Source organism: Alteripontixanthobacter maritimus (assembly GCF_003340475.1).
In the GTDB taxonomy this organism is placed as follows: Bacteria; Pseudomonadota; Alphaproteobacteria; order Sphingomonadales; family Sphingomonadaceae; genus Alteripontixanthobacter; species Alteripontixanthobacter maritimus.
The window spans coordinates 2,546,290-2,602,016 of the sequence record NZ_QBKA01000002.1 but is presented as its reverse complement, the minus strand read 5'-3'; the positions used below and the strand labels follow the sequence as shown (position 1 = coordinate 2,602,016).

Below are 55,727 nucleotides of genomic sequence, written 5' to 3'. Positions count from 1 at the left end.
CGCAGCGACGCCGTTTGCTCCGATCGGTTGGGGGCTGATTGTCGTTTTGACCTAGTTCGTGTGTTTGGCTCTGGCCTATCGGGAGCTGACAGCAAAGACGGCGCCGGTCGCTTGGTATGACTGTGCACCAATCGCTCTGTTCGGGACGTGGGCGCTAGTTGTGACCGGACTCAACATGACACAGGTGGCTGCTGCGATGGATCTGACGGCAGGGCCGTTTGTGGCAGCGGGTCTGATCGCCGTGATTATGGTTATCGGCGCTTAAGCTATCCGTTTACCGCGGGATTGGGCTATCCTGCTGCTGATGGCCTAGGCGGGCCTCGGGATTGAATCCTAACAGAACGACAGTGCGATCATCTTGGCTACGGTTGTTGTGACGACGCTGGCCTCCGCATGGATTTCATGGTGTGCTGGTGCATTCACGACCGATAAGGCCGCTTCATACGTTTCTTACATAAATTCCCGATATCGATGAAGCGATGAATGGGGACTTTGTTAGCTGGCTCGGAAAGAGATCAAGGCGCCGATTACCTGCATCCACGTCGATAATCGCTTCGATCTTTCAGAATGACCGCTTTTAGCTACAGGCAACGGCATTGCGAATGGCCGATATGGGGCGCAATGCTGACGCGCGACATCCCAGTGATCTCTCGGACTGGAATAAGAATTGGTGATCCAGCGTTCGGTCTTACGACTGAGTTAGCGCAGCTGAACCTTTGTTTGGCAGCTACTAAAATTCCGCCTGCCTCGTCAACCTGAAGCGCTGCAGAGGATTATCACGATAGTATCGAACGTTGCAGCTGTATCGATAGAGTGGTACGCAAGCTTAACTTATCTGCCGAACAAACCTCACAAACGTTCTCGCCTCGCTATGCATAAAATGCTGAATATGGATATCGCAAAATAACGAATGTCGATTGCTGATCATTTAGAGGGCATTATCCGAAATATCGCCCCCTCAACTGTCTTAATATTATTGCGATTGCTGAATATTGATCATTAAGCAAATACATTAATCAAATCTCTGCAACTCAGAAGGCTTGGGCGCTTCCGAAGCCTCGGATAATGCGTGGTCCCACTCGGGCTCGTTTTCCATCGCGGGGTTAGCTTTCCTTTCGTCAAATGAATTGACGTAGTTTCTAATCAGAGTGTCAATCTCGTCGCGCGTGTAATCCTTCGGAGTTTTTACGAATATTTTTCGCAACTTCGAAACTAGTCGTCTGATAAACCGTAATCCGATCAGTTAAATTTCCTATAAGTCCATCTAAGTGTCTCTTTTGCCGCACAGGAAGGGTTTCCCTGACAGACTTCGAATCTGCGCCAGATAACCTTGGCTTATTTGCATTTGCGTTACTTCGATGTGTCCGCAACTCGGTCGATCCAAAAACCGTCCGCTGCCTTCTGGTAGCGCGCCTTTTGCCGTTCCGTTGCACCAAAAACGACGAGCACAAGCGGCTGAAAATTACTCTGCTTCTTGCCGCTGGGGGTTTCGAAGCCCACTCGTCCTCTGACGATGAAGATATCCGCTTGGTGCCTGAGCGTGTCGTGAAAGAACCGATGATCGGTTCTGATCGGCACCAGGCAAGCTATAGTTTCGGCATGGCCTGCCCGCCACTGTGCATGCGCGTATTCCAACCAAGCCACGATTGCGGAAAACGGAGGGTTCACGAAAACGAACCGCCCGTTCCAGCAGGCTGCCAATCCGTCACCTCCTTCGGATAGCAGGATACGGCGGCAGGCTTTAACGGTGCTCAGGTCGTTGGCGCATGGATCGAGGTCGATTTGTCCGAAGGCATCATAAATTGCGTCCATGAACTCCGGCGGTGTGAAGCGGCTGTCTGGATCCGCTTTATCTACCGGGTCCACCGCTGGACGCTTAGGCGTTGTCAGCTTGGCTTTCGGCGCGAGAACCGAAAGAAGTGTAAAAAGGCTGCCAAGAGTGCCATTCCCGGATTCGACGTTCCGGATCGCTTCGGGCGATATACCTGCCTCCGTCGATAATTTGTGTGGTGTTAGAAACAGCTTTATACGGCGCTTCTGCAATTTTTCAGGCAGCGTTTTGCCGGGTCCGATATCGGCAATTTGCACTTTCAGCTCACCCATTACCGTTATCAGGTTTCCGATCGACCCAAGACCTCTTTCCAGACGCTTAATGGTCTGACAGGTAAGCCCAACCCGAATTCCCAAGGACGCCTCGGAGAGTTCTGCCGCTTCCCTCGCCTCGCGCAGGCTCCGACATAGAGGATGGGTATCCGACAGCTTTGAATCCGTCCGAGCTGCCTCACTGGGTGGCGAGTTCTGCATGGCGACGCCATTATCGTCTTCAAGGTGTGCGCAAGGCGAGCTACGATGGCAGTGGTTTGCGGAGACGCTGCCAGTGCTGGGTTCGACATGCGGAAGGTTATCGAAATCGGTACGGCCACCTATCGTCTTAAAGAAATCCTTCTTGACACCGGGCTCGGTATAGAACTGACTCTGCTGGGCACCTGGGTTAAAATCTGGCTTACGCGCTGTGCGGTTGGCCGGCGAACTGGTTTTTGTGGCTTTCATGGACCAGCTTGTAGATTTCGACGTTGTCCGCTACGGAACAACGTCATATTCTAGCGGTAAATTAATTGTGAAACCCAGAAAAACCCTACTTCCGAGCGGCTACGGACCTCTCAAAGATGATATTGGTCAGATCATTCGGGAGAAGCGCCGGGATAATGATGGTGTGAAGCTGACCCAAAAAGAGTTGGCAGAGCTTGCCGAGGTGCCTCAGGAAACTATTTCGCGCATCGAGTCTGGCCGCCGGTTGCCGACTTATGCCACTCTGTACAAGATTATGGGGGCGCTGAACCTGGAATGGTCAGATCTCGCAGAGAAGGCAGGAAGTGGTTGGCCCACGCTGTCATCGATTAGTGATACGCAGCAGGATTTGGCCCAAGCCCTACGGGCAGGGCGGAAAGAGCTGGACCTAACGCTGCGCGAACTCTCTCGTGAGATAGGCATTTCTATTGGAACGCTGTCACGCCTTGAGCGCGGCCAGTCTCCGCGCAGCAAATGGCTCACGAGAGCCAAGCACAGGGATACTGAGTCCGACCCAGAAGAGGTCAGATATGTGTTCACCTGCCAAAACCTGAACCTGTTGGCGAACATTGGGTGGGAAGCAGCCAGTACAGTGGGGCATCCGGTGTTTGACTATCACTGATGGAACGAGACCGCGCTGGAGATTTTTGAGTAGCGCTTCCGCTATGAGCTTAGTATCGAAATTATCGCGCCACTCTTGCGCGCTCTATCATGTTCCACGCTCGATGCGCTGCGAGCAGCGATGCGCGGTCTGGATCCCTCACCAGCGCCAACGTAACCCAGTTTACCCATATCGCCTGGGCGCGCTCGGGTGCGTAGGCCGCATACATGGTATCGGTCGATAACGGCCGCTCAAGGCTGATGCCGTTCTGCCGTGATATCCCGCGAAACGTGCGCATATTGGTCTGGAGAAAGTGGCATCGGCGGAAGCAGTGCCTCGCTGGTATTGGCAGCGCGCGGCTGCGCGCCGCGACGGGATCATACACTCCGCTCGCTTGTAGAGCATGACGCGAAGGTGGAAGGATGACGCTGCCGAGACAATCGGTCTGCGGATTTGCCAGCGATGCCATGTCGGCTAGCGGCGTGCTGCCTTCTTGATTGGGATAGGCAAATTGGTGCTGACCGAACGATACGTCATCGCTATTGCGGCGCACCGCGGTGAACGCACCGATCGTGCGAATTGCTGGCGAGGGGTTGTGTCGCTGCGTACTGTAGACGATCGAAAATGCGACCACCCGCTCGGGGTGACGAATATAGCTCATAGCTTGTCCTGAAATTGCACAAGCGCGCGGCAGCCACAGCTACCACGCGCTCATTCATGGGTTCTACGGTTGGCGAACAGCGATCAGTCGGCCGACAAATCGATCTTTTCGTTAGCGAACTTCAGCCGCAACAGATGCTCGCTTAGGGCGCGGCCACCTTTACGATGAGCGAGCTCGCCCCAAGTTTGCCATCGGTCGATCCGGGCCAGCAGCCAGAGATAGAACCGATCTTGCGCATAGGCGTCGGTAAACGTTATCGTCCATAAAACGCGTCGGAGCGGCATATTAGGGCCGACGTCTTTCCCTACGAGCGTGATTGCGTCCTTTGTTCCGATCCGCGCGCGCTCGAACCGATAATCCAGCGTGTCGGCAAAGGCTTCAAGCTGAGCGATCACTTCCTCCCGTTCCTCGGCGTCAGAGGCCGGCTCCAGCCCGCTGCGATGCCGCAAAGTCGGCAGCCCTATCGACAGTGGCACATCTTCCCGGGTCCGCGTGCTTGCCAGCATGACAATGATCGCTTGCGCTTCAGTGGGTAGTCGGCTGCCGAAGATATCGGCACTGTGCGACGGGACAGTAAGGCCCAGGCCATCCAGCCACGCGCAATAGAACCTGGCCTGGTGCCAATTGTGGAAGAGATCTTCGACCGCCTCTTCGATGGGCACGATGCGCCGGTCGAGCGCCACGAGCACCGATAGCAAGAACTCCAGGTAATCATGGAGCGTGCCGGGATTTTCAGGCTCGGCCATGCGCAACCGGTCCACCCAGAGATATTGGCGGATTGACGACCAGTAATTGCCATCTTCATCGACGAGAGCTTTGCGGGGATTCCGATCCCCGGTTGCCTGGAGCCAGTAACCCCACGGCAGCCGCGAGTTCCGGAGTTGTTCGTATGATGCGTTCTCCATCTTACACCCCCTTTCCGTTGGAAGTCGGTGGCGCGATCTGTTTGGTCGCTGTCTGCTTTGTATCTTCGGCATCGATATTTGCGAGCTGCTGCGCAAGCAGCGTGCATTGTTTGAAAACGAATGCGGTGCCGCGATAGGTTCGTCCCTCTTCATCACGCAGATGGCTGTTGCCGCGGCCAGGTAGAAAATCATTGCGGTGATTGCAGCGAAACCCGAACCACCATTCTTGTTTTCTCGCATCGCGCCCACGCACGAAATCGTGCGTATGACAGACGGAGGTAGCCTCTGGCCCTCTGTCATCACACGGTTCCGAATAGTTCAGACCACCATATGCTTCGACGCTGACATCGGCCGGGATTGCTTCATGGTCGAACCCGAAGAGCGGATGCTGCAACGGCACCGCTACAAAGCCAGCAAGTGCGCCATCCGGCATTCGCAAAATGGTGCAATGCAGTTCTGTGGCCGGGTCAGTCCAAGACAGCTTGTCCGGCTCGTCGGTCCATGGACCAGAGGCCGACGGCTTGCGACCGTTGTCCATGTAGAGCTGGGTTGGTTTGATTACCTCTCCTCCGATATCGATTATATCGGGCAGATTTTCGGTCCTTGCCTTCTCGGCCTTGGTTACTTTCTTCGGCTTCTTCGCCATGATGTATTTCCTTCAAATATAAAAAAGCCGCTCCGACAGAATGTCGTGCGGCTCGGTTTGTTCGATATTTCGTTGCAGCGTGTGGCCCGCTGTCAGCTTGGTGCGTTTGCTACATAATGGCTTCTCCTATTGCTCTGATTGATCGATCATTCGGGGCGGTAGACAGTGCCGCGCAGACCAGCGGCTGCCTGACGTGCCCGCGCCCAAGGCAGAAATGTACGCGTGACAAAGGCGTTGGATGGAAAGGCCGTTGCGGCAGACTGAGCCAGCTTCATGATCGTCGCGATTCTGTCGCAGGTTACGACGCCTCTGGCAGTCAAATGAAGGATCAGAATGACGGTGGTTGTCATCACATCCGCCAACACCTGTTCCTCGACCTTCACCCAGTCCTCATGCTCGACATATTTCCCGACCGACTTGCTGGGGGAAGGTTTGGCGGGAATGGAACAAGCCGCGGCATATTCGGCAAGATGGACCCGCTCGGCCCGCACCGCGGTGGCATCGCACAGATCGATCCGGGTGCAGGCCAGCGGAGAAAGCTCCGCGATCTGGGGCGGAAGCAGCAGGTCGTTTTCTTCGGCCATGCGCCGCAGCACTGCCAGGTCGCGGGTCTCGCCGCCCCAGCTCACGAGCTTGGCGGTCGGCTCCCCGATAACCGCATCGAAGAATGCCTTGACCATTTCGGCTTCGGTCTGGTTATCGCTCGACAAAACCACTGGCGGTTCAATTTGCGGGGTTTCCAGACCCGGAAGGAAGCGCATGACTTGCCAGGATGCGGCGGCGATCCGGTGGAACGGCCAGCGGATGCTGGTCTGCGCACTAGCACCTTCTTGAACCATGTAACCTTCGTGGCGCGACCGGTCGTAAGAGAACTCGAAATCGGCGATGATGAAAACCTTCACCTCGCTTTCGTTTTCACCGCCAGCGCGCATGGAAAATTTACTGGCCTGTTGCTGGAGCAGGCATTCGAAATCATATTCGGAATTTGACATAATAAGTCCTTCAATAAAAAAGCCTGCCAAAGTGGCAGGCCCGGATTGTTGTTTGGTTGAGTTGAAAGCGCGCTCAGCGATGACGTTCATGCGCAGTGATCGGCACTGTGCGAAACATCGGCAAACCTTCCGTTCGATACCAGCTGCGTTCGGCGGCTAGGTCGTTCTGGGCGAGCTCCTTCGTCCAAAGTTTACGGTCCGGGTTCCATCGGTATTGGCGAGCTTTGAGCCGGTTCTTTGCAGCGTAGGGCGCATTCACCGCTTCGACCCGCACCGTGCTGGTCGCTGACGTCGTCAGCAACCGTTGCAGATGCGTGTACATTGGATGGCTGCCTGGACCGGCCTGTTGCTGCCGCAACAGATGGAACAGTGACCAGACATCGTCGCCAGCCCGGTGCGCATTCGAAAACCAGCCATGCTGCACCAGCAGATGCTGCTGAGCGCGGCCTTCATAACCCAGCGTAAGCCAGTCGATTTCAGCGAGGGAACACGCCCACGCCTTCCCGCGATGCTCGGGATAGCGCTGCTCTATCCATTTTGAGTCGAAAGCAGCATTATGGGCCAAACATATGTCAGCCCGGTCAATCAGCGCCGATGCCATCTCGTCGTTGATTTGTTTGCCGACCAAATGGTGGGCGGCAAGCCCGGTGAGCAACGTGATTTTCGGATCGATTACGACCTGCGGATCTTCCAGCCAACTGACCGGCCCCATATGCCGGAGAACCTTACCATCGTTGTCGACGAAGATCAGCATGATAGCGAGTTCGATCAGCTTGTCGTTCTCGATGTCGAGGCCGGTGGTTTCACAGTCTAAAATCGCGATGCAACGACCATCCGGCGGACATCCATCCTCGGGCATGTCGGTGTATGATCGCGGCACTGCCCGCAGGACTTTGTAGCGTTCATCCTGCTCCAAGAGTTCGAGCAGCACGTCGCTGTCATATTGGTGTAGTTTGTCTGTCATTTCAGCTTCCTTTCATGGAAGCCGGTGAGGCGTTAGCCGAGCGTTATGCTCCGCCTTTTTTCCTCTCTATCGCCGGCTTCACACCGGCACTCTCTTCATTCAGTCTTCTTCTGCTGGACCTCTGGCGCGTGGCCGTGCTTTTCCCGGTGTCGATCCATGCGAAAGCCTCTGCGCAGGATGCGGCATACGGTCAGCCGACATTGGCGCGGCGTATCTACTCATCGTCAATAGCGCGGCCGCGTTCCCCGCGCCCATCGCGCGGTCGCATAGCGTCGATAGTTTCCCAGTCGCGCTGGAACCGGGCTCGCACCGTAGGATCGAAACTGTTTATCCTAACAATGAGGGCACGATCAGTGCGAATAGCGGCGGCTGCCTTGTGCCGCGCTTCGCGGTCGTTCGCTGTATCGGCATCGATCCACCGGTCGATCTTTGAATTGATGCCTTTGCGCAACGGCTCATACCGACGGTCTTCGTTGGGTGTAGACGCTAGCATTTCGTCAGGAAGGATTGCCTGCGGCCTGGCTTCATGGGCGTTGCGCTTCATTTCCTCTACGCGATGTCTGACCTCATCTTCGGTAACGCGATCTTCCTTAACGGACCTGACGCCCATCGAGGCTTCCTTGGTCGGCCCGATATCAATGACTAGCTTGCCGTTGGAGTTGAGCCGGTAGCCTGTTGGAACTTTGGATGGTGGGTCCCGCTGCGGCTGACCGGACCCGGTATCGACTGTCGAGTTTTCAGGCGTCGTGCCCACCGCATTATCGCCGACCCCTCTTGTCGCCGCGCTGTCATCTTTGAACTTGTCCCGCAGTGGTTTGGACGTCTCCGGCTTTGCTATGTTCCTGTCGATCGCAGTCGACGGCAGGTCGAGCCGATCAAGCGAGGCCAAGATGTTTTGCTTGGGAGGCGCTTCGTCTTTTGAGGTCACTTTCGATTTTGACTTGGCAGGTTCTCGATCAAGCCTGTCGAGTGCGGCCTTCGCATCGCGCTGCGGACCCGTTGTATCCTCACCCTGCGTCGGGGGCGACTTCAACCGCTCTTCCTGCCGATTCTCGTCTTCTTCGTCGGACAGTCGCGGTCGGGGCGCCGGGAAGAGATCAAGCGCGGACGCATCAGGCTGTTGGCTGTGAATTGCAGGGGACACAAAGGCGGCGTCCGCTTTCAACTGCGCAGGTAGCGTCATTGAAACGGTGAATGTCGCGCGCGTCGATGCATTATCGCTCACTGCACTGAATGCCAGTGGCGTCGGCAAGGTCGATGATATCACAAAACGCCGCGTAGGCGAAAACAGGCTGTCCCCGACTCCATTTGCAAGCGGCTCCGGGAGACGCACCGGACGCAAATTGACGTGCCCACTTAATATATCTGGGGTCATCGGCTCGAGCGGCGTCGGTAGTGTCGGTATCCAAAAGTCAAAAAGAGCAGTGCGAACATCATCTGAAAGTCCGCCCAGCTTTTGTGGCAACACTGTCATGCGCAGTGACAATTTAGCTGGCGAGTTTGCATAACCCGAACGCTTGAGCGGTCGCGGCGGTATTCCAAAGGCGATCGTTCTTTTTTTCTTTATCGGCGGCCGCTTTGCTATCGAACCAGGAGCCTGAGGCGGGAGGGTCAGCTTCGTAATAAGTTCCGATCTGTCAGCGCACGAAGTCTGCCTGTCATTATCATTTGCCACGCCGGCGCTAGATTTGATCGCCGTTTGTAAAGCCGCCGGCATGGTGAAGCCAGACAACTTGGCCATAGGTCTTACCAAAGGTCTGCTGGCTGCTACAGCGGCGGCCAGCTTCTTGGCAGTCAGCTGGCGATAGGCTGAGACCTGAGCCAGCAACGCGATCTTGAGCTCACGTGCGGCGCGGCGATATTCATTCTGCGCGACGCGGCGATGGTTTTCCGCATTGACAGCCACAGTCTCGCCACGACGGACCTTTGCGGTAAGGCCCGGCCCCATATGTTGCTGCGGTATGTAGTCCAGCCCGGATGCAGCGTAGGACAAGTGCGTAAACCGTTTGGCGAGACCATGCCGCTCACAAGTGTAATTGAACTGTTCGGCCAGTAGATACCGCATCTGCTTCCAACCTTCAGGATTGTCGAGATCGGTCCGCAAGCAGCGGTCGATGATCCAATCGCCTTGCCCAGTCCGCTCCACCGGCCGGTAGGAAAACGCGATGTGAAAGTGCCAATTGCGGCTGTCGCCATCCGGATCGGGCGCGTGCATTGCGAGGACATAAGGCAAGCCTTGCGCGGCAAATGTTTGCTCGCAATAGCGCTTCGCCATCGCCAGCTGTTCTTCCGGCGACAGCTCGTGAAGCGACTGGATAATCATGTGGTGGACGATCTTGGCGTTCTTCGCGGCAGATCGATTGACCTTCTCGATCTGGTCGAACGCCTCTGCCATCTCCTCGGGCGTTTTGCCGACATTCGAGAAGACGGCGAGCGAACCATCATCCAAGATATAAGCGCCATCGGTTTGGTAGATTACGAGTCGGCGGCCACGTCCGGATTTCGATATTGCAGCACTGGAATAACTGGTCCGCATGAACGGGAAAAGCCGGCCATCACCATCGCGAAGTGCGATGGAATATGCAGGCAGTAATGGTGGCGATTTAGCAACCCGCATAGCTCTTGTGGAGCTGCCGGAGCGCTGTTCAACCTTCGGGTTTAGCGCGCTAAAACTGGCGTGTACTTTAAATTTGCGCCATTCAAATTCGCGCTCTCGCTGCAGCGCAGCCGCCTCGCGCTCCAGCTGCTTTACCGATTTGATATGATCGGGCACATCCCAGATCTCTCTCAACGACAGCCGGTCGGCGTCCACAGCGAATTTGAGTTGCGCGTCAGGCTTGCGGCACAGCCGTGCGCACTCGGGCGAGCCAGCTCTAATAATCCTTTCTCGGTGGTCGCGTTGCGGTGCCATAACTAAAAGAGGGGGGGGGGAGAGAGAGAAACAGGACGTTTGCAACAAACTTAAGACAGCCGCGCAGCGGGCAGGCTTAAGTGGCAAACATTATTTCGCCTCTCCACCCCCCATCATTACCTTTCTACTGGTTGGTTCGGCTCAATTGTCTCGTATATCTGTCCGGTCCACAAGCAGCGATGTCTTAAGTGGTCACACCAAATCCAATAACTTTTATTGAATGCTTAGGTTTGTACCGCAGGCTATCCTATAGGGTGGTTATGGAACAGAAACCCACCACAACTGCAGGCACGGACCTGGAGCAATTGGCTCATCAATTGGACCGTACGTTGAGCCAGCTGGATCAAACCGAACGCCGGTTCGCCGATCTGCAGATTACGCCTGGCGAAACGACCTTCCGCGATCCGAAAAATGCATATCATCAGATTACCATAGGCGCGGTGCTTACCGCGCGGGGGTTGTCCGCGCATGAAGCGCGGGCGCTTGATGGTTTGCTCAGCATGACTTTCGAGGAAGTGGTGGCACTGATCCAAGACATGCCGGATGAAGACCCGGCAGAGGAGGACGACGACAGCGAGACCATCGCCGATGGGCTGATCGCAATCTTGAGCCGGCATGCGACTGCGCTCGAAAATCGAGGCCGCTATGCCGACTGGAGGCGATCGTTCGACCGCTACCGAACCACGACGGATAGGCTTCTGTCGGATATGACCGAAGAGGATCTCGAAAAACTTTCGAAGCGACCGCCGACCCGCAAACAACTGTCGTTGATCCGCACTACCTGTACGCAGCTACGTCTCGAATTTCCGACGTTGGCGAACCGTGCTGACGCGTTCCGCTGGTTGCGCGATGTTGGCGCCAATACCCGTTATCGGGAGAGGCGGTGATGTCTGGCCCAGATATTGAACAGGACGAGAAGTCACCAGCTAACGCTGTCCGTGCAGAGTTGGAGAAGCTCTCCACGCTGCATGTAGCGGCGGTGCGTGAACACCGCCGCATTGACGCCGCACTGCTCGAAGCGGATTACGGAGAGAAGTTCGCGGCATGGTGCGAGATTGAAAAGGCGAATGTGTGCAACCTGATTGCGGCAGTTACAGAGGAGTGTGAAAGACTAGATCGACGTAGAGATTGGTGGCGGCAATTATCAAGTTTCAGCCAAGATGCTTCCGGTAGTTTTCCGGTAGACGGAAAGGCCTTTGAAAATTGCGAGCATGGGCCGCGGGATTGGGATCATGCCCGCAAGGCGATGTCACTGCTTCCGGAATTTACTGTGCCGGACATCGGTAACATCGACAGCTGGCAAGCAAGCTATTTCGAGATCGATGGCGCTAAGCGATTGCTTCTGCAGTACCTGCACGCAGCTCTCGCTCAGTTCGACATCACCGATCCCAGCGATCCTAGTTGGGTAGTATATCGCGATACCGGGCATGGTGCGCTTCAGCAAACTTTTGCGTTTTACGAAGACGCGTGGGCGAAGGCGGAGTTTACGAGATGATCGGCGCGAATGGCTCTCAACGAACACGGTCTAATTGCGAAGCACATCGCCGAGGCTGCGGAGCGCGATCAATGAGCTTAATAGTGCCAAACCGGTCGCGGACATGACAGATTATTCATTGATGACTGACATTGTTTCAGCAACCAAATGGATCACGAAATCGATCTATAATGGTTCCCGCGATCCTCATGGTGCCAAACTAATGAAGGATGGTGCCGACGACCTTCAATTTGTAAAGATCGGACCAAAACGGCCGTTTGGCTTAAGAGATCAATTCTATCCTTACCATCCGGCGGTTCTGGCCATGCGCGGTAAGCTGCATGCGATGGGAATTCGAACGAATACCGATGCAGTCCCCATGCCAGAAGACCGGCACCAGATCCGGGCATATCTGAGCGCGAGGTTTGTCTTTCTTTTCGACTGTGCATTTGAACAGGTCATGTCGGTCCAGTCGGTCCAGACCAAAAAGGTCCAAAAGGCCTTTCAGCATATTGCTGGGTGGGATTTCGACATCGTCGTCGCGGCTTTTGAAGCAGCCTGGGACAACCCACGACATGGCGGAGCTGGGAGGCCAGCGTTCGAACGGCTTTGGATGCGAGATCTTAGAGGCTGGAAAAACTTGTATCCGGCCGCCTCAAAAAAACAATTCGTCAGCAACGATGGCGTGGATGCGTTCATGCGTAGAATGAAATTACCCAATGCCTCGCCCAGCGATGCGATACAATACATTGCAGAGGATCTTTTCGAACTCGAGCGCGGATATGATTGCCTGGAAGGCTTTGGTTGCCATCGGCAACAGCTCAAACAGCTTAAACGTTCACAAAGAGTCCGCCTCTACGCTTCGGTTAGCCCGCATCTCCCACTGATTGCAAAAAGTCACCCAGAATTGATAAAACAAGGTGATGAGGAGCATCAGGCGGATCTAGCAGGTGAGACAGCAGCCTCTCTCACCCTTGCAATATCTGGTCTAGATAAAGACAGGCCACTAACTGAGCCGTGGTTTCTCGGTTGGAATGATCGGGGTTTCATCCTGCACCTGTTCAGCCAAATCGGCCGACGCAAAGCAGAGCAGCTCAGTCGGCATTCAGATGTGCCTGAGCATAATATACTCCGTTCAAGAATCTTCCGTCTGACAATCAACTTTCTGGCACACCACAATACTGACCGCGCAGATCGCTACCTAGCAAAGCGTTTGAACGCCGAAAGTCACAAGACAGCAGCGTCAGAACTAGCATCGAGCGCAAAACCACCCCTGTCTTATTTTGGCGAAACCACAGCCTGCAATGACAGTCCTCAACGGCAATCATTGCTGGATGCGTTATCTTGTATGGACGTCGGAGCTTCATATGTCGAACGTTTGCGAGAAGTCGAGGTAAGGCGTAATTCCGACGGGTTATCCGATCCCAAAATGGAACCAATCAAGCGCGCATTTTTCTGCCCTGATGCTTGGACTACTGATATCTTGGTCGAAACCCTTCTTGCTGAGCGCGAGGCATATTGCGGCCCACTCGGCTTGTTGAATGACCTTTACGCCAGTGAGACTCGAAAGGGACATTTGGAGGTTTCGGCAAGTGTCGCTGGACGGTTGCTTGAATGTATGGTTGCCCCGCTAACCCTTCGAGCGTTTGCAGTAAAACCGCCGGTATTAAGCGCTAAAAATGTCGCGGCAGAGCCGACAGACGGCGAATATCCGAGAGCTTATGGCGCCAGTTTGGCGAATAATTGCAAAAAAATCAGCTGCAGAACTGAAAGTGGGGCAGAGAAAGCCCAGAAATCCGCCCATTCGCGAAAAAACGCGAAGACGAGAACGGTCTCTAAAGTCCTCCTGAAGCCCGGATAAATCACACGTATTTGGTGTGCCTCCAAACAGGAAGGCATACCATGACAAACAAGTTTATCGATCAGAACGCTCGCGAAAAAACAGATGCGACGTCAGCGACAAATACCCTTCGCGATCATCTCCCCCGATCAATTGCTAATGGGAGTAAGACAACTCCTCCGCGCAAAACCGGTGTTGGCAATGATGCGGATGTTTCGAGTGACGGCAACGGACCAATAACTGAGCCGCAGGCATCCGCTGCCGCCAAGATCGGAGATAACTCACGAGTTCGCGCAGACACGATCAGTTTCGACCACTCGTTGTATCTTCGCCATTCCCATACTGAGGACGATGTAGCGCGGGCGAAAGGTATTGCCTCTCAACCGGCTTTGCATAACGCCATTCCAGTTCGTGAACATAATGGCCGCTTACTAGGGCTGGACAGTTCGATCTTCGTCGCTTCTTTATTAAGAAGTGATCCCAATGCAAAAGTCGCAATTCGGATCGTTTCCGAAACGGAAGCCATCGCGATTATGGCCAGGAGAGTGCAACAGCGCGCCAAAGAAGAACCAATGGTTCGGGCACGCTATGCACTCAACCGCAGTTGCGAGGGAATCGCTCACGAGAATATCGCCAAGGAGTTGTCGCTCCACATTTCCCGGATCTCGCAGATGGTTTCTTCGGCAAAGGCTGAAAAATATCTGAAAGGGTTGCTTCCCTTCGTCGAGAACCGACCTCGCATTCCGGTTAAATTCTTCGAGGACGTTCATACCACCATCGAGGTGCGTTCGGCTTCAGACAAGAAAACCGCGAGCGATGCGACGCCGCAAATGGACGAGTTCGACAACAGGATTGGCAAAATTATCGCTGCAGGCGAAATGACTGATATCGACACGCTGCGGGGTAAGCTCGGAATCAACAACAAGCGTTCGAAACCAAAGCGCCGCAACCGGATGATCGGAAAGCCGGTCAAGTATGAGGGGCTAAACGTTGAGCTCCACGTTGATCGCAAACGCCAGGGCGGTCGGGTGATCAACTTCCCGCCCGGTTATTCCGCTGAGAATTTCGACAAAGCGCTGGAAGCTCTCATCGCTTTTCTGATCGAACAGGAAAAGGGCGAAGGTTCGGCAGAATAAAACTGACTCGGATCGGGACGGCAGCAGGATTGCGCGAGGTCGATATGGGCAAGGATGCTAATCCCACCCGTGCGCGCGCAACTGTGCTGCCGCTCGACCGAAAGTCCATCACAATCGAGTGGCAGTCGCATCCCTCAGAAGACGCCATTGCACGTATGCTGCTCGATCTTCTCGGCGATGACGCAATCAAGGAACTCTACAATGAAGAAGGCAGTTAGTTACGTCCGCACGCCGGCATCAATGCAGGACGCCTCGCTCAGCATGACGGCTCAGAACGACCTTATTTTGAATTTCGCCGTGGCCAACGAGTACGGCGTGGTTAGCTCATACGTTGATAATGGCTCTGGGCCCAATTTGCCAGAGCGTGCGCGCATGCTCAAGAAGATCGGGTTGACCGACATCGACTACATCCTAGTCGCCAGTCGATCGCGCCTTTCGCGTGACGCGTTAGATCTGGAACGCCTTCGTGATCAGTGCGCGGCGTGGAACGTTGAGATCGTTTGCTGCTCTTGATTTTTGTCTGCGCGAAATGAGGCAAAGGGTACGTGAAACGAAGAAGATAGGGTAGAATGCCTCCTTGCCAAGTAGACGGAAACCCAAGTGATGACAAATGCAGTCAAGGCCGGAACGCGCAAAGCCTATGGGTACGTTCGGGTCAGCACAGCCGAACAGGCAGAGCATAAGACCTCCCTCAAGCAGCAGGTTGCCGATCTCGAAGCCTATGGAGCCAAGAACGGTATTGAGTTCGCCGAGATTTTCGTTGAGCCGGGTCTTTCCGGTTCGGACTGGAAGCGTCCTGAATTCAATCGGATGATCCTACTCGCCACCAGCGATGATCATCCGGTGGATTTTATTGTAGCGTGCGACATGGCTCGTCTGGCGCGAGACGTTGAGTTCACGATAACCACACAAGGCCAACTACAGCGCGCCGGAGTCCAGTGTCGCTTCGTATATCAGAAGTTTGAAGACAGCCATTTCGGCCTACTGCATAAGCTCCTGACCAGCTGGCAAGATCAGGATGCGGTGGTCAAAGCTTCGATGAATACGCGTCGAGGTTTACGCGGTACGGCCGAAGAAGGCTTTTGGGTCGGCGGTGTCATCCCGCTCGGCTACGAAAGTCGCACCGTCGAAGTTCGCTCGAAGAAAGAGAAGAAAAAACTGTTTGAGAACGCTTCCGAAGCAGCCATTGTTCGGATGATCTTCGACCTGGCCGAACGAGGTTTAAATGGCACGCCGATGGGCGGCCGGGCAATCGCTAATCACCTCAACCAACATGGCTATACCCGGCGCGGCGAAAAGTTCTTCAATTCCTCGATTGCTGGCATCTTGGCCAGACCGCATTACCTTGGCAAATTTCCGGGCAACAGGTTCGATACGGACGGGACGTTATTGCCAGAGGATGAGTGGACGTGGGTTCCGTGTCCGCAGCTTATATCTCAGGAACAGTTCGACCGGGTTGCTGCCCTGCGAGAATCGCGAGCACCGCGCAATACCGCACCACGCGTAGTGTCAGGGCCTACGCTGCTCGTCGGGATTGCAAAATGCGGAATGCCGGGTTGCGGCGCAGGTATGACCATCGCGACGGGCAAGGGTGGGCGATATCGGTATTATAAGTGTCACGCGAAAAACAGCCGCGGTGCGTCATCATGTGCCTGCCCAAATGTGCGCACGGAGCAGCTCGACAATTTGGTAATGCAACAGGTGGCAGACCGTATCTTCGATCAGAACGAGCTCGAGCCGCTGCTACAGCGCATCCTCGATGTGTCCGACGTTTCGTTGCAGAAGAAGCAGATCGAGATCGACCTATGCAAGGAGCGGCTCGATCACTGTCGCACGCGTTTGGCGAACCTTCATGACGGCATAGAGCTTGGTACAATCTCCGCCCGCGATCCTGATATTGCCGCGCGGGTCAAAGAGCGCCGCACCGAAATTGACGCCTTCAATGATAAGCTCAAGACATTACGACAACAGGTCGAGCGTGGACCAGCACGAATAACCCCTGCTGCTGTTCGCAAGTTCGGTAAGCTGGTTCGCCAGAAGCTTTTGCAGGGTGACAGCCCAGCACGCCAGCAAATTGCCCGAGCGTTCATTCGCGAGGTGCGCGTCGGCAAAGGTGTAGAAATTTCTGGTGATACCGACGCGCTTGCAAACGGTGTCGCCGCGGTCGCACGGTCAAAAGGGGCAGTGCCCATCTTTGACCGGAGTTGGTGCGGTCGAGAAGACTCGAACTTCCACGGCCTTTCGGCCACAACGACCTCAACGTTGCGCGTCTACCAGTTCCGCCACGACCGCACATCGTACTGCTTCGGGTCCGCTTGTGTGCGGCCCCATCCGGTAGGCGCGCGCCACTAGCAAAGGGTTGCCGGCGCGGCAAGCGATCATCGTGCAGTTCGCAGCGAAGATACGGGTGCGTCCGGTTGGTACGGTGTCTGCTCTTACCTTCGGTCTGGTGTTTATCTCCTCCAACCGGCTGTCCCGCTGGGGGACGAGGATGGCATCACAGTTGCGCCATTGGTTACCAGCCTATCAACCATAATACATGGTTTCTGCTTTCGTTTTGCTAATCGCCGCCACGGCTGCACCTACGGCCCCTCGGCCAGATACGGCGCAGCCGCGTTCGACATCCGCCACTAAGGTAGTGCGCAAAGTCAGCGCTCGGGTATCAATCGTGCGCGGCGAGCGTGTCGGCTCCGGCTTTCGGTCCGTGACGACACACGCCCCGCACCGTACGGTGTCGCACGATGGGGCCGACACGATCTGGGTGGAATTCAGCTAGGGCTCCAGCCGATCTCGGCGAATTTCGCGGATTTCGGCACGTCTGTCACCGCCTCATTTACGGTCAAACTTTCGCCCGGTGCCAGGCGAGACTTCGTCGGTACCACTTTCCAGCTATAGACGATCCGGTCGCGAGCATCGCGCAGTACGATCAGGATGGCCGGCACGTTTTGCGTAGTGCGCCCGACATTGGTGACGGTCCCGCTGGCCCCGAAGAATTCGGTTCCATTGGGCAGCGTGCGCCGGTCCTGCTGGCCGGGCGGGAATTCCAGCACCAGGTCCGGCTCTTCCATGGCGAAGGTCGGGCGGCTGACCGGCACCCATTCGGGCAGGCCCCAGTAAGACACTGCCGCCACTACCCCTAACGCCAGCGCCGCGAACATGGCGGCTGCGGCAGTCCAGATTTTAAGCGGATTGCGCCGTCCGCGAAATGGCGGGGCATGATCGAATTGCGACCCGTAATCGATATCGTCGCGCTCGGTCGAAACGGCAGGCGATGCGCGTTCCACGACCGAGGGTTGCGAAACGGGCGCTGGCGGCGGTTCGGGGTTGCGCTCGGGTTCGGCCGCCACGGCAGGTTCCGCCTGCGCAGGCTGGGAACGGACGGGGGCGGCAGGAACGGATGATACGGAAGCAGGCGCCTCGTCGACCGGTACTGGCGGCGTGACCTGATCGGCTGGCGGCGTGGCCGGATCGGATCGCGCAGCGTGCTCTCCTACTTCATTCCGCAGCTCCAGTTCCGGCCCATCCTGGAACCAGCTATGTTTGCATTTGGCGCAGCGGACCGTACGCCCTTCCACGCCGACCGCGTCATCGGGAACGACATAACGCGTGGTGCAGGCGGGACAGGCGATTATCATGGTGAACGGGTCTTACGCACTGCGCCGAATCGCAACAAGGCCTTCGCCGGCGGCTAATCCACGCCTGAACGGCTTTTCATGGGACTCTGTGGCTTTTTTCCACACCGAACCGCCGCTATAGGCGGTAAACGATGTCCACTGTTCCTTTCCCGAAACCGGCCGGCAGATCGCGCCGATGAATGTTGAGGACAGCTTTGATACGGATATGGCGGTCGGTGGGAAGACCGACATGCGAAACCGGACGGGCGTGGTCAGCTTCGACAATGTCGGCCTACGCTACGGCACCGACCGCGAGGTGTTGAGCGATGTTTCGTTCAATCTCCATCCCGGCAGCTTCTATTTCCTCACCGGAGCAAGCGGCGCGGGCAAGACTTCGCTGCTCAAACTGCTTTACCTGGCGCAGCGTCCGTCGCGCGGCGTGATCCGGATGTTCGGCACCGATCTTGTCACTCTACCGCGCGCGCGCCTGCCCGCATTCCGGCGTCGGCTGGGCGTGGTGTTCCAGGATTTCCGGCTGGTCCCGCATCTGTCCGCCTATGACAATGTCGCATTGCCCTTGCGCGTTTCCGGTGTTCGGGAAGCCGAATTGGCAAAGCCCGTTTCCGATATGCTCGAATGGGTTGGACTGGATCATCGCAGCCATGCCCGCCCCGAAACGCTGTCGGGCGGCGAACAGCAACGCGTCGCCATTGCCCGCGCGGTGATCGGACGTCCCGATATGCTGGTTGCCGACGAACCCACCGGCAATGTCGATCCGGACATGGCGCTCAAACTGCTGCGCCTGTTCGAGGCGCTGAACCGGCTTGGCACTACGGTCGTCGTGGCGACTCACGATGTGCATTTGCTGAAAAAAGTACCCGATTCGCTCATAATGCGGCTCGATCGCGGGCGCCTGTCCGACCCGACGGGCGCGCTGCGCTATCCTCCGCGCCGCAGCGGGATGGAGGACACGTGAGCAAGCCGCCGGCCATTAAACGTGCCGTCGCACGCGGCTTCGCCACGTTTGGCGGGAAACGCGCCGCCGATCTGGTTCCGCAGGCACGGCTAGCAGGGCCGATGCCATGGGTAATCGCCATCATGGTGGCGCTGACCGTAATCGCTGCGGCAGGCGGCCTCACGCTTAGCAACCTTGTGAGCGAAGCGCGCACCGAACTGGCCAACGGTGCAACTGTACAGATCGTCGAAGCCAACCCTGCGGAACGCGACCGGCAATCCGCCGCTGCCGAAGCAGCCCTGGCGCTGCTGCCGGATGTCACGTCCATCCGCCGCGTGCCGGAACAGGAAATGCAGGACTTGCTCGAACCATGGCTGGGCGCTGGGATCGAGGGGGGAGCCGATGGAGCCACCGTGCCCGTACCCGCGCTAATAGATATTCGCCTGCGCAATACCGCTGACGATGCTTCGCTTGCGCGGGTCGTGTCTGCCCTCGGCCCGGTAGCGCCAGCCGCACGGGTCGATGCGCAGTCGAGCTGGCTTGCACCTGTTTTCGGCGCCATCGCTGCGCTGCAATGGTTGGCGCTGGCGCTCGTTGTCTTGCTGGCGCTGATCAGTGCTGCGGCGGTGTATCTCGCCGCGCGCAGCGCGCTGGGCAGCAATCGCGGTACGATCGAGGTCGTGCATCTGCTGGGCGGCACGGACAGCCAGATCGCACGCATTTTCCAACGCTCGATCGGCTTCGATGCAGTATTGGGCGGAGCGGTCGGGCTGGCTATCGGGCTGGGCGTGGTGCTGGTGCTGGGGGCGCAGTTCAGCGCGCTAGGATCGGGCATGACGCAGGGGGCAGGGCTCGGCTGGCTAGACTGGCTCGCGATCGCGCTGGTGCCGCTGGTGGCCGTCGGCATAGCGATGCTGACCGCGCGCGTGACTGTACTTACCGCGCTGCGGGGAATGCTATGATCCGGCGGCTTTTTGCTCTCATCCTGCTCGCTTGGGCGTTAGGCTTCCTGTGGTTCGCCTTTCTCTTGCCGCAACCGATGCCCGATGGCCGCACAGACGCGGTGATCGTGCCCACTGGCGGGGAGGGACGGATCGCGCGCGGACTGGAAGTGCTGGCGGACGGGCAAGCCGAAGCGATGCTGGTCACAGGCGTGGACCGCGAAGTGAAAGCAAATGAATTTGCAGCGCAGTTCGACGTCCCCGACGCCGCGATGGAATGCTGCGTCACGCTGGGTTTTGCCGCCGTCGACACCCGCTCCAACGCCGATGAAACCGCACGCTGGCTCGCAAAACACGAATATACTACGCTCCGGCTGGTGACGACCGACTGGCATATGCGCCGCGCGGCCGGGGAATTGCAGCGTACGCTGGGCAACGATATCACGGTGCAGCGCGATGCGGTGCCATCCAGCCCCAGCCTTGGCACACTGTTCCTCGAATATCACAAGCTCCTGGCCAGCACACTTGCGCGCTGGATCGGGCTGTGACGGTGGCGCGCCGGCGATGATTACACTCCTGCGCAATCTGTTGTTCTACCCGGTGTTCTACCTCGGGAGCTTACCCATCGTGTTAAGTGGTTTCCTCAGCCTGCCGGTCGGCCAGCCGGCGGTACGCGCGGCGACCCATGTCTGGACCGCGTGGCACCGCTGGTGCGTGCGTTGGTTGCTTGGGATCAAGGTCCGGGTGGAAGGCGAAATGCTGGACCGGCCCTGTATCTATGCAATGAAGCATGAAAGCTTCTTCGAAGCCATCGACGCGCCGCATCTGTTCCGCCTTCCCGCCCCGTTTGCGAAATCCGAACTGTTCGCCATTCCCGGCTGGGGCCGTGTTGCGAGGGCCTACGGGCTAGTGGAGGTTTCGCGGGCTGACGGGGCAAAGGCTCTACGCCGGATGATTGCAGAAGCGCGAAACCGTAGCCAGGCGGGCCGCCCGCTGGTGATTTTCCCCGAGGGGACTCGCAGTCCGCATGACCGCCGTGCACCATTGCAGCCGGGTTTCCTTGGCATTTACAAACTGCTCAGCCTGCCCGTCGTGCCGGTCTCGGTCGATAGCGGGCCGCTTTACCAGCCGGGGCTCAAACGCAGCGGCACGATCACCTATCGCTTCGGCGAGGTGATCGAACCGGGGCTTCCGCGCGACGAGGTTGAGCGGCTGGTGCAGGAAGGGATCAATGCGCTGGGCGAACAAGGGTTGCGCCCACCCGCGCAAAGTCCAACCACGCTGACGTCCCACGACGCTTAGACCTCTTTCGATCCCCGCCCAAAATCGGGTTTTGCCACATCCTGTCCCTGTTCCAGAATTGCCTGCCGGATCGCGCGCGTGCGGCTGAATATTTCCAACAGCCGGTCACCATCGCCGTCGCGAATGGCGCGCTGCATCGCGGTGAGGTCTTCTGTAAAGCGCCCCAGCATCTCCAGCACTGCATCGCGGTTGTTGAGGAACACGTCGCGCCACATCACCGGGTCGGACGCGGCAATGCGGGTGAAGTCGCGAAAACCCCCGGCGGAGTATTTGATAACCTCGCCCCGTGTCACGTCTTCCAGATCGGACGCGGTGCCCACAATAGTATAGGCGATCAGATGCGGAATATGGCTGGTCACCGCCAGCACCAGATCGTGGTGGTCGGGGTCCATCAGTTCCACCGTCGCGCCGAGCTCCTGCCAGAACAGCGTCAGCGCGCTCACCGCATCGGTATCCGCGTTTTTCGGCGGAGTAAGGATGCACCAACGCCCTTCGAAGAGGGTGGCGAAACCCGCGTCCGGTCCGCTGCGTTCCGTCCCGGCAACGGGATGGGCGGGTATTACGATGGCGTCGGGCAACGCTTCTTCCAACGCTGACACGACGGAGCGCTTGGAGGAGCCGACATCGCTGACGATCGCGCCCTCTTTCAGGCACCCGGCCAGCCCACGCGCTGCATCTCCCATCGCGCCCACCGGCACGCACAGGATCACCAGATCGGCGCTTGCGACGGCTTGGGCTGCCGTATCGCAAACCGCGCCCACCAGACCATTGGCAGTAGCTCTGCCGCGTACGTCGGCGTCAGCATCGAACCCTGTCGTGGTAACCTCGGATAACTTCTCCCGGATGGCCAGGCCGATGGAGCCGCCCAGCAAGCCCAGCCCGATGATCGCGACCGAGCGGATCGTCACGCCTTGCTTCCCACCAGTGCCGCGATCGTGTCGGCAATGGTATCCATCTGTTCCGCCGTGCCGATGGTGATTCTGAGCGCATGCGGCAGGCCCTGCCCGGGCAAATGGCGTACGGCGTATCCGGCCCCTGCGATGGCCTCCAGCGCATCCGCCGCGCTGACCGCGCCTTCGAACAGGACCATCACGAAATTGGCTTCGCTTGGCAAAGCGCGCAGCCCGTAATTGCCCAACGCTCCGATCCGTTCGGCGAAGCGTGCGCGTTCGGCGGCATTATGCGCGCGCGACCGTTCGACGAAGTCCGCGTCGTCGATTGCCGCTGTGGCGGCCGCTTGCCCGCTTTGCGTGACGTTGAACGGCCCACGAATGCGATTGAGCGTATCGATGAGGCCCGGCGCGCCGGTTGCCCAGCCCACCCGTTCGCCTGCGAGCCCGTGAATTTTCGAAAATGTGCGCGTGACCAGCACGTTGCGATGCGCCGCCGCAAGTTCCAGCCCGCCATCGTCTTCGTCCTGTGCCAGATATTCGGCATAGGCCTGATCCAGCACGAACAGCACGTCGGACGGCAGACCCGCGTGGAGCCGTTCCACTTCGGGGCGAGCCAGATAGCTGCCGGTCGGATTATTCGGATTGGCCAGAAAGACCACTTTGGTGGCGGGCGAAACCGCTGCCAGCATGGCATCGACATCCGCACCGTAATCCGCGTCCGCAACTTCCACCGGAGTGGCCCCGCAGCGCCGCGCCGCGATATCGTACACGGCGAAACTGTAGCGGCTGAACAGCACTTCGTCACCCACACCGGCGAAGCCCTGCGCCGCCAGATTGAGCAATTCGTCCGACCCCGTTCCGCACACGATCCGCGCCGCGTCGAGGCTGTGCCGGTTCGCAATCGCTTCGCGCAAAACGCGCGCATCGGGATCGGGATAGGCCGCCGGATCGCGCTGCTCGTCTAACGCCGCCCGCGCTGCATCGCAGCAGCCCAACGGGTTCTCGTTCGCCGATAGCTTGACCAGCGGCTGGCCATCCGCCGCGCTGGACTTGCCCGGCACATAGGCATGGATATCGGCGATCCACGGCTTGGGATTTGGGTGGGTGTCAGTCATGGCCACCGGTCCCTTAAGGAAAAACGGTCCTTCGACAAGCTCAGGACGAGCGGTTAGGGAGCCATTGTTCTTGAACCCGCTCATCCCGACCCTGTCGAAGGATCGTACTTTCTCTCTTATGTCCGTCCGCAAACCCACAACCCTTACCCTGCCGGTACCGTTGCCGCTCGATAGCGGGCAAGCGCTGGATGCTGCGCAAATTGCGTATGAGAGTTATGGCGAGCTGGCGGCGGACAAGAGCAACGCCATCCTGGTCTGTCATGCGCTTACGGGCGACCAATACCTCGCCAGCACGCATCCGGTAACGGGCAAACCGGGGTGGTGGGACCGCATGGTCGGGCCGGGCAAGCCGATCGACACGGCCAGATATTTCGTGATCTGCGCAAATGTCATCGGTAGCTGTCTTGGCTCCACCGGCCCTGCCTCGCCCGCGGCCGATGGGAAGCCTTACGCCATGCGGTTCCCCGTCATCACTATCCGCGACATGGTGCGCGGGCTGGTGGGACTGCTGGACGGGCTGGGTATCGAACGGCTGCACGCTGTCGTCGGCGGATCGATGGGCGGGATGCAGGCGCTGAGCCTGGCAGCAAACTTTCCGGGGCGAACCGAACGGGTTCTGGCAATTGCCACAACCGCGCGGCATTCGGCACAGAACATCGCCTTCCACGAGGTTGGCCGGCAGGCGATCATGGCCGATCCGGCTTGGGCGGGCGGCGATTACTACGCGTCCAGCAAGCAACCGGATGCGGGTTTGGCCGTGGCGCGGATGGCGGCGCATATCACCTATCTTTCCGAAGAGGGGCTGACGGAAAAGTTCGGGCGGCGGTTGCAGGACCGCCCCGATGGTAGCGCGGGCGAAAAGAGTTTCGGCTTCGATGCGGATTTCCAGGTGGAAAGCTATTTGCGTTACCAAGGGAGCGGTTTCACCCGCCGGTTCGATGCCAACAGCTACCTCTACATCACCCGTGCGATGGATTACTTCGATCTGGCAGAAGAATTTGCGGGCGAGCAAGGGGGCGGCCAGCTTGCTGCTGCGTTCGCTGGCAGCTCGGCGCGATTCTGCCTTGTTAGCTTCGACACCGACTGGCTGTATCCCACCGCCGAATCGCGCCACATCGTGCACGCGCTGAATGCGGCGGGCGCGCCGGTCAGCTTCGTGGAATTGAGCGCTCCCTACGGCCATGACAGCTTTTTGCTCGACGTGCCGCCGCTCGACCGGGTTGTGCGGGGGTTCCTGGGTGGCTGAGGCGGTGTCCTACGATTTGCGCCCCGACCTCGAGGTGATCGCGCGCGAAGTGCCCGCTGGCGTGCGGGTGCTGGACGTCGGCTGCGGCGACGGGGCGCTGATGGCGGTGCTGCGCGATACCAAGGGCGTGGATGCGCGCGGGATCGAGATCGACGGACCGAGCGTGGAACGCTGCGTGGCGCGCGGGTTGAGCGTGGTGCAGGGCGACGCCGACCGCGACCTCACCTTCTACCCCGACGGCGCATTCGATTACGCGGTATTGAGCCAGACGCTGCAAACCGCCGCCCGGCCCGACCGGATGCTGGCCGAACTGCTGCGCGTGGGCCGCCGCTCCTTCATCAGCTTCCCCAATTTCGCCTATTGGCGGATGCGCCGCGCGCTGCTGCTGCGCGGCCGGATGCCGGTGACGCGGCATTTGCCGGTGACGTGGTACGAAACGCAGAATATCCACCACGTAACCGTACGCGATTTCGAGGAATTGGCGGCAGGCCTCGGCATCACCATTGAACGCCGCTGGTTCTTCACCCGCGAACGCGAAATAAGCCCAGCAGGGGCGAATTGGCGCGCGGAATATGCGGTGTTCGAAATTAGTGGGAGTGGGTGACGTTCCTGCGGCACAATGACCCATGGGTTGCTTCTGCATTGCCGTCTGATAGATTGCATGCATGGAAAGCCTTCGGGAAGTAGTCGAATTTGTCGGCGGGCCAGTTTCGCTGTGGATCCTGGCGGGAGTGTATTTCGGCAGCGTAATCCTCGAACGCATCTGGGCAATTCGCGGCAATCCGGATTACGACAACAAGGACGCGCTTGCCTCTATCGGGCTTAACCTCATGTCGAGCACGCTGAACCTCGTGCTTGGTATTTTGATACCGCTCGCGCTTTATGTGCTTGTCTATGATAATTTACGCTTATTCGAAGATATTGCGTTGTGGATTGCGATCCCCATCGCCTTCCTGGCTCATGAACTGGCATATTACTGGGACCACCGGCTCAACCACCGGGTCGGCCTGTTATGGGCGTTTCATGCAATCCATCACTCTTCCAACGAATTCAACCATTCCACCGCGGCGCGGGGATTTTTCCTCGACGGTCAACTGAAGCGATTGTTCGCCGTCGTTCCGGCCTTCATTGGAATTGATCCAGTGGTCTATATCGCGGTCAGCGTACTCACCAATGCTTATGGTATCTGGAACCATGCAAGCTACGTACCGCGTCTCGGATGGCTCGACCGGGTGTTCATGACGCCCAAAATGCACAAGGTCCATCACGCCAACCAACCACAATATATCGACAGAAACTACAGCCAGGTTACGCTGCTTTTCGACCGTATGTTCAGCAGCACTGCCTATCTCGACGAGGAACCGAACCCCGGGCTGGTGAAGCCGGTGTATGACTACAATCCGCTTACCGCGCAATTTGCCGGGCTCAAGCAGTTGCAGGAGCGGATGGACACTGCACCGCGTTGGCAGGACAAGGTCGCCTACCTGTATCGCCCGCCGGAATGGTCGCATGACGGGATTTGCCGGTCCGATTGTCCGAAATATCAGCTTCGCGAACCGCAACCGGTTTAAGTGTCTCGGCAAAGGCAGGCCGGGGCAGACCTACCCGCCCCGGCCCGCAAACGTTTTACCCAATCACCCCATGCGTTTCATCACGCAGATCTTGTTGCCAGCGGGGTCGCGCAGGTACGCGAGGTACATATTGCCGATCTCGCTTTCCCGGATGCCGGGTGGGTCTTCGATGGCGGTGCCGCCCGCTTCCAGTCCGGCCTTGTGCCAGGCCTCGCCCTGTTCTTCGCTTTCCACTGCAAAGCCGATCGTACCGCCATTGGCAAAAGTCGCGGGTTTGCCGTCGATGGGTTTGGACAGCAGGAAGATGCCGCCATTATGCATATAGATAACACGGCCCTTGGGATCCATGCTGCCTTCGCGGCCGCCCAGCGCCTTGAAGCAGGCGTCGTAGAATTTCTTGGAAGCCTCAATATCGTCGGCCCCCAGCATGACGTGACTGAACATGGTATTCTCTCCTTGGTTTCGTTGGCTCACCATAACGGTTGCAAAGTGCCACTATACTACCGCCGGCCTGCCTGCCACGCTTGACTTTCACCCGGCCCTGCACCAAAGGAGCGCCGCACAAGGGCGGCATCCCGTTTTTCGGGAGCGTCGCCTGTTTCGTTTCTGCGGCGTTCCTTGCACGAAGGGCCGCCCCGCTTTCATCAGGATACCGCCATGGCGAAGTCAGCAACCGTCAAGATCAAGCTCGTCTCGACCGAAGACACCGGCTTCTTTTACACCACCACCAAGAACCCGCGGAACATCACCGAAAAGATGACTTTCCGCAAATACGATCCGATTGCGCGCAAGCATGTCGAGTTCAAGGAAGCCAAGATCAAGTAAGGTCGAGTTTCGGGCCTCGGTTCCCAAAATTCATGAACGGCAGGAACCGGGTGGGTTCAGTGATGGTTCAATGCTCCGGCACTATCGCCCGGAGCATGACAGCAATGAAAAACCTATTCGCCGCCCAGACAATACGCAAACCGCTTGGTTTCTGTGTGGCCGCCGCAGCCGCATTCGCCATTCCCGCAACAGCTATGCTGACGATGCCCGCACCTGCCACGGCGCAGGCCAGTACCGGCAGTCTCGACAGCGCCGTGTCCGCACTGCGCGGTATCGCCACGATGAAGGCGGACTTCGTCCAGACCGACCGCGCCGGCAAATCCATTCGCGGCGTTATGACGTTAAAACGCCCCGGCAAGATCCGTTTCCAGTACGAAAAGGGCATTCCGATGCTCGTCGTCTCGAACGGCAAGTCGCTCTATCTCGTCGATTATGAAGTGGACCAGGTCCAGCGTTGGCCGATCAGCAATTCGCCATTGGGCGCGCTGCTCGATCCCACTCGCGATGTGAAGAAGTTCGGAAAGCTCAACGCAACCGGCAATCCGAATGTGCTGAGCGTGGAAGTACGCGATCCCAAGCGCCCCGAATTCGGCGTGATTACGATGATCTTCGTCAAGGATGCCAAGGCGCCCGGCGGGTGGCGGCTGAACAATTGGGTCGCGCTTGATTCGCAGAACCACCGGACCAGGGTGGATTTGAAGAACCACCGCTACGGCGTGTCGGTCGCTGACAATGCGTTCAAGTTCAAGGACCCGCGCGGCTCGTCTCGTCGCGGCAGGTAAACGACGCGGCGCGAAGCGTGCTTCGGCCGCGATGGCGGGCGCGTGCTCGTTCATTTGCGGGCAACGCTAAGAGGCGTAATTGCTTAAAGGGCAAGGTGGATGGAAGGCGGGTTTCCCCCCTGTTGCCCTGATCTTCCACATAGCATCCCCTTGTACAAAAGCGTGACGAACGCTGAATGGAAGCCCTCGCGCCAATGCCCCCGGTGCGGGGGTTTCTAGTCGTTCGGGGAGGCCGAATCGCCAGCCATCCGGGCGGAAAGGCGCGAAGGGGTGGCGGCTTGCCGCCATGCGCGCCGCGACCTAAGGCATGCGCCATGAACGCGCCCACAAATCCACAAAGCAATGTCACCCCCAATGTCACGCCCGATATCACGGTCGCCACTTGGAACATCAATTCCGTGCGGCTGCGTATGCCCATTGTTGCGCATTATCTGAAAGAGCACGCGCCCGATGTCCTGTGCCTGCAGGAGATCAAGACGGAGGAGAAATTCTTCCCGTTCGAAGCCTTCGCCGAAGCCGGTTATCCGCACGTCGCCCTGTCCGGGCAGAAGGGGTATCACGGGGTAGCCACGGTCAGCCGTTTGCCGATCCGCGAATCCTCGAAGCTCGACTGGCAGGCCAATGGCGAGGCTCGTCACGTCGGCGTTGAGCTGGTGGGGCGGGATATGTTTATCGAGAATGTCTACGTGCCCGCTGGCGGTGATGTTCCCGACCGGGCGGTGAACCCCAAATTCGGCCAGAAGCTCGATTTTCTGGGCCGCATGACCGAATGGGCAGATGCGCTCGACAAACCCACGCTGATCGTAGGCGACTTCAACATCGCCCCGTTGGAAAGCGATGTCTGGAGCCACAAACAATTGCTGAAAGTGGTCAGCCATACGCCGCTGGAAGTGGAAACACTGAAGCGGTTCCAGGATGCGCATGGCTGGATCGATTTGGGCCGCGAATTCATTGCCGATCCCCAACGCTATTTCTCGTGGTGGTCCTATCGCGCGAAAGATTACACCAAGGGCGATCGCGGGCGGCGGCTCGACCATATGTGGGCCAGCCCCGAACTTGCCAAACAGGCGGTATCGCACAGCGTGCTTGAAGAGGCGCGCGGGTGGGAGAAACCGTCCGATCACATACCGCTGATTACCGGGTTCGACCTCTGAGCGGGACAGGCACCCCAATCCCGGGCCCCTCTCCTGCGAGACGGGCGGCGCAGGCGGTGGATGCGTTGCGCCACGGCTGGCCTATTGCGCTTGCCGCCGGTCCGGTCTTGCTACCGGTCGAAACCGCAGTGGCTTCGCAGGCGAAGGCAGGCCGGATGCTGGTTTCGTCTGCCCGTGCAGCAACGCTCAAACTCACCAATCAGCGGGCTGCGGCGGAGCCGAATGCGCCGGTCCTGATACGCGGAGCAGAAGCGTTCGATTTGCGCGCCGCCCTGCCGATAGCCGATCCGGCGCTGGATCTTGCTGCGCCGTTGAAGGGGCCGTTTGTCGCGGAGACGCTGGACTTCGAAGAAGCCGCCATCGCCGCGCTGGAACTGGCCCGCATCGCCGGAATTCTCCCGGCTTTTCTGGTCGATTCAAGTGATGCAGGCGAAGCGCAGCCTTTCGATCCGGCGGACATTGCCCATCTCGCAGACCGGGATCGGCTGGTCATCGTCACACGCGCGAAACTGCCGGTCACGGCATCTGCGGACGCGCAGATCATCGCCTTCCGCAGCGCCGACGATCTGCGAGAGCACGTCGCATTGGTGATGGGGCAGCAGAGCGGCGACCGCGTGCCGCTGGTCCGGCTGCATTCCGAATGCCTGACGGGGGACGCGCTCGGCAGCCTGAAATGCGATTGCGGCCCGCAGCTCGACGCGGCGCTGGCGCAAATGGCGCAGGAGGCGGCGGATAATGGCGGCTGGGGCGTTCTGTTGTATATGCGGCAGGAAGGGCGCGGCATCGGGCTCGTCAACAAACTGCGCGCTTACCGTTTGCAGGATGAGGGGTTCGATACGGTGGATGCCAACCAACGGCTGGGTCTGCCCGACGAATCCCGCGATTTCGGCACGGCCGCCAGAATGCTGGAACTGCTGGGTGTTCCCGCGATCCGTCTGCTGACCAACAATCCGCGCAAAGTCGACGCGTTGATAGAAGCCGGTGTGACCACTGTAGAACGGGTGCCGCACCAACTGCCAGACAACCCGCACAATACACGATATCTGGCAACCAAACGCGACCGGTCGGGGCATCTGCTCGAATAGAGCCGCCTCTGCCTATAATCGGCGTGCCAGCGCCTCGCCCATGCGGGTTTTGCTGCCGGGTTTGAACTGCGGCAGAAATTCGATTTTCTCCTGTTCGAACAACAGCACAACGGTCGAGCCGAGCAGGAACCGGCCCATCTCGGCGCCCGCATCCAGCCGCGTCGCACGACCGGGTGTTTCGCGGTGCAGGCGTTTGCCGCGCCCGCGTTCTGGCGGTTCGACACGCCCGCCCCAGACGGTCTCGATACCGGCCACGATCATCGCGCCGACCATCACGCTGGCCATTGTGCCAAGCTCGCTATCGAACACGCAGGACAGGCGTTCGTTGCGGGCGAACAGGCCGGGCACATTGGCAGCCGTAGTCTGGTTCACGCTGAACAGATCGCCCGGCACATAGCTCGTGCTCTGAAGCGTTCCTGCAGCTGGCATGTGTACCCGGTGGTAATCGCTGGGGCTGAGATAGATCGTGATGAAGTCACCCTGATGAAACCTGGCCGCCAGGGCTTCATCCCCGCCCAACAGTTCGGCAACCGTATATTCGTGCCCCTTGGCCTGCACGATCCGGCCGTCGCGGATGGTACCGAGCTGGCTGACTTCGCCATCGGCGGGGCAAAGCACGTGGGTGGCGGCATCGGCCAGCGGCCGCGCGCCCGGTTTCAGGCTACGCGCAAAAAAGTCGTTGAAGCTGGCAAAATCGCCGATGTCGCGCTCAGCCTCGTCCATATCGACGTTGTAAGCACGCACGAACCGGTCGATCAGGCGGTCGCGTATCCATGGCTTCTCGCTCGCAGCCACCCGTCCGGCAAAGCGGGTGAGACCGAGTTGCGGCAGGGCGTGTTGCAGCCAGATAAACGGCTTGCTCATGCGAAACCTTCGCGCAGGTAAGTGATCATCGAAGCTGGGAATCCTTGCTGCCGCGCCGATTGATGGCGGAATGGCGCACTGACGCGTCGCGGGCGGACTGGCAAGCGACACAGGTCCTCACGCCGGGCAGCGCATTGCGGCGCTTGTCCGGGATGTCTTCTCCGCAATCGTCGCAATATTCCGCGCTTTTGCGCGATTCTGTCGCTTTCAGCCTGGCCCTTGCCGCGGCGACCGCGTCATTCACCGTATCGTCGATCTGATCCTGCACCGCGCCATCGCGCGCCCAACCACCTGCCATCGTATCGCTCCTTCACCCTAACAACCGGCGAAGCAGCGCAAAGTGCCGGAATGGATTGACTTTAGCGTCGGTCGGTAACCTTCAGACCCGGCGCCAGCGTATTGTCACCAATAGCAAGTTTATCGTCTGTCCAGTTCGCCACGAAGGTCGATTCGCGGCGTACGGTCGGCGCGAAGCGCGCATCGTTGCCGGCAATCTGAAGTCCGGCGCTGCTGTGCGAAATCGTTTCCGCACCCACTGCGATGAAGGCGCTGTAATTGTCCTTGTTCTGGCCCTGCACGAACCAGTTGTTGGTAATTTGGCCGACAGACCCTGCGGGCAGGTCGATCATGTAATTTGTACCGCGGCCATTGGCGTCATCGAAACTGGAGGAGGCAATGTCCACGCGTGCCGAGCGTGACTTCACATAATGCCCACCCGTGCCGCGCTCGAACCGGCTGCGCGTGACGCGCAAATGGCCGTAATTGCCGATATAAATGGAATGCGCGCATCCACCCGGGCCTTCGCAGGTGCCAAGCCCGCTGAAAGTCGATTTGTCGATAACGATGCGCGATGCCGGATCGTTATTGGCGAGAATGCCCTGCTGGCTATCCATGAACCAGCTTTGTGACACGGTAAGGTTGCCGCCTTCCAGACGGATGCCTGCCCCGTTGAAATCGGGCACCGCCATCTTGCGGAAGATCAGGCCGGAAACGCTTGCTTCACGCCCGCCGAGCACCAGCGCGGCCTTGCCCTGGCACGCGACGCCGTCAAAAATGGCGGTGCCGGGCTGTACAGCAAAATATGCGATCGACCCTTCGCTTTGTACCGCGCATTGGCGGTGTTCGCCCGGCGCGATCGCGATAGTCCCGGTTCCATTGCCGATGGTGTCAACGGCCTGCTGGATAGTGCCGAAGCTGCGCCCGCTTTCGACCACTGTGAAGGGCGAGCCGGAATTGGCTGGCTGGGCCAGAACGGCGGCAGCCGGAATAGCCGCAATGGCAGTGGCCGCCAACAAGAGCGACATCGTTGTCGATGGGCGGCTCGCCTTCTGCGCGGACAGGCGGGAAGGCAATTTGGCGGGTCGGGGCATGACAAAACTTTCCATACTGCCCGGCTTACGGGAAAAGGGTTAACGGGGCGCTAAGCCAGATTTACTCGCTGTCTTTGTTGCGCAAACCCCAGCGCCAGCGCCAACCGCCTCTGGTTCGCCGCGCAGCTATGACAAGGAAGACGATGGTGGCAGGAATCAGTACTGCCAAGGCGATGACAGGACCGATATCGGGAATGTACTCCGCCAGCAGTCCCGCGCCGATCGCCAGCGCGATGAACCCGCCAAGCAGCACCCAGCCCTGCCACGCGATCGGCATACCCGCTCCGTAACCGAACCGTTTGGGTGCGAACCAGTCGCCTTCCTCGAAGAACCCGCTCATCGATCTACTCCTGTTGGTCCAAAACGAAGTCGGCGATGGCAACGGTTACAGTTGGGGCGATGGGTAGTTCCGGATTGGCATAGCTGGCCATATTCTGCGCCCGGTCGGCATTCCCCACATCTTTCAGCACATGATTTACGCCGGGCAGGCTGGCAAATCGCGCAACGGGTTGCGCGGTAGAAAGCGCTTTTGCATCGGCACTCGCAACTTGAATGTCGGCTTCACCCTGCACGATCAGTACCGGCAAATCGGTATCCGCAATCAGCGCAGCCGGATCGCGCGCAAACAGGTCGATCAGAAACCCCTGCACTTGCGGTGCGAACACCCCCTGCAGCGCCGGATGCATTGCACTGACATCCACCCGCTCGCCGGCTTCCAGCGCATCGATCGCCGCCATGGCATCCGGCAGGATCGGCGCGTTCATCGGGTTGGCTGTAAACTGTTCGCGCATTATCATGCCCAGCGGCCGGCCTGGTGCGGCGATCAGTATGAGACCGCACAGGTTGTCCACTTCGCCAGCTGCCGAAAGCGCTACCAGACCACCCTCGCTATGCCCGGCCAGCCAGATGCATTCCGCACTCGTTTCCATGCGGGCGGCGGCAATCCATGCAGCGATATCCTGAACATAATCGTCGATCGTAACCGCGTTGGCGTCCTTTACCGCTGCCGCGCTGCCGAACATTCCGCGCTTGTCGATTCTGAGGGACCCGATACCGCGCGCCGCCAGATCCTCTGCCAACATCCGATAGGTCGAGGCGCTTATGCCAAGCGGGCTGTTGCCATCGCGGTCGGTCGGTCCAGAGCCAGGGATTATCAGCACCAGCGGCTTGCCTTCGGCTGGAGCAAGAAGCGTTCCGGCAAGTTCGCCGTCCGGTCCTGCAGCGGTGATAGGCCGGGCGTCATGCGCCATCAGAACGCTGCTCGACATAAGGGCAATTGTTGCGATTGCAGCTTTGGTAATATCCATCGGGTCATTCCTTTGCATCGGTTTCTGGTTTGGGCGGACGCCCCCGCCGGGCGGGCTTGCTTGTCGGTACATCTATTCCACGGGTCTTTAGGGCATCGCGCAGCATCATCTCGATTTGCGCGTTGGCGGAACGCAATTCAGTCGCGGCCAGCCGCTCGATCGCGGCATGGACTGCCGGATCGAGCCGCAGGGCAAAGGCCTTCTTCTGGGGTTTTTTCGCCATAAATGAACGCGCGCGACCTTCCGCCTACTGGTAGAGCGAGCCGGAATTCACCACCGGCTGTGCGTCACGGTCGCTGCACAGCACCACCATCAGGTTCGACACCATGGCCGCGCGGCGTTCGTCGTCCATTTCCACAATGCCATCGTCGGACAGCTTGGTCAGCGCATCGTCCACCATACCGACCGCACCGATCACGACGGTCTTGCGCGCGGCCACCACGGCTTCTGCTTGCTGGCGGCGCAGCATGGCACTGGCAATTTCCGGCGCGTAGGCAAGGTGCGTAAGGCCCGCCTCATCCACCAGGATGCCGGCGACACGAAGGCGTTCGTTCAGTTCTTCCAGCAATTCGCGATTGATGGTTTCCGCGCCGCCGCGCAGTGTTACTGCTTCGCCTTCGAAATCGTCATAGGGATGGCGCGAACCGACAGTGCGCAGACCTGCCTCGATCTGGATGTTCACGAATTCCTTATAGTCGTCGACATCGAAGCTAGCCTGCGCGGTATCGACCACGCGCCACACCACATTGCAGGCAATTTCGATGGGATTGCCGCGCAGATCGTTGATCTTGACCCGGTCCGAATGCACGTTACGCGCCCGGACGGACACTTTCTGGCGCATCATCCATGGCCATACCCAGCGCAAACCCTCGGTCCGTTCGCTGCCGCGATATTCGCCGAACAGCGTAATTGCGGCGGCCTGATTGGGCTGGATCATGAAGAAGCCCGCGGCAACGAGACACAGCGCAAGGATCGTACCGACGATCGATCCGGCAAACAGCAGCTTGGTACCCTTACCAGCCCCGACACCCGGAAAACCGGCCCACATAATGAGGAAGCCGATCGCCGCCACACCAAGTAGCACCAGCAACATCATATAGCCGTTAAAAGTACTGGACGGCCTTTCCTCGCTGACGTTCATCGCGCCTTTCGCGCGCGGCACCGGGGCGGATTGAGTGTCGGACATAGTTTCTGCTCCTGATATAATTATGATATCATATTTATCAGGAGCCGGCAGTTTGTCAATATTGCCGGATGACCGCCAGGAATGCATCGCCGAATGCGTCCAGCTTCTTCGCCCCCACACCGCTGATTTGCCCAAACTCCGCCACCGTCGTGGGGCGCGCCTTGACCATTTCGCGCAACGCCGCGTCACCGAATACGAGATAAGGCGGGACTTGCGCCTCGCTTGCGAGCGTGCGACGCAAATCGCGCAACGCCTCGAACAACGGATCGCCGATCGGATTGGCCTCGTTCGCGCCGCGCCGTCCGCGTCCGCCGGATCGCCGTGCACGCTTGGGCGGCATCACCATTTCGACCGTTTGTCCGCCGGTCAGGATGTCGCGCGCATCACCGCCCAGCGCCAGCCCGCCATGCTCGGTCGAAACAAGCGAGCCACGCGCTTGCAATGCCCGGCTCAGCGGTTGCAGTAGAACCGCATCATCCCCGTCCACAATGCCGAACACGCTCAATTTGTCATGCCCGCGCTGGCGCACGCGTTCGTCTTCATTGCCGGTCAGCACCTTGGCCAGATGGCCGAAGCCGAAGCTTTGTCCCGTGCGATAAACGGCGGAAAGCAATTTGCGCGCCAGCTGCGTCACATCGGCCACTGCCGGCGCTTCGATGCAATTGTCGCAATTGCCACAGCGTTCGGGCGGGTCCTCACCGAAATGGCGCAGCAATACCGCCCGGCGGCAACCCGGCGTTTCCACCAGTCCGGCGAGCGCATCCAGCCGCGTGCGTTCGGATTGCTGGCGGCTTTCATCGAGCTCGCCCAGCCGCTGCCGGGCCTGCGCGAAATCGCCTGCGCCCCAGAACATCGCGGCTTGCGCCGGATCGCCGTCACGGCCCGCACGGCCCGTTTCCTGGTAATAGGCCTCGATTGATTTGGGGATGCCGACATGGGCAACGAAGCGCACATCGGGTTTGTCGATGCCCATTCCGAACGCAATAGTGGCCACGATCACCATGTCTTCGGACTCGACGAAAGCGGCCTGATTGGCCTGCCGGACTTCGGGATCAAGCCCGGCGTGATACGGGCGAACCGGGCGGCCGGTTGCCGCCGCCAACTTCTCAGCAATGTCCTCAACCTTGCGGCGGGTAGGGGCGTACACGATGCCTGGGCCGGGATGCGCGGCCATCAAATTAGTCAGCTGGCGAGAGACGCTATCGCGGTGATCGATAGCGTAGCGGATATTGGGCCGATCGAAACCTGCGATGACCAGCCCGTCATCGGGAATTCCCAGCTGGGCCATGATGTCGCCGCGGGTGTGGGCATCGGCGGTAGCCGTCAGCGCCAGCCGGGGCACATCCGGAAAGGCGTTCATCATCGGGCGGAGCTGGCGATAATCGGGGCGGAAATCGTGGCCCCATTCGGACACACAATGCGCCTCGTCGATGGCGAACATGCATAGCGGCGCGGCGGAAATCAGATTGCGAAACCCCTGCTGGCTGGCGCGTTCGGGCGCGACATACAGCAGGTCCAGCTCGCCATTCCGGAACGCGTCCTGCGTTTCTCGCCAGTCGGCATCCGCGCTGGTCAGCGTGGCCGCACGGATGCCATTGGCGCGGGCGGAACGCAGCTGATCATGCATCAGCGCGATCAGTGGGCTGATCACGATGCAGGTCCCGTGCATCATGGTGGCGGGCAATTGGTAGGTCAGCGATTTGCCTGCACCGGTGGGCATGACCGCCAGGGTGGACTGCCGCGCCAGCACGCGAGCAAGCACATCCTCCTGCCGACCGCGAAAACCGGTAAATCCGAACAATTCGCGCAATCGTGCACGCGCGGCGTCCAGAGTAAGCGGCGCGAAATTCGCGCTAGCTCCGGCATCGGCACCGGCGTTCTCGCCTGTGGTCAGGGGTGCAGTGGTGCCGGGCGCGTTGTCCATTCTGGCGCTTTGACAGATGGGACGGCGCGATGAAACGTCTGCGCCACCGCTTATCCCATACCCTCCTCCGTAACGCGAACAGGTGACATAACGCATTCCCTTTGATTGCCGGTTGTGCTTGCGCTATTCAGCGTTTGCGAAGCCGCCAGCCAGCATGGAGGCGGCATTTGGTAAAAAGGGTCAGTCCCATGAAGTTTGCGTTGAAAATTACCGCCATCTCTTCCCTCGCGCTGGTATTGGCTGCGTGCGGCGATACCGATGATGCCTCGGTTGAAGCCGAAGCCGATACGGTCGAAATGCCCGCCGACGTGGCGCTCGAAACTGTGGAGGAAGAGCCGGTCGAAGATCTGGACGCGGATGCTTCCAACACCTCAGTCGCTCCGGCCACGACTGCAAATGAAGCAGTCGTCACGGAACGCCAGATCGACCGCGCAGAAGCCGCCGGTACACAGGCGCAGGACGTCGCCGCTCGCGCGCAGGCAGCAGCTGCCGCGGCTGCCCGGGACACTACCGACCGGGTCCGCGAAGAAGCACGCGACAATGCGCAGGACATGCAAAGTGCGGTGAACGGCTCGCAGGCTGAACGGGTGAACCGGTAAGAATAACACCGTTGCCGTTACGGCATCGCAGAAACAGGGCGGACGCAGCATCATGGGGTGCTTCGTCCGCCTTTTCTTTTGTCCAAACGGCAATAGAGTGCGGTGAATGAAACCGTTCTCGACTGCTCGCCGCGCGCGCATGTGCGCCGCCCTTACCGCAACAATCTTCGTCGCCGCATGCGGCCCGGCCGATACCGATCCTGGCGAAGGCGGCGTGACCGTGGGCGAAGCGCGCGCGCTGGACGAGGCGGCCGAGATGGTCGAGGCCGGACGGCTCGACCCGGCGGTCGTCGGTAACGCGCCTGAACAAGGTTCCGTTGAAACAAACCATGACGCCACAAATCCTGACCCAGAAGCCACGCCGGAGGAGCTTGCCCCATGACCGCCATCCCATCTGAAAACGGCATGGACGCCGAGACTTTCGACCAGTTCATCGAGCAGCTCCAGCGCTATGTGCGCGAACGGCTTATCCCTGCCGAATCGCAGGTCATCGCAGACAATATGATCCCCGAGGATCTGCAGGACGAAATGCGCGGCATGGGCCTGTTCGGACTCACTATGCCGGAGGAGTATGGTGGTGCAGGCATGAACGTGCCGCAATATGTCGAGGCGATCCGCGTGCTCAGCTATGCGCTTCCGGCATATCGCAGCCTGACCTCCATCAACCTCGGCATGGTGTGTTCCGCCATCAAGAAAAACGGCACCGACGAACAAAAGGCGGAGTATCTGCCCCGGCTGGCAGCGGGCGAAATCGCCTGTTTCGGCCTGACCGAACCGGGCAGCGGATCGGACAGCGCAGCGATGCAGACCACCGCCACGCGCAGCGGCAATGGTTACGTGCTGAACGGTGCGAAACGCTACATCACCAACGCCCCGTTTGCGAAGATCGGCCTGATCATGGCGCGCACGGAGAAAGACAATCAGGCCAAGAACGCCCATGTCAGCGCCTTCCTCGTCGAAATGGACACCGACGGTATCGCGCGCGGCAAGTCCGACAAGAAGATGGGGCAGGAAGGCAGCCATATCGGCGACCTGTATTTCGATGATGTCAAACTGCCGGGCAGCGCGCTTCTGGGTGGGGAGGAAGGCCGCGGTTTCGCCACCGCCATGCAGAGCCTCGATAATGGCCGCCTGTCCGTTGCCGCCGCCAGCGCCGGCTATGCCAAGCGCATCCTCGACAGCGCGCTAAAATATTCGACCGAACGCAAGGCATTCGGCGATTCCATCAGCCAGTTCCAATTGATCCAGGCCATGCTGGCCGACAGCAAGGCGGAAATTTACGCGAGTGAATGCATGATCCGCGACGCCGCGGCCAAGGCTAATAATGGCCCCGCCATTATCAAGGCGGCTGCCGCCAAGATGTTCGCATCCGAAATGTGCGGCCGTGTGGCAGACCGCTGCGTGCAGATCTACGGCGGCGCGGGCTATCTGGCCGAATACGAGGCCGAACGCTTCTTCCGCGACAGCCGCATCTACCGCATTTACGAAGGAACCACGCAGATCCTGCAGCTGGTCATCGCGAAGAACATGCTGCGGCAGTTCGCGGCCGAGAGTTGAGGGGTGATGTGTCTGTCAGTACGGCTGGGCTATCCTCGCTTCGCTGCGGGCGGTCCTTTGGGCCTATGACTGCCGTGACCTGGAAACGGGACTACCTATGTAGCTTGGCGCAAGTTCGGTCCGCGACCAGCGGACCGCAAGGCCGAACGGCCGCCCGAGCTTATGCGAGGAAGCAAGGAACCCGGATGGGTTCCGCCCGCAGGGCCCCAAACAAAAATGTATAACCTTCTCTCCGACCTCTCGATCATCGAAGCGTCCAGCTTCGTCGCTTCCCCTACTGCCGGACTTTATCTCGCGCAAATGGGTGCCGAAGTCATCCGGGTGGACCAGATCGGCGGCGGGCTGGATTACGACCGGTATATGCTGACCGAGGAGGGCCGTTCGCTCGCTTGGGAAAACCTCAACCGGGCCAAGAAATCGGTCGCGCTGGACCTGCGCAGCAGTGAGGGGCGCGAATTGCTGGTGGAGTTGTCCGCCGCGACCGGCCAGCTGATTACCAACATCCCGAATGGCAGTTTCCTCGACCATGAAAAACTGGCGGCAAAACGCGCCGACATGATCACCTTGCGTATCATGGGCTGGCCAGACGGGCGTCAGGCGATGGATTTTACCGTCAACGCCGCGAGCGGATATCCGCTGATGACCGGCCCGGCGGAATGGGGCGCTGACACCGCCCCGCCAGTCAACCAAGTGCTGCCCGCATGGGACTTCATCACGGGTGCCTATTCTGCCTTCGCGCTGATGGCGGCGCTGCGCCACCGCGATGCGACCGGCGGGGGCGGCGAGGTGCGGGTGCCGCTGGGCGATGTTATGATGGGGACGGTCGCCAATTCCGGCGCGATGGCGGAAATGCTGTATCGCGGCGATGATCGCCAGCGGCTTGGCAACGCCATCTGGGGCGCGTTCGGCACCGATTTCCGCAGCCGTGACAACATCCGCTTCATGGTCGCCGCGCTAACGCACAAACAGTGGGCGGCAACCATCGCCGCGTTCGATATCGCCGATGGTGTCGCAGCCATTGAAGCCAGCGAAGGCGTGAGTTTCGCGCGCAGCGACCACAATCGCTTCACCCACCGCGAGGCGCTGTTCGCACTGGTACAGGATCGGGCGAGCAAGATGGATTATGCCAACATTGCGCAGGCACTTGGTAAGGCGGGTGCGACGTTCGAGAGATACCGGACTATGCACGAAGCCTCGACCGATCCTGAGCTGGTTGCCAACAACCCGTTGTTCGGCCCCTCCCCCGCCAATCCCAGCGGGTTCGCCTATCCCGCCCCGGGCCCCATCGCCAACATACCCGCGCAGGATCGTGGTAACCCCGAAGCCGCGCCTTACAACGGCCAGCATAGCGAAGAAGTGCTCGCCGAACGGCTGGGGCTATCCTCCGGCCAGATCGGCGCGCTGGTCGACGCAGGAACCGTGGGCCTTTCAGACAGGAAACCGACATGACCGCACTCCGCCGCGCCGCCATCTGCACTCCGCTTCGCACGCCGGTCGGCAAGTTCCTTGGCACCTTGGCCCCGCTGGAGGCTGGCGCGCTCGGGGCGATCATCATCAAAGCGCTGGTGGAGCGAAGCGGCGTCGATCCCGAACGCGTGGACGATGTGATCTTCAGCCAAGGGTATGGTAGCGGCGAAGCGCCGGCCATCGGGCGCTGGAGCTGGCTGGCGGCGGGCATGCCGATCTCCGTGCCCGGTTATCAGCTGGACCGGCGCTGCGGCAGCGGGCTGCAGGCGGTCGTCAATGCGGCGATGATGGTGCAGACCGGCGCGGCAGATTGCGTGCTGGCAGGCGGCGTGGAATCGATGTCCAACGTGGAACATTACACCACGAAAGCCCGCCACGGCGCGCGAATGGGCGACATGGCGCTGTGGGACCGCTTGACGCGCGGGCGGTTGATGAGCCAGCCGATCGAACGGTTCGGCGTTATCAGTGGCATGATCGAGACCGCGGAGAACCTGGCGCAGGATTACGGCATCACGCGTGAGGCATCCGACTCTTTTGCGGTTCGCAGTCATCAGAACGCTGCCGCAGCATGGGATGCGGGGAAGTTTGACGAACAGCTGGTCCCGGTCGACGTGCCGCAGCGCAAAGGCGATCCCATCTCCTTTGTCCGCGATGAAGGTTTTCGCACCGATGCGACCATGGAAACGCTTGGGAAGCTGCGCGCCATCGAAGGACGCGACAATCCTGACGCAGTTGTCACCGCGGGTAATGCCAGCCAGCAAAACGACGCCGCCGCCGGGTGCCTGGTGGTGGCGGAGGACAAGGTCGAGGAACTGGGCCTTACTCCGATCCTATGGTTCTACAGCTGGGCTGCCGCCGGATGTGACCCCTCGCGCATGGGCATCGGCCCGGTGCCGGCGGTTGACCGCCTGTTCGCGCGCGGAAGACGCAGCTGGGATGATATCGGTCTTGTCGAACTGAACGAGGCGTTCGCGCCGCAGGCGCTCGCAGTCATGAAGGGTTGGGGCTGGGCCGATGACGATTCGCGCCGCGATCTCGTCAACGTCAACGGATCGGGCATCTCGCTTGGTCACCCCATCGGCGCGACCGGCCTGCGTATCCTTGCTGATATGGCATACGAAATGAAGCGCCGCCACGTGCGTTTCGGGCTGGAAACCATGTGCATCGGCGGCGGTCAGGGCATGGCGGCGGTGTTCGAGCTGGCGCGGTAGGAAGGTCCACCTATTCCACCACATAATCTTTCAGCGGTGCGACCACGCGATATTCCTCCACCAGCGGCTCATGGCCGAGGGGTGGGAAGACGATATCGGGCGGCGCGATGTCGTAGTTTGGCAAGCGATCGAGCAAATCGCGGATCAGGGTCAGCCGCCCGCGCTTCTGGTCGTTGAAATTTACCAGCGTCCACGGTGCATGGTCGGTATGCGTAGCCCGCAGCATCGTCTCGCGCGCGTCGCTGTATTCGGCGTATTTCTCGCGTGCGGCGAGGTCCATCGGTGACAGTTTCCAGCGTTTGAGCGGATCTTCCAGACGTTCTGCCAGCCGCTCTTCCTGCCGGTCCTGATCGGTTGCCAGCCAGTATTTGAACAGCAGAATACCGTCATCCACCAGCATCCGTTCAAAGCACGGTGCCTCGTTCAGGAAGCGCGCAACCTCCTCGTTCGACGCAAACCCCATCACCTTTTCGACGCCGGCACGATTGTACCAGCTGCGGTCGAACAATACTATTTCCCCGGCGGCAGGCAAATGCCGGACATAGCGTTGGAAATACCATTGCGTTTGCGCCCGCTCGTCAGGCTTCGGCAGTGCCACCACCCGGCATTGACGCGGATTGAGGCGCTGGCTTACCGCCCGGATCGCGCCGCCCTTGCCCGCCGTATCACGCCCCTCGAACAGCACACAGATGCGCTGCCCTGTTTCGCGTGCCCAGCGGGCCATACCCACCAATTCCTCTTCCAGCGGACGCAGCAGGTGCCGGTAATCCTTGCCTTTCAGCTTTCCCATGCCAATCTCCCGTTAGAAATGCGCACCTTTTGGAAGCATTTGGGTTATAGGGGAAGGCCATGGCTACTATCGCACTCGACAAAGCATCCGCCGCTGCCAATTACGCGCAGCTTCCCGAAATGCCCCAAGACGTGTTTACCGCACCGCTCCAGAAGCCGAACCATCTGGGCGAAGACTGGCTGGAGCCCGAGCAGACGAGCTACGACAGCGAGGACGATGCGATCTGGGACGACCTCTTCGCGCGCCAGATGAAAGTGCTGCCGGGACGCGCCGTCTCAGCGTTCATGCGCGGGCTCGACAAGCTGGACCTGGGGCGCGGCGGAGTGCCGGACTTCGTCGAAATGAGCGAAAATCTGGGCAAGCTAACCGGTTGGAGCGTAGTGCCCGTGCCCATGCTGATTCCCGATCACGTGTTCTTCTGGCACCTTGCCAACCGCCGTTTTCCGGCCGGGAACTTTATCCGGACGCGCGAGACGTTCGATTACATTCAGGAACCAGACGTGTTCCACGATGTGTTCGGCCACGTCCCCATGCTGACCGACCCGACCTTTGCCGATTACATGCAGGAATATGGCCGCGCAGGATGGAAGGCGATGCGGTACAACCGGTTGAAGGCGCTGGGATCGCTCTACTGGTACACCGTGGAATTCGGTCTGATGATGGAGGATGACGAGGTTCGCGCCTATGGCGCCGGTATCCTGTCGGGGCCCACGGAAGTCGTCTTCGCGACCGAGGCGAAAAGCCCCAACCGCATTATGCTCAATGTCGATCGCGTTATGCGGACCGATTATGTAATCAGCGACCTGCAGCCGACCTATTTCGTCATCGAGGATTTCGATGACCTGTACCGGCAAACGGTCGAACGCGATTTCGACAAGCTGTACAAATCTCTGCCGCCTGCCTTCACTTACGCCAACTCCGCCGTGATCGATGTGGATCACGTGGTGAACCGCGGGACGCAGGAATATCTCCTGCGCGGCGGGCGCGGCAGCGGGGCCGACCCGGTCTGATTTACGCGCCGAGGTGAAGGCATAAAAAAACCGGCGCCGGGATGATCCCGACGCCGGTTTTTTTATATTCAGAAGCCCAGTTTAGGTGGGTTCGGAATCCATTTCGTCGGCTGCTTCTTCCATGGCTTCTGCCTGGTCGTCGACATTGTCTTCCATGGCGTCGGCCTGATCGTCGGTGATCTGGCCGGTTTCTTCCATGTTTTCGATTTCCATGTCCGCGGCGTCTTCCATTTCTTCCGCGTTGTCTTCCATCTCGTTTTCAGCGGCGCTGTCACATGCAGCGAGGCTGAGGCCGAGTGTGGCGACGGTTGCGACCATGGCGGTTTTCATAGTGAACTTCATTGGTATTCCCCTTCGTTGTGGTCGGCCTGCATATCAATTGCAGACCGTTATGTAACCCCTAACTTCGGTCCCGTTACAGGGCGGGGCTATTCGTGAAAAATCGTCAGATAGGCAGGCGATCGCGCATTGCCTGAAACAACGCAAGGGCGCCCACTGCGGCAAGCATGGATATGAGGAGGGCAAGGCCGCTCAAATTGAAAAAGACCAATGCGCCCTGCACCAGAAACCCACCTACAACAGCGCCTGCAGCGCCGACAGCCATATTCAGCAGAATCTCGCGATTTTGCTGCTGCTCTGCCACAATCGACAGCAGCCATCCGAAAATGGCGCCGATCAGGGTTAGAACAATTAGGCCCATCTGCCTGCAATCCGATCCGTTGCGAGCGCACAATCGCACCCGATACTACTCGCCCAAATGGGCAAGAAGACTGCTGGTTCCGCAAAATGCGACGAAATGAAGGCAATGTACGAAATATGGCCAGCCCCTATGCCGCTAGGTTGATCCAACCCACCCTGGCTTTAACCCGCCAGCACCCAGATTGCGAACAGCCCGGCCACAATCCGATACCAACCGAATGGCGCAAAACCGTGTTTCGAGACATAAGCGACGAACAGGCGTACGATGGCGAGCGCCGTCAGGAACGCAGCGCCGAAGCCCAGGCCGATTTCCCACCACCCGATCGATGCGTTGCCCGCAAGCAGCGCCGGTTCGTCGAATATCTTTACGGTAGCGGCGCCGATCATGGTCGGTACGGCCAGGAAAAAGGAGAACTCGGCCGCGGTCTTGCGGCCCACTCCCATTGCCAGCGCGCCAAGGATTGTCGCGCCGGAGCGGCTCGTTCCGGGCACCATGGCAAGGCATTGGACAAACCCGATACCGATCGCGGTCTTCGCAGTCATTGCGGCCACGCCGGCATCTTCCGACGGCTTGATGGTTTTTTCCAGGATCAGGATGGCAACACCGCCCACCACCAACATGACAGCGACCACCATGGGTGAATCGAGCAACAGGTCGATCGCATCCTTGGCCATCAGGCCGATGAATGCGGCGGGAAGGAACGCCAGCAGGATGTTGCGCGTGAAGCGCACCGCCTCGGTTTCGCGCTTCAGCAGCCCGGTGCCCATCTGCCAGAACGTGCCCCAATAGCTGACCACAACAGCCAGGATCGCGCCTAGCTGGATGACAATATTGAACTGCCGCCACCGTGCGGCATCATAGCCGAACAGTTCTTGTGCAAGAATGAGATGTCCGGTCGAGGACACGGGCAGGAATTCGGTCAAACCCTCCAGGATTCCAAGGAGGATAGCAGTAATTGTCTGATCCATCGAAGCGCCCAAAGGCATAGGAGCGACGAAGTCAAGCGGAGGTTCTTGGTTTAGCCTCAAGCGCCGGTGTTTTTGTTTTAGACCCTGCGGGCGGGACGGAAGTTTTTGGTTTAGCCTCAAGCGCCGGCGGTCGCATCCGCTCCCTTAGGCTATCCTCGCGTTTTGCGCTGCGGGCGGCCCTTTGGGCCTATGACTGCCGTAGCCAAGGACCGGGTTCAAAATTGCAATGGTAGCGCAAGTTCCGTTTGCGACCAGCAAACGGCAAGGCCGAACGGCCGCCCGAGCTTATGCGAGGTAGCAAGCGGACCGGATGGTCCGCGCCCGCAGGGTCCAAACAAACAACTCCCGCCGGCGCTTGAGGCCAAACAAAAAACATCGGCGCTTGAGGCTAACCAGAAACTACTGACAATGCACCGGGAGTTGCCCCCCGGCCCACCATTCCTACCAGATCTTCACACGGTCTTCTGGGGGCAAATACAACTCGTCATCGGGCGTCACGCCGAACGCCTCGTACCATGCATCGATGTTCCGCACCGCGCCGTTGACGCGGTAGATTTCGGGCGAGTGGGAATCGGTCAGCAGCCGCTGTCGTCCGGTCTCCTCCCGCTGCATCGAACGCCATACCTGCGCCCAGCCGAGAAAGAAGCGTTGGTCTCCGGTCAGCCCGTCGATCACCGGCGCTTCCTTGCCGTCCAGCGCAATTTTGTAGGCGCGGTAGGCCAGGCTCAGCCCGCCGACATCGCCGATATTCTCGCCCAGCGTGAACTTGCCGTTCACGCAGGTTTCGCCATTATCGTACGGGCAGTAGCTGTCATATTGCGCAGCCAGCGCCGCACCCAGTTCCTGGAAGCGTTCCAGATCGGCATCCGCCCACCAGTTGCGCAGTGTTCCGGTGGAATCGTATTTTGCGCCTTGATCGTCGAAGCCGTGGCCGATTTCATGGCCGATCACGCCGCCGATACCACCATAATTGACCGCCATGTCGGCGTTCGGGCCGAAGAACGGCTGCTGCAGAATAGCTGCGGGAAAGACGATTTCGTTGAAGGCCGGGTTGTAATAGGCATTCACGGTCTGTGGCAGCATGAACCATTCGGACTTGTCGACCGGCTCGCCCAGGCGGCTGCGCGAATCTGCGATGGCCCATCTGGTGGCCGCCATGCGGTTGCCAAGCGGATCGTTCGCATCAATTTCCAGCCCGTCATACGTTTCGAAATTGTCGGGATAGCCGATCTTGGGATTGAAGCTGTCGAGCTTGGCATAAGCCTGCGCCTTGGTAGCCTCGGTCATCCATTCGTTTTCTTCCAGCGACGCCCGCATGGCAAGCCGCAGATTGGCGACCAGTTCGTCCATCGCGGTCTTGCTTTCGGCAGGGAAGTACCGCTCGGCATAAAGCTTGCCGAGCACTTCGCCCAACTGGCCTTGGGTGTTGCCGATGGCCCGCTTCCAGCGCGGTTCCTGTTCTTCGGTGCCCGACAGGGTCTTGCCATAAAAGTCGAACCGCGCCTGGTCGATTTCGCTGGGCAGGACGGACGCGTTTCCGGACAGGAATTGCGCCGCCATATAGGCCTGCAGCACCGGCAGCTGGGTTTCGGTAATCAGGCGCATCATGCCCGGCGTGCCGCCGCCGATCATGCTGGCTGCATCTTCCTTCGCAATCCCGGCTTTGGCCAGTTCCTCGTCAGTCGGGGGAAGCTGGCTCATCAGGAAATCGTCATGGCCGGCGAAGCCCGCTTCCGACAAAATCGTCTCGATCGGGAAATCGCCCGCCAGCCGCACCAGTTCTGCGCGGTCCATGCGGTTGTAAGTAAGGTCGCGGTTGCGAAGGGCGACCCGGTCCCATTCCAGCCGCGCGACATTCTCCTCGAAAGCATAGACCATGTCTGCCGTACGCTCCGGCGCTTTGTATCCAGCTTTACCGAGGAGGAAGGTCAAGTACTTCCGATATTCCGAACGGATATTCTCGTTCTTCTCGTTATCGACGAGATAGTAATCGCGATCGGGCAGGCCCATGCCGGAAAAACCGGTGCTGAGCGTGTGGCTGTTGGGGTCTTTCGGATCGACCGTTACGCCTACGGAAATGAGCGACGGATAACCCGCCTGCGGCATCAGTGTCGCCAGTTCCTTCACCGACTTCGCGCCATAAATCTTGCCGAGATACGGATAGGCCGGGACCAGGCCCGCCGCATCGATGGCGTCGATATCGAGATAGGCATTATACGCATCGACGATGCGCGCTTCGCTGCTGCCGGGCGCATTATCCTGCGCGACCAGTTCCTCGATCAATGTCTTCACATCGTTGCGTGACTTTTCATTGAGCACGGTGAACGCGCCGAAACGGCCGAATTCCGCCGGGAGGTCGTTCGCCGCGATCCATTTACCGTTGGCATAATCGAAGAAATTGTCGCCCGGATCGACGGCCGGGTCGAGCAAATCGGTATCCACGCCCCACGTCCCGAAGGTCATGGTGGGCAGATCACTTTCCGCCATTTCGTTCGTCATGTCCTGCACGGTTTCGATATCCACCGGCACGGCGGCTGCGACATCGCCGGAGGTTTCGGCCGAAGCGGGCGCCGCGCCCATAGCAAGGGCAATGGCGAGCGCGCTCGCGCCGGCGGTAAAGATACGTGTCATCAGGTCAGTCCTTCCAGAAATCCAAATCGGTCCGGCACAGTTTTGCGTCCGGGATCGGCCTGTTGGCCGTAGCAAATACATTGCGCGCGGTGGTGCCGCTTGTCGGCGGAAATGGCAAGTTGATCGAATGCAGGCGCGCAGCGTCCGTGTCAGGCAGCGCGTCAGGCAGCGCGTCCGGCAGTGAACTGCAATTCCGCCAATCGCGCATATAATCCGCCCATTGCGGAAAGTTGCGTATGGCTGCCCTGTTCCACGATACGGCCATCCTCCAGCACAATGATGCGGTCGGCGGAGCGCACCGTCGCGAGCCGGTGCGCGATGACCAGCGTAGTGCGCTGCGCCATCAGCCGGTCGAGCGCATCCTGCACCAGCGCCTCGCTTTCAGCGTCCAATGCGCTGGTCGCCTCGTCCAGCAGCAGGATCGGCGCATCACGCAACAGCGCGCGGGCAATCGCGACGCGTTGCTGCTGGCCGCCCGACAATTGTGTGCCGTTCTCACCCAGGAACGTATCGAGGCCGCGAGGTAGGGCGCGCAGGAAATCTTCGGCATTGGCGGCGCGGGCGGCATCCCAGATGGCCTCGTCATCTGCCTCCCACGCACCGTAACGCAGATTGTCGCGGGCGTTGGCACTGAACAGCACGCCATCCTGTGGAACCAGCGCGATGCGGCGGCGCACTTCGGCGGGGTCGGCCGATGTCAGCGACACGCCGTCGATGCGGATGGAGCCGGATTGCGGATCGTAAAACCGTTCGGCCAGCTGGAACACGGTGGTCTTGCCCGCGCCCGATGGGCCGACCAGCGCGACTGTTTCGCCCGGCTCGACCTCGAGCGTGAAGTCCTCCAGCGCCGAAATGTCCGGCCGCGTGGGGTAATGGAATGTGACGCCGCGAAACGACAGGCTGCCACGTGGCGGGCTGGGCAATGCCTGCGGGCGTTCCGGCGGCGCGATAGCGGGTTCTTCTTCCAGCAATTCCGCGAGGCGGCTGGCCGCACCGGCCCCGCGCAGAAGATCGCCATACACCTCCGTCAGCGCGCCAAAGCTGCCTGCCACGATCCCGCCGGCAAACAGGAACGCCACGATTGTCCCGCCGGTCAGGTCGCCATCGATCACCAGCAGCGCCGCACGCCACATTACCAGCGTAAAGGCGCCGAAGATCAGCAGCATAACCGCTGCCGTCATCGCCGCGCGCAGGATGATCCGCTTGCGCGCGGTTTCGAACGTATCTTCCACGGAAGCGGCGAACACCTCGCCCTCGCGCCGTTCCTGCCCGAATGCCTGTACGATCTTCATCGCGCCCAGCACCTCGGCCACTTTCGCACCCACATTGGCGACCCGGTCCTGGCTGGTGCGGCTGACCTTCTGCAACCGCCGCCCCAGCACCGCGATGGGGATGATGATAACGGGGATCGCCATCAAGAGTGTCACCGTCAGTTCCGGGCTTAGCCAGAAAAGATAGGCAGTGCCGCCGATCGCCATGATGGTGTTGCGAAGCGCGATGGACAGCGTGGTGCCGACGACGTTTTCGATGATCGTCGTGTCCGATGTCATGCGGCTGCTGATTTCCTTGGGGCTGTTCTCTTCGAAGAACGCCGGCGCCAGGCGAAGGAGGTTGGCGTGCACTTCGTTGCGCAGATCCGCCACCACGCGTTCGCCCAGAAGGCTGACGTAATAGAACCGCATCGCGGTACCGATGCCCAGCACCACCACGATGGCGAGCAGGGCATAGAAATAGATCGCGATATCGTCCGGGTCGCTACCGGCTGCGAAGCCTTCGTCCACCACCAGTTTCAGCCCTGCGGGGATCGCCAGAGTTGCGCCTGCGGTGATGAACAGCGCCAGCAGAGCCATTCCGACCCGCGACGGGAAATTCCCCATGATGCGGAAGATCATGCGCAAAGGCTTCAGCGAGCGCGCCTTTGGCGGGGGCTCGGCTGCCGCTATCGGGCCTGTGTCGGGTGCGCGCGCCATGTTCGGCTGTCATCTAGGGGCAGGCGCCATACAAATCCACCGTTCTGGACCCCTTTCCTGTTATGTTGCGTTGCAACATGAAACGAACACGCCCATCTGGAAGGGCAGACTGGCCCGATGGGCCACAGGGGGACCGCGCCAAATGCTCTATAACGCTCATGAATTGCAGAAGAACTGGCTGAACAGCGCCAGTGCGTTCGCCAGTATCGGGGCGGAAATGCTGGGCAACCCGGCCAATCCGATGTCTTATTTTGGCCTCGGCCCAATGGCTGCCTCGGCGATGGAAGTGTTTGCCCACGCGACCGCAACCTACGGTAAACCGGCCTTCGATATCGAACACGTTACGATAAACGGCACGGACCATGCCGTGAGCGAAACGCTGGTGTTGCATCGCCCGTTCGGGGACCTCAAGCATTTCGTGCGCGAAGGCCTGCCGGCGGATGCCCCTAAACTGTTGATTGTCGCCCCGATGAGCGGCCATTACGCCACCCTCCTGCGCGGCACGGTGGAACGCATGGTCGAAAGCGCCGAGGTCTTTATTACCGACTGGAAGGATGCAAGGGACGTGCCGCTGTCGGACGGCACATTCGATCTGGACGACTATATCGATTATTTGATCGAGTTCTGCGAGCATATCGATACCGATAGTGACAACGGCGTGCACATGCTCGCCGTGTGCCAGCCTTCCGTTCCCGCGCTGGCGGCCACCGCGCTGATGAATGCGGACAACAATCCCGCCGCACCCAGAACGCTCACCATGATGGGCGGCCCGATCGACACGCGGCAGTCCCCGACCACGGTCAACGATCTGGCCATGGATCGCCCGCTCGCCTGGTTCAAACAGACTGTAATTGCCACCGTGCCGATGGCCTATGCGGGTGCGGGACGCCGCGTCTATCCCGGTTTCCTACAGCTGGCAGGCTTCATGAACATGAATCTCGGCGCGCATATGCAAAGCCATTACGAGATGTTCAAACACCTGCGTTCCGGCGACGATGAAAGCGCGCAGGCGACCAAGGATTTCTACGAGGAATACCGCAGCGTGTGCGACATGACGGCGGAATTCTATCTGCAGACGGTGGAGGAGGTGTTCCAGAAACACTCGATCCCCAAGGGCACTTTCGAACATCGCGGCAAGATTGTGGATCTGGGAAAGATCGACACTACCGCGCTACTCGCCATCGAAGGCGAGCGCGACGACATCTCCGGCCTTGGCCAGACCAAAGCGGCGTTGGCGCTGGCAAAGGGTTTGAGCGAAGACCGCAAGCGGTACTACATGGCACCGGGCGCCGGTCATTACGGCATCTTTAACGGCAGCAAATGGCGCACGCTGGTCGCCCCGGTTGTCGAGGAGTTCATGGCCAAGCATGGGTGAGGGATATGTCCGGCCTGTAAACTCGGCCTGACCATTTACCGCCGAACGACATGCGGTGATGCAACGGATGACGGTAAAATGTCCTGTCTCTCAAAGTTGCGGCCATGAGGCTTAAAGCAGATCAGCGCGTTCTCGCCCACTTCCTGATGTAAAATGGTTGATTTTGCCATAAGGGTTGGCAATTCTCGCATGATGAACATGCACGGTCAGCGTTGGCGCTATCAATTGGCGAACACAGAAGTCTTTGTTGACAATGCTTTTAGCTGGTTTGGCTGGGCACAAGAACGCTTCCTCGTAAATGACGAGGTGGTTCAATCATCTGGGGCGTGGCTTGGTTTCCGAAGAACGTTCAAAGAGCCTTGGCTTACACCGACCGGAGATGGGGAGCTTGCGATAAAGATGTGGTCTGCCCGCAGCGGGATCGAAATCGAGGTTCTGCTGGATGGCGAAGCAGTCGAGCACAACGAGCTATTCGAAGCTACTTGGCATGGCAGGCGTACTTGGCCTGACAAAAACGCGTGGACCAGCACCAAAAAGTTCTCCATCTTTACAATTCCGGATTACGACTAGGCTGGCTTGTCGAAGATTTGGTGCTCATTTTGGCTTTCGTCCGCAAGCGGACCGAGTTCGGACGCGAAAAGCTTCCTACGCGACCGGGACTTCAAGCCAGCACCATCGGCTCTACCGGGCGCGCCCCTAGGTTGAATCGTCAGGCCGAATTAGGCCCGTGTGTTACGCTGCCATCGTACCAAACGCATCTTGTTATCGCGCATTCGGCAAGCCGCGCGGTTCGCCTATCTTACCGATAGGAATGTCCAGCGCATCGCGGTCCCAGTTCTGCAAATCGGCTACCGCGTCGTAGCTGCTTTGCAGGAATGCCATTAGCACTGCGTCCGGGTCATTCGCCTCGCGCACGGCTGCGTAAGGCAGCACGAATTCGCCAAGATCGCCGTGCCAGTATGCCGTATTCGGCTCGACCGCACGGTCGGATAATCCTTCCGGCGAAGGGTAGCCATAACCGTAGAACGCGGCTTCCTCGATCCCTCCCCCGCCCAGCCAGAACCCGGCGCTGGCCACTTCGTGGCTATAGGCTTCCCGCGTGACCGGGTCGGGCAAGGCGGGCACGCCGCCGGGATGCAGCGGCGCTGTGCGGCCGGAGAAGCGAGTGATAGCGAGGTCCATGCTTCCGAAAAACAGATGCGATGGGCTGGACTTTCCGACGAAGCCGGTGCGGAAAGCCTCGAATATACGATCCACGCTGCGGAAGGCGGCATGGATCCGGCTGGCAACCGCGTCGTCCCAAACGCGCGGGGCGGTATCGTTTGCGAAATCTACGGGGTTCTGGACCTCGTTCGGTGCGCCGCTCGTGTCGATGGGGACGCCCATGCCGTCCAGCATGAATGCCAGATCGGCCGCGAACGCTGCGACATTGGTGTTTCGCACCGCAAGGCTGCCGGTCTGTCCACTGGAGCTTACAGCGTCCACCACGCCGCTCGCCATGTCGAAGAACACCTCAACTTCGTGTTCGCCGACCGGCAGCGGATAGGTGCGAAAGCCGCCGGGCACTACGCGCATGGCTACATGCCAGCCATGATTGAGCCAGGGCATCGTGCGGATCGGCAGTTTGCCGATGACCTGCAGATAGGCGTGCAGGGTTTCGATCACCGCCTTGTCGGCGGCGTAATCGAGCGCAGGCCACCGGCCCGGCATGGTGCTGGTTCCGATGGCCTCGCTCATATCAGTCGGCTCCTTACAGGACTTCGAACAGGCCGGCTGCGCCCATGCCGCCGCCAACGCACATGGTGACAACGACGTATTTCACGCCGCGCCGCTTGCCTTCCAGCAAGGCGTGGCCGACGCAGCGCGCGCCGGTCATGCCGTAAGGGTGGCCAATAGAGATCGAGCCGCCATTTACGTTGAGTTTGTCATTGTCGATACCCAGCTTGTCGCGGCAATAGATGACCTGCACGGCGAAGGCTTCGTTCAGTTCCCAAAGACCGATATCGTCGACTTTCAGGCCAAAACGCTCGAGCAACACGGGGATCGCGAAGATCGGGCCGATGCCCATTTCGTCGGGTTCCGTGCCCTTGACCGCCATGCCGACATAGCGGCCCAGCGGTTCCAGCCCGCGCGCCTTGGCGACAGCGGCTTCCATCACGACGCAGGCGCTCGATCCATCCGAAAGCTGGCTGGCGTTACCCGCCGTAATCGTAGTGTCCGGGCCGAGGACGGGCTGGAGCGACTGCAAGCCCTCCAATGTGGTCGAGGGGCGGTTGCCCTCATCCTTGGCGATGGTAACTTCGGCGTCGGAGACTTCGCCCGTTTCCTTGTTCTTCACCTTGTGGGTGGTGGTGACGGAGATGATCTCGTCGTCGAACTTGCCCGCTTCCTGTGCGGCGGCCGTGCGCTGCTGCGATTGCAGCGCGTATTCGTCCTGCGCCTCGCGCGATACACCGTAACGCTGGGCCACGGTTTCCGCCGTCTGCAGCATCGGCATGTAGACTGCGTTGTGCATTTTCATCAGTTCGGGATCGGGCATCACGCGCATTTCGGGCGTCTGCACCAGACTGATGGATTCCTGTCCGCCGGCAGCGACGATATCCATATTGTCCACGATTACCTGCTTGGCTGCGGTCGCGATGGTCATCAGGCCGCTGGAACACTGGCGGTCGATTGTCATGCCGCTGACCGAGATCGGCAGTCCGGAACGAAGCGCGACCTGCCGTGCCAGATTGCCTGCCTGCGCGCCTTGTTGCAGCGCAGCGCCCCAGATCACGTCATCAACGTCGTCCGATCCGGCAACACCGGCGCGTTCCAGCGCGGCGGTCAGCGAATAGGAGCCAAGCGTGGCGCCCGGTGTGGAATTGAAAGCGCCCTTATAGGCCTTGCCCATGCCCGTGCGGGCGGTGGAAACGATGACTGCGTCACGCATGATAATTGTCCTGTTGTATGGTTTGAAATTCGGAAACGATCAGACGAAGTATTGCGTCATCCATTCACAGATCAGCGCGGGCTTTTCCTCGCCCTCGATCTCGATCGTGATTTCGCAGGTCTGCTGCCACTGGCCGGGGCGTTTTTCGGTCATTTCAATAAGCTTCCAGTGGCCGCGAATGCGCTTGCCACTGCGAACGGGCGAGATGAAGCGGGTTTTGTTGCCGCCGTAATTCACCGCCATCTTGATCCCGTCCATGCGGGGAAAATCGCTTTCCGCCGTCAAATAGGGGATCATCGACAGGGTCAGGAAACCATGCGCGATGGTGCCGCCGAACGGCGTCTGCTTCGCCATCTCCTCGTTCACATGGATGAACTGGTGATCGCCTGTTGCCTCGGCGAACTGGTTGATGCGTTCCTGGGACATTTCGGCCCATTCGCTGGTGGCGACGTTCTGGCCGACTTTGGCTTCGATATCTTGCGGGGTCATGGCGCGTTCCTTCTTACATAACAGGATTGCAGCCATTCATGGCGGATTGGAGGGGGCAGCGCAACGCACAGGATGTGGGGAAACGCGCACCGTGCAGCTGACGCTACGGCAGGACGGTGCTGCGCGTCAGCTAGGTGCAGCGGCGGTTTGTGCCACCTTCGTGCGTAACCGGGCGCGGCGGGCACGCCGGTCGGTTTCCCGCGCCGCCGATTCGCGTGTCTTGCAGTAATTCCATAGCCCTATCTGCAGCGCGAGAAACAGCAGGACGAATGGCTGATACGCGATACCCACGAACAGCGACCCGACCAGATAGACGATCTGCCCATATTGCAGCGCACTGGCGAGCGGGGCCTGCCATCCATCGGTTACCGCAGCCGCATCGCCATCGCCTGTATCCAGCGCCGCCTTCATGCGCCAGCGCCGCCGCAGCACTTCCATTTGCACCAGCCCCAGGCCGTGCAGCAGCAACCAGACCGTCAGCCCGAACCAGCCCTGTTCGCCCAGCACTTCGAAATAAGCCGAGTGATAGGCACGCGCCTCGTCCGTCACTTCCTCGCGCGTGACGATCGTTGTGGTTTCGCCAGCCTCTTCCTCCACCGGCAGTTCGTAAGTGAACTTGTTACCGCGATAGGCGTCGAAGCCCCCGCCCCACGGGTTTGCCTCCACATAGTCCAGCGTCCAGTTCCACACCGCCACGCGGGTCGATGCGGACATATCCTGCTGGTGCCCGGTGATCGTTTCCATCCGGTCGTAAAATGTCTGCGGCAGGAATGGCAATGCCGCCAGACCCAGCACACCGCCCGCCATCAGCACCATCAGCCGCCGCTTCGCATCGCGCAGCATGACCAGTGCCAAAACCGCTATGCATACAAGACCGGTGCGCGCTTCCGTACCCACAGGTATCAGGAGGCAGGCGAACACCAACGCATAACCGAACAGCTTCACCCGCCAGTCCGGCAGGAACACCGTACCATGGCGAGTGAACCACAGGATCAGCGGAATTATGGCGATGGCCACGGTGCTCAATGTGCTGCTTTCATAAATGCCGCTATTGTCGTTCACGAACAAATACAGGCTGGCATAGCCGCCGCCGCCAAGCGCGGTCTTCAGCCCGCCATTGATGATAATCGCACCAGCCGTCAGCACCATGACCAGCGCAGCAGCCTCGATCCGCAGGCGCGTGGTCAGCGTGAACG

Annotated in this window: 56 protein-coding genes, 1 tRNA gene and 1 pseudogene (2 of these 58 only partly in view); 28 read left to right on the top strand and 30 right to left on the bottom strand. The window is 59.6% G+C overall.

The features are described 5' to 3' along the window. Window positions 1-55, top strand: partial view of a hypothetical protein gene (locus tag HME9302_RS12780; protein WP_181815777.1) — the end only. It extends 245 nt beyond the left edge of the window; only the last 55 of its 300 coding nucleotides appear in the window; the start codon falls outside the window, past its left edge; its stop codon occupies window positions 53-55. Window positions 56-1,350: 1,295 nt separating this feature from the next. Here the strand turns inward: HME9302_RS12780 and HME9302_RS12770 are convergent. Next, window positions 1,351-2,550 carry a DNA N-6-adenine-methyltransferase gene (locus HME9302_RS12770; protein WP_115367311.1) on the bottom strand — a complete coding sequence of 400 codons (1,200 nt, stop codon included), beginning with the start codon at window positions 2,548-2,550 and terminating at the stop codon, window positions 1,351-1,353. Here HME9302_RS12770 and HME9302_RS12765 point away from each other — a divergent pair. Further along, window positions 2,519-3,190, top strand: a complete 672-nt coding sequence (locus HME9302_RS12765) for a helix-turn-helix domain-containing protein (protein WP_147270827.1) — start codon at window positions 2,519-2,521, stop codon at window positions 3,188-3,190. The genes HME9302_RS12770 and HME9302_RS12765 overlap by 32 nt on opposite strands. 61 nt (window positions 3,191-3,251) lie before the next feature. Here HME9302_RS12765 and HME9302_RS12760 read toward each other — a convergent pair whose 3' ends face one another. The 6 genes from HME9302_RS12760 to HME9302_RS12735 all read right to left on the bottom strand — a co-directional run bounded on the left by HME9302_RS12760 (window position 3,252) and on the right by HME9302_RS12735 (window position 10,149). Beyond that, window positions 3,252-3,830 (bottom strand): hypothetical protein, encoded by a 579-nt coding sequence (locus HME9302_RS12760; RefSeq protein ID WP_115367309.1) that lies wholly within the window; start codon window positions 3,828-3,830, stop codon window positions 3,252-3,254. Between the two features lie 83 nt (window positions 3,831-3,913). Further along, window positions 3,914-4,576, bottom strand: a complete 663-nt coding sequence (locus HME9302_RS12755; protein WP_147270826.1) for a hypothetical protein — start codon at window positions 4,574-4,576, stop codon at window positions 3,914-3,916. Window positions 4,577-4,736: 160 nt separating this feature from the next. Continuing rightward, window positions 4,737-5,381 (bottom strand): hypothetical protein, encoded by a 645-nt coding sequence (locus HME9302_RS12750; protein WP_115367307.1) that lies wholly within the window; start codon window positions 5,379-5,381, stop codon window positions 4,737-4,739. 146 nt (window positions 5,382-5,527) lie between these two features. Then, a complete protein-coding gene (locus HME9302_RS12745) occupies window positions 5,528-6,373 on the bottom strand; it encodes a 3'-5' exonuclease family protein (RefSeq protein ID WP_181815776.1) in 846 nt (281 codons plus the stop codon). A gap of 73 nt (window positions 6,374-6,446) precedes the next feature. Continuing rightward, on the bottom strand, window positions 6,447-7,337 hold the full coding sequence (locus HME9302_RS12740) for a 3'-5' exonuclease (RefSeq protein WP_115367305.1): 891 nt from the start codon (window positions 7,335-7,337) through the stop codon (window positions 6,447-6,449). A gap of 214 nt (window positions 7,338-7,551) precedes the next feature. After that, the gene (locus HME9302_RS12735) at window positions 7,552-10,149 is read right to left on the bottom strand and encodes a MobA/MobL family protein (protein WP_230080008.1); all 2,598 of its coding nucleotides are present in this window, start codon (window positions 10,147-10,149) and stop codon (window positions 7,552-7,554) included. Between the two features lie 287 nt (window positions 10,150-10,436). On the opposite strand from HME9302_RS12735, the gene HME9302_RS12730 reads away from it, so the two are divergent. The 7 genes and pseudogenes from HME9302_RS12730 to HME9302_RS13695 all read left to right on the top strand — a co-directional run. After that, window positions 10,437-11,135 (top strand): hypothetical protein, encoded by a 699-nt coding sequence (locus tag HME9302_RS12730; RefSeq protein WP_181815775.1) that lies wholly within the window; start codon window positions 10,437-10,439, stop codon window positions 11,133-11,135. Further along, on the top strand, window positions 11,135-11,743 hold the full coding sequence (locus tag HME9302_RS12725) for a hypothetical protein (RefSeq protein WP_115367302.1): 609 nt from the start codon (window positions 11,135-11,137) through the stop codon (window positions 11,741-11,743). Before HME9302_RS12730 ends, HME9302_RS12725 begins: the two co-directional genes overlap by 1 nt. A gap of 121 nt (window positions 11,744-11,864) precedes the next feature. Beyond that, entirely contained in the window at window positions 11,865-13,583 is a 1,719-nt protein-coding gene (locus HME9302_RS13175) for a hypothetical protein (RefSeq protein WP_147270824.1), read from the top strand. A 41-nt stretch (window positions 13,584-13,624) separates the two neighbouring features. After that, window positions 13,625-14,698: a hypothetical protein gene (locus tag HME9302_RS13170; RefSeq protein WP_147270823.1), complete on the top strand. Its 1,074-nt coding sequence runs from the start codon at window positions 13,625-13,627 to the stop codon at window positions 14,696-14,698. A 29-nt stretch (window positions 14,699-14,727) separates the two neighbouring features. Then, a complete protein-coding gene (locus HME9302_RS13350) occupies window positions 14,728-14,916 on the top strand; it encodes a hypothetical protein (protein ID WP_181815774.1) in 189 nt (62 codons plus the stop codon). Further along, the gene (locus HME9302_RS12710) at window positions 14,900-15,211 is read left to right on the top strand and encodes a recombinase family protein (protein ID WP_181815773.1); all 312 of its coding nucleotides are present in this window, start codon (window positions 14,900-14,902) and stop codon (window positions 15,209-15,211) included. The genes HME9302_RS13350 and HME9302_RS12710 overlap by 17 nt, the downstream gene beginning before the upstream one ends. 90 nt (window positions 15,212-15,301) lie before the next feature. Beyond that, window positions 15,302-16,390 (top strand): annotated as a pseudogene (locus tag HME9302_RS13695) (recombinase family protein); the annotation flags it as partial. A gap of 513 nt (window positions 16,391-16,903) precedes the next feature. Here HME9302_RS13695 and HME9302_RS12695 read toward each other — a convergent pair. Next, window positions 16,904-16,990: transfer RNA gene (locus tag HME9302_RS12695), tRNA-Leu, on the bottom strand. Between the two features lie 476 nt (window positions 16,991-17,466). Further along, a complete protein-coding gene (locus tag HME9302_RS12690) occupies window positions 17,467-18,333 on the bottom strand; it encodes a zinc-ribbon domain-containing protein (protein ID WP_115365345.1) in 867 nt (288 codons plus the stop codon). A 229-nt stretch (window positions 18,334-18,562) separates the two neighbouring features. Here HME9302_RS12690 and ftsE point away from each other — a divergent pair, with 229 nt between their 5' ends. From ftsE to HME9302_RS12670, 4 genes are read left to right on the top strand one after another with little or no spacing between them, the layout of a single operon-like run. Beyond that, complete coding sequence (gene ftsE, locus HME9302_RS12685) at window positions 18,563-19,288, top strand: cell division ATP-binding protein FtsE (protein WP_115367355.1); 726 nt, start codon at window positions 18,563-18,565, stop codon at window positions 19,286-19,288. Further along, window positions 19,285-20,229, top strand: a complete 945-nt coding sequence (locus HME9302_RS12680) for a cell division protein FtsX (protein ID WP_115365344.1) — start codon at window positions 19,285-19,287, stop codon at window positions 20,227-20,229. The genes ftsE and HME9302_RS12680 overlap by 4 nt, the downstream gene beginning before the upstream one ends. Then, entirely contained in the window at window positions 20,226-20,756 is a 531-nt protein-coding gene (locus tag HME9302_RS12675; protein WP_115365343.1) for a YdcF family protein, read from the top strand. The genes HME9302_RS12680 and HME9302_RS12675 overlap by 4 nt, the downstream gene beginning before the upstream one ends. Window positions 20,757-20,772: 16 nt before the next feature. Next, window positions 20,773-21,510 carry a lysophospholipid acyltransferase family protein gene (locus tag HME9302_RS12670; protein WP_115367354.1) on the top strand — a complete coding sequence of 246 codons (738 nt, stop codon included), beginning with the start codon at window positions 20,773-20,775 and terminating at the stop codon, window positions 21,508-21,510. On the opposite strand, the gene HME9302_RS12665 is transcribed toward HME9302_RS12670, so the two are convergent. Both HME9302_RS12665 and HME9302_RS12660 read right to left on the bottom strand, forming a co-directional pair. Next, window positions 21,507-22,418, bottom strand: a complete 912-nt coding sequence (locus HME9302_RS12665) for a prephenate/arogenate dehydrogenase family protein (RefSeq protein WP_115365342.1) — start codon at window positions 22,416-22,418, stop codon at window positions 21,507-21,509. The genes HME9302_RS12670 and HME9302_RS12665 overlap by 4 nt on opposite strands. Continuing rightward, complete coding sequence (locus HME9302_RS12660) at window positions 22,415-23,518, bottom strand: pyridoxal phosphate-dependent aminotransferase (protein ID WP_115367353.1); 1,104 nt, start codon at window positions 23,516-23,518, stop codon at window positions 22,415-22,417. Before HME9302_RS12660 ends, HME9302_RS12665 begins: the two co-directional genes overlap by 4 nt. A gap of 118 nt (window positions 23,519-23,636) precedes the next feature. Between HME9302_RS12660 and metX the strand changes: the two genes are divergently transcribed. The 3 genes from metX (at window position 23,637) to HME9302_RS12645 (ending at window position 26,335) form a co-directional block, all read left to right on the top strand. Continuing rightward, on the top strand, window positions 23,637-24,764 hold the full coding sequence (gene metX, locus HME9302_RS12655; protein WP_115365341.1) for a homoserine O-acetyltransferase MetX: 1,128 nt from the start codon (window positions 23,637-23,639) through the stop codon (window positions 24,762-24,764). Beyond that, entirely contained in the window at window positions 24,757-25,368 is a 612-nt protein-coding gene (gene metW, locus HME9302_RS12650) for a methionine biosynthesis protein MetW (RefSeq protein WP_230079798.1), read from the top strand. Before metX ends, metW begins: the two co-directional genes overlap by 8 nt. 61 nt (window positions 25,369-25,429) lie before the next feature. Beyond that, on the top strand, window positions 25,430-26,335 hold the full coding sequence (locus tag HME9302_RS12645) for a sterol desaturase family protein (protein WP_115365340.1): 906 nt from the start codon (window positions 25,430-25,432) through the stop codon (window positions 26,333-26,335). A gap of 63 nt (window positions 26,336-26,398) precedes the next feature. Here HME9302_RS12645 and HME9302_RS12640 read toward each other — a convergent pair whose 3' ends face one another. Further along, window positions 26,399-26,779: a VOC family protein gene (locus HME9302_RS12640; protein WP_115365339.1), complete on the bottom strand. Its 381-nt coding sequence runs from the start codon at window positions 26,777-26,779 to the stop codon at window positions 26,399-26,401. 213 nt (window positions 26,780-26,992) lie between these two features. On the opposite strand from HME9302_RS12640, the gene rpmG reads away from it, so the two are divergent. The 4 genes from rpmG to ribA all read left to right on the top strand — a co-directional run bounded on the left by rpmG (window position 26,993) and on the right by ribA (window position 30,181). Then, entirely contained in the window at window positions 26,993-27,160 is a 168-nt protein-coding gene (gene rpmG, locus HME9302_RS12635) for a 50S ribosomal protein L33 (protein ID WP_115365338.1), read from the top strand. 104 nt (window positions 27,161-27,264) lie between these two features. Then, window positions 27,265-27,942, top strand: a complete 678-nt coding sequence (locus HME9302_RS12630; protein WP_407641301.1) for a LolA family protein — start codon at window positions 27,265-27,267, stop codon at window positions 27,940-27,942. A 314-nt stretch (window positions 27,943-28,256) separates the two neighbouring features. Continuing rightward, entirely contained in the window at window positions 28,257-29,096 is an 840-nt protein-coding gene (xth, locus tag HME9302_RS12625) for an exodeoxyribonuclease III (protein ID WP_115365336.1), read from the top strand. Between the two features lie 56 nt (window positions 29,097-29,152). After that, window positions 29,153-30,181 (top strand): GTP cyclohydrolase II, encoded by a 1,029-nt coding sequence (ribA, locus tag HME9302_RS12620; protein ID WP_115365335.1) that lies wholly within the window; start codon window positions 29,153-29,155, stop codon window positions 30,179-30,181. Window positions 30,182-30,193: 12 nt separating this feature from the next. On the opposite strand, the gene asd is transcribed toward ribA, so the two are convergent. The 8 genes from asd to recQ all read right to left on the bottom strand — a co-directional run bounded on the left by asd (window position 30,194) and on the right by recQ (window position 36,832). Next, entirely contained in the window at window positions 30,194-31,045 is an 852-nt protein-coding gene (gene asd / locus HME9302_RS12615) for an archaetidylserine decarboxylase (RefSeq protein WP_115365334.1), read from the bottom strand. A 25-nt stretch (window positions 31,046-31,070) separates the two neighbouring features. Further along, on the bottom strand, window positions 31,071-31,343 hold the full coding sequence (locus HME9302_RS12610) for a DksA/TraR family C4-type zinc finger protein (protein ID WP_115365333.1): 273 nt from the start codon (window positions 31,341-31,343) through the stop codon (window positions 31,071-31,073). Between the two features lie 61 nt (window positions 31,344-31,404). Next, on the bottom strand, window positions 31,405-32,430 hold the full coding sequence (locus tag HME9302_RS12605) for a right-handed parallel beta-helix repeat-containing protein (RefSeq protein ID WP_407641300.1): 1,026 nt from the start codon (window positions 32,428-32,430) through the stop codon (window positions 31,405-31,407). A gap of 46 nt (window positions 32,431-32,476) precedes the next feature. Next, entirely contained in the window at window positions 32,477-32,755 is a 279-nt protein-coding gene (locus HME9302_RS12600) for a hypothetical protein (protein ID WP_115365332.1), read from the bottom strand. A 4-nt stretch (window positions 32,756-32,759) separates the two neighbouring features. After that, the gene (locus HME9302_RS12595; RefSeq protein ID WP_115365331.1) at window positions 32,760-33,722 is read right to left on the bottom strand and encodes an alpha/beta hydrolase; all 963 of its coding nucleotides are present in this window, start codon (window positions 33,720-33,722) and stop codon (window positions 32,760-32,762) included. Between the two features lie 4 nt (window positions 33,723-33,726). After that, on the bottom strand, window positions 33,727-33,945 hold the full coding sequence (locus tag HME9302_RS12590) for a type II toxin-antitoxin system antitoxin (RefSeq protein ID WP_115365330.1): 219 nt from the start codon (window positions 33,943-33,945) through the stop codon (window positions 33,727-33,729). A gap of 24 nt (window positions 33,946-33,969) precedes the next feature. Beyond that, a complete protein-coding gene (locus tag HME9302_RS12585) occupies window positions 33,970-34,908 on the bottom strand; it encodes an SPFH domain-containing protein (protein ID WP_230079797.1) in 939 nt (312 codons plus the stop codon). Window positions 34,909-34,963: 55 nt separating this feature from the next. Further along, entirely contained in the window at window positions 34,964-36,832 is a 1,869-nt protein-coding gene (gene recQ, locus HME9302_RS12580; RefSeq protein ID WP_115365329.1) for a DNA helicase RecQ, read from the bottom strand. A 188-nt stretch (window positions 36,833-37,020) separates the two neighbouring features. On the opposite strand from recQ, the gene HME9302_RS12575 reads away from it, so the two are divergent. The 5 genes from HME9302_RS12575 (at window position 37,021) to HME9302_RS12555 (ending at window position 41,666) form a co-directional block, all read left to right on the top strand. Continuing rightward, on the top strand, window positions 37,021-37,431 hold the full coding sequence (locus tag HME9302_RS12575; RefSeq protein ID WP_181815625.1) for a hypothetical protein: 411 nt from the start codon (window positions 37,021-37,023) through the stop codon (window positions 37,429-37,431). A 106-nt stretch (window positions 37,432-37,537) separates the two neighbouring features. After that, complete coding sequence (locus tag HME9302_RS12570) at window positions 37,538-37,813, top strand: hypothetical protein (protein WP_115367298.1); 276 nt, start codon at window positions 37,538-37,540, stop codon at window positions 37,811-37,813. Further along, a complete protein-coding gene (locus HME9302_RS12565; RefSeq protein ID WP_230080007.1) occupies window positions 37,810-38,988 on the top strand; it encodes an acyl-CoA dehydrogenase family protein in 1,179 nt (392 codons plus the stop codon). The genes HME9302_RS12570 and HME9302_RS12565 overlap by 4 nt, the downstream gene beginning before the upstream one ends. A gap of 216 nt (window positions 38,989-39,204) precedes the next feature. Then, window positions 39,205-40,437 (top strand): CoA transferase, encoded by a 1,233-nt coding sequence (locus HME9302_RS12560; protein WP_115367297.1) that lies wholly within the window; start codon window positions 39,205-39,207, stop codon window positions 40,435-40,437. Next, entirely contained in the window at window positions 40,434-41,666 is a 1,233-nt protein-coding gene (locus HME9302_RS12555; RefSeq protein WP_115367296.1) for an acetyl-CoA C-acetyltransferase, read from the top strand. The genes HME9302_RS12560 and HME9302_RS12555 overlap by 4 nt, the downstream gene beginning before the upstream one ends. Before the next feature lie 10 nt (window positions 41,667-41,676). Here the strand turns inward: HME9302_RS12555 and ppk2 are convergent, their stop codons facing one another. Beyond that, window positions 41,677-42,456, bottom strand: coding sequence for a polyphosphate kinase 2 (ppk2, locus tag HME9302_RS12550; RefSeq protein ID WP_115367295.1), 780 nt, complete (start codon window positions 42,454-42,456; stop codon window positions 41,677-41,679). A gap of 119 nt (window positions 42,457-42,575) precedes the next feature. Here ppk2 and phhA point away from each other — a divergent pair, with 119 nt between their 5' ends. After that, entirely contained in the window at window positions 42,576-43,466 is an 891-nt protein-coding gene (gene phhA, locus HME9302_RS12545; RefSeq protein ID WP_115367756.1) for a phenylalanine 4-monooxygenase, read from the top strand. An 81-nt stretch (window positions 43,467-43,547) separates the two neighbouring features. Here phhA and HME9302_RS12540 read toward each other — a convergent pair whose 3' ends face one another. The 5 genes from HME9302_RS12540 to HME9302_RS12515 all read right to left on the bottom strand — a co-directional run bounded on the left by HME9302_RS12540 (window position 43,548) and on the right by HME9302_RS12515 (window position 49,735). Then, complete coding sequence (locus HME9302_RS12540; RefSeq protein ID WP_115367294.1) at window positions 43,548-43,808, bottom strand: hypothetical protein; 261 nt, start codon at window positions 43,806-43,808, stop codon at window positions 43,548-43,550. Window positions 43,809-43,911: 103 nt separating this feature from the next. Further along, entirely contained in the window at window positions 43,912-44,166 is a 255-nt protein-coding gene (locus HME9302_RS12535) for a hypothetical protein (RefSeq protein ID WP_115367293.1), read from the bottom strand. Window positions 44,167-44,327: 161 nt separating this feature from the next. Next, window positions 44,328-45,134 (bottom strand): undecaprenyl-diphosphate phosphatase, encoded by an 807-nt coding sequence (locus HME9302_RS12530; RefSeq protein WP_115367292.1) that lies wholly within the window; start codon window positions 45,132-45,134, stop codon window positions 44,328-44,330. Between the two features lie 441 nt (window positions 45,135-45,575). Beyond that, window positions 45,576-47,765, bottom strand: a complete 2,190-nt coding sequence (locus HME9302_RS12525; RefSeq protein WP_115367291.1) for a M13 family metallopeptidase — start codon at window positions 47,763-47,765, stop codon at window positions 45,576-45,578. A gap of 161 nt (window positions 47,766-47,926) precedes the next feature. Then, complete coding sequence (locus HME9302_RS12515) at window positions 47,927-49,735, bottom strand: ABC transporter transmembrane domain-containing protein (protein WP_115367289.1); 1,809 nt, start codon at window positions 49,733-49,735, stop codon at window positions 47,927-47,929. 142 nt (window positions 49,736-49,877) lie between these two features. Here HME9302_RS12515 and HME9302_RS12510 point away from each other — a divergent pair, with 142 nt between their 5' ends. Beyond that, window positions 49,878-51,110, top strand: a complete 1,233-nt coding sequence (locus tag HME9302_RS12510) for a polyhydroxyalkanoate depolymerase (protein ID WP_115367288.1) — start codon at window positions 49,878-49,880, stop codon at window positions 51,108-51,110. Window positions 51,111-51,299: 189 nt separating this feature from the next. Further along, entirely contained in the window at window positions 51,300-51,680 is a 381-nt protein-coding gene (locus HME9302_RS12505; RefSeq protein WP_115367287.1) for a hypothetical protein, read from the top strand. A gap of 192 nt (window positions 51,681-51,872) precedes the next feature. Here the strand turns inward: HME9302_RS12505 and HME9302_RS12500 are convergent, their stop codons facing one another. The 4 genes from HME9302_RS12500 to HME9302_RS12485 all read right to left on the bottom strand — a co-directional run. Then, window positions 51,873-52,847, bottom strand: coding sequence for a DUF5996 family protein (locus HME9302_RS12500; RefSeq protein ID WP_230080005.1), 975 nt, complete (start codon window positions 52,845-52,847; stop codon window positions 51,873-51,875). Between the two features lie 13 nt (window positions 52,848-52,860). Continuing rightward, window positions 52,861-54,042: an acetyl-CoA C-acyltransferase gene (locus HME9302_RS12495; RefSeq protein WP_181815772.1), complete on the bottom strand. Its 1,182-nt coding sequence runs from the start codon at window positions 54,040-54,042 to the stop codon at window positions 52,861-52,863. A 39-nt stretch (window positions 54,043-54,081) separates the two neighbouring features. Then, the gene (locus HME9302_RS12490) at window positions 54,082-54,531 is read right to left on the bottom strand and encodes a MaoC family dehydratase (protein WP_115367754.1); all 450 of its coding nucleotides are present in this window, start codon (window positions 54,529-54,531) and stop codon (window positions 54,082-54,084) included. A gap of 126 nt (window positions 54,532-54,657) precedes the next feature. Then, on the bottom strand, window positions 54,658-55,727 hold the 3' portion of the coding sequence (locus HME9302_RS12485; RefSeq protein ID WP_115367285.1) for a DUF5935 domain-containing protein. 349 nt of this gene lie beyond the right edge of the window; 1,070 of the gene's 1,419 nt are visible here — the last part of the coding sequence; its start codon lies off the right edge, out of view — the gene reads right to left on this strand; it ends in the stop codon at window positions 54,658-54,660.

Coding starts and splice junctions, on each gene's coding strand:
- HME9302_RS12770 (WP_115367311.1), bottom strand. CDS start 2,550: ATGAAAGCCACAAAAACCAGTTCGCCGGCCAACCGCACAGCGCGTAAG.
- HME9302_RS12760 (WP_115367309.1), bottom strand. CDS start 3,830: ATGAGCTATATTCGTCACCCCGAGCGGGTGGTCGCATTTTCGATCGTC.
- HME9302_RS12755 (WP_147270826.1), bottom strand. CDS start 4,576: ATGGCCGAGCCTGAAAATCCCGGCACGCTCCATGATTACCTGGAGTTC.
- HME9302_RS12750 (WP_115367307.1), bottom strand. CDS start 5,381: ATGGCGAAGAAGCCGAAGAAAGTAACCAAGGCCGAGAAGGCAAGGACC.
- HME9302_RS12745 (WP_181815776.1), bottom strand. CDS start 6,373: ATGTCAAATTCCGAATATGATTTCGAATGCCTGCTCCAGCAACAGGCC.
- HME9302_RS12740 (WP_115367305.1), bottom strand. CDS start 7,337: ATGACAGACAAACTACACCAATATGACAGCGACGTGCTGCTCGAACTC.
- HME9302_RS12725 (WP_115367302.1), top strand. CDS start 11,135: ATGTCTGGCCCAGATATTGAACAGGACGAGAAGTCACCAGCTAACGCT.
- HME9302_RS13175 (WP_147270824.1), top strand. CDS start 11,865: ATGACTGACATTGTTTCAGCAACCAAATGGATCACGAAATCGATCTAT.
- HME9302_RS13170 (WP_147270823.1), top strand. CDS start 13,625: ATGACAAACAAGTTTATCGATCAGAACGCTCGCGAAAAAACAGATGCG.
- HME9302_RS12710 (WP_181815773.1), top strand. CDS start 14,900: ATGAAGAAGGCAGTTAGTTACGTCCGCACGCCGGCATCAATGCAGGAC.
- HME9302_RS12690 (WP_115365345.1), bottom strand. CDS start 18,333: ATGATAATCGCCTGTCCCGCCTGCACCACGCGTTATGTCGTTCCCGAT.
- ftsE (WP_115367355.1), top strand. CDS start 18,563: ATGCGAAACCGGACGGGCGTGGTCAGCTTCGACAATGTCGGCCTACGC.
- HME9302_RS12675 (WP_115365343.1), top strand. CDS start 20,226: ATGATCCGGCGGCTTTTTGCTCTCATCCTGCTCGCTTGGGCGTTAGGC.
- HME9302_RS12670 (WP_115367354.1), top strand. CDS start 20,773: ATGATTACACTCCTGCGCAATCTGTTGTTCTACCCGGTGTTCTACCTC.
- HME9302_RS12660 (WP_115367353.1), bottom strand. CDS start 23,518: ATGACTGACACCCACCCAAATCCCAAGCCGTGGATCGCCGATATCCAT.
- metX (WP_115365341.1), top strand. CDS start 23,637: ATGTCCGTCCGCAAACCCACAACCCTTACCCTGCCGGTACCGTTGCCG.
- HME9302_RS12645 (WP_115365340.1), top strand. CDS start 25,430: ATGGAAAGCCTTCGGGAAGTAGTCGAATTTGTCGGCGGGCCAGTTTCG.
- HME9302_RS12640 (WP_115365339.1), bottom strand. CDS start 26,779: ATGTTCAGTCACGTCATGCTGGGGGCCGACGATATTGAGGCTTCCAAG.
- rpmG (WP_115365338.1), top strand. CDS start 26,993: ATGGCGAAGTCAGCAACCGTCAAGATCAAGCTCGTCTCGACCGAAGAC.
- HME9302_RS12630 (WP_407641301.1), top strand. CDS start 27,265: ATGAAAAACCTATTCGCCGCCCAGACAATACGCAAACCGCTTGGTTTC.
- xth (WP_115365336.1), top strand. CDS start 28,257: ATGAACGCGCCCACAAATCCACAAAGCAATGTCACCCCCAATGTCACG.
- asd (WP_115365334.1), bottom strand. CDS start 31,045: ATGAGCAAGCCGTTTATCTGGCTGCAACACGCCCTGCCGCAACTCGGT.
- HME9302_RS12610 (WP_115365333.1), bottom strand. CDS start 31,343: ATGGCAGGTGGTTGGGCGCGCGATGGCGCGGTGCAGGATCAGATCGAC.
- HME9302_RS12605 (WP_407641300.1), bottom strand. CDS start 32,430: ATGGAAAGTTTTGTCATGCCCCGACCCGCCAAATTGCCTTCCCGCCTG.
- HME9302_RS12600 (WP_115365332.1), bottom strand. CDS start 32,755: ATGAGCGGGTTCTTCGAGGAAGGCGACTGGTTCGCACCCAAACGGTTC.
- HME9302_RS12595 (WP_115365331.1), bottom strand. CDS start 33,722: ATGGATATTACCAAAGCTGCAATCGCAACAATTGCCCTTATGTCGAGC.
- HME9302_RS12590 (WP_115365330.1), bottom strand. CDS start 33,945: ATGGCGAAAAAACCCCAGAAGAAGGCCTTTGCCCTGCGGCTCGATCCG.
- HME9302_RS12585 (WP_230079797.1), bottom strand. CDS start 34,908: ATGTCCGACACTCAATCCGCCCCGGTGCCGCGCGCGAAAGGCGCGATG.
- recQ (WP_115365329.1), bottom strand. CDS start 36,832: ATGGACAACGCGCCCGGCACCACTGCACCCCTGACCACAGGCGAGAAC.
- HME9302_RS12575 (WP_181815625.1), top strand. CDS start 37,021: ATGAAGTTTGCGTTGAAAATTACCGCCATCTCTTCCCTCGCGCTGGTA.
- HME9302_RS12570 (WP_115367298.1), top strand. CDS start 37,538: ATGAAACCGTTCTCGACTGCTCGCCGCGCGCGCATGTGCGCCGCCCTT.
- HME9302_RS12565 (WP_230080007.1), top strand. CDS start 37,810: ATGACCGCCATCCCATCTGAAAACGGCATGGACGCCGAGACTTTCGAC.
- HME9302_RS12560 (WP_115367297.1), top strand. CDS start 39,205: ATGTATAACCTTCTCTCCGACCTCTCGATCATCGAAGCGTCCAGCTTC.
- HME9302_RS12555 (WP_115367296.1), top strand. CDS start 40,434: ATGACCGCACTCCGCCGCGCCGCCATCTGCACTCCGCTTCGCACGCCG.
- ppk2 (WP_115367295.1), bottom strand. CDS start 42,456: ATGGGAAAGCTGAAAGGCAAGGATTACCGGCACCTGCTGCGTCCGCTG.
- phhA (WP_115367756.1), top strand. CDS start 42,576: ATGCCCCAAGACGTGTTTACCGCACCGCTCCAGAAGCCGAACCATCTG.
- HME9302_RS12540 (WP_115367294.1), bottom strand. CDS start 43,808: ATGAAGTTCACTATGAAAACCGCCATGGTCGCAACCGTCGCCACACTC.
- HME9302_RS12535 (WP_115367293.1), bottom strand. CDS start 44,166: ATGGGCCTAATTGTTCTAACCCTGATCGGCGCCATTTTCGGATGGCTG.
- HME9302_RS12530 (WP_115367292.1), bottom strand. CDS start 45,134: ATGGATCAGACAATTACTGCTATCCTCCTTGGAATCCTGGAGGGTTTG.
- HME9302_RS12525 (WP_115367291.1), bottom strand. CDS start 47,765: ATGACACGTATCTTTACCGCCGGCGCGAGCGCGCTCGCCATTGCCCTT.
- HME9302_RS12515 (WP_115367289.1), bottom strand. CDS start 49,735: ATGGCGCGCGCACCCGACACAGGCCCGATAGCGGCAGCCGAGCCCCCG.
- HME9302_RS12510 (WP_115367288.1), top strand. CDS start 49,878: ATGCTCTATAACGCTCATGAATTGCAGAAGAACTGGCTGAACAGCGCC.
- HME9302_RS12505 (WP_115367287.1), top strand. CDS start 51,300: ATGATGAACATGCACGGTCAGCGTTGGCGCTATCAATTGGCGAACACA.
- HME9302_RS12500 (WP_230080005.1), bottom strand. CDS start 52,847: ATGAGCGAGGCCATCGGAACCAGCACCATGCCGGGCCGGTGGCCTGCG.
- HME9302_RS12495 (WP_181815772.1), bottom strand. CDS start 54,042: ATGCGTGACGCAGTCATCGTTTCCACCGCCCGCACGGGCATGGGCAAG.
- HME9302_RS12490 (WP_115367754.1), bottom strand. CDS start 54,531: ATGACCCCGCAAGATATCGAAGCCAAAGTCGGCCAGAACGTCGCCACC.